Genomic DNA, 54394 nt, shown 5'->3' on the forward strand with positions numbered 1-54394 from the left:
ACCGCCAGACGGCGCCGGAGGCGATCCGGCGGACCCGCGAGTTCGCGGGGCTCTGCCCGGCGTCGGCGGCCTATCTGACCAAGGATCTCTGATGACCTTCGACCGCCTGCGAGCGCTACCCGATCCGGGTCATCTGCCGGCCCTGGACAAGGCCTATCTGTCGACCGATCCGGCTCGCGGTCTGGGGCCGCACGACCATCCGCCCCGGATCCTGCTCCTGTACGGATCGCTGCGCGAACGGTCCTATTCGCGCTTCTGCGTCGAAGAGGCGGCCCGCCTGCTGCAGTGGATGGGATGCGAAACCCGCATCTTCGATCCGTCGGACCTGCCCCTTCCGGGGTCGCCCGGCGACGATGACCACCCGGCGGTGCGCGAACTGCGCCAGCACGCCCTGTGGTCCGAGGGCATGGTCTGGTGCAGTCCGGAGCGGCACGGCCAGGTCTCGGGCCTGATGAAGCTGCAGATCGACCATCTGCCCCTGAGCATGGGCGGCGTGCGCCCGACCCAGGGCCGGACCCTGGCCGTCATGCAGGTCTCCGGCGGGTCGCAGAGCTTCAACGCCGTCAACACCCTGCGGCTGCTCGGTCGCTGGATGCGGATGATCACCATTCCCAACCAGTCGAGCGTGGCCAAGGCCTTCCAGGAATTCGACGACGCCGGGCGAATGAAGCCGTCCGCCTACTATGAGCGCATCGTCGATGTGATGGAGGAGCTGGTCCGTTTCACCATCCTGTCCCGGCCTCACGCCGCGCAGCTGGTCGATCGCTATTCCGAGCGCAAGGCGGTCGGAATTCCGATCGACGCAGCGACCGATCTCTCGTCGATAGCGGTTGCGCCCCAATCCCGACCAAACGCCTGAATGTCGGTCTGCTTAATGTCGGCAGTCTCGGTCCTGAAGGACTTCGATGACCTTGCAGGCTGAAACCCGGCCGCCGGCGCAGTCGGCCGTCATCCGTGAAAGTTCAGTCTGGAGCGCCTGTAACTGCCGAATCTTCTCCGTGACATCGGCCAGATGCCGTTCCGCGATGGCGTTCGCGTCACTGCAGGTGCGGTCGGGGTGATCGGCAAGGTCGAGGAGCGAGCGGATAGCGTCGAGGTCGAAGCCCAACTGGCGGGCGTGCCGGATAAAGCCGAGCCGGCGTAATGCGGGTTCGTCGTAGAGCCGACGGTCGCTGGCGGTGCGCGGCGGCTCGGGCAGGAGCCCGGCCTGCTCATAGAAGCGGATGGTCGGCACCTTCACGCCGGTCGCGGCGGAGAGCTTGCCGATGGTCAGATGCGGAGCGGGAGTGAGCGTCATCGGCTGAAAATAGGCGCTTGATCCTCTAGTGACTAGAGGATGTAGACCAGTCTTCATGGACACGAGCGAGACCGCCTGCCGCCCGGCCGCCGGCTGCTGCGGACACGATGTGAAGTTTGACGGCTCCACGCCGGCCTATCGCCGCGTGCTGGTGGCCGTGATCGTCATCAACCTCGTCGGCTTCGTCGCGGTCTTGGCCGGCAGTCTCGCGCAGGGGTCGGCCGCGCTCGCCGCCAACGCCCTCGACTTCCTCGCCGACAGCGTGACTTACGCCGTGAGCCTTTGGGTTATCGGCCGCTCGGTGCGCCTCCGCGCCGGCGCAGCCCTCGCCAAGAGCGCCAGCCTGGTCGTGCTGGGGCTGTCGGTCCTCGGCTTCGCGGTCTGGCGGGCCATGACCGGGGCCGCGCCGGAGGGCTTCGTGATCACGGGCCTGGGTCTGTTCGGCTTCGCCGCAAACCTGGTCGCCGCCACCCTGCTGCTGCGCTTCAGGGACGGAGACGCCAACGTTCGATCGGTCTGGCTCTGTACGCGCAACGACCTGGCCCACAGCCTCGGCGTCGCCGCGGCGGGCGGTCTGGTCTGGCTGACGGGATCGCGCTGGCCGGATCTCGCCGCCGGCGCCCTGCTGGCCTTCATCTTCCTTCAATCCGCATGGTCGATCACCCGTCAGGCGCTCGTCGAGACCCGCGTGAACGCTCGCTCGTCCGCCGCCCTGCCTGGAGCGGGCGCTTGATCCGCCGGGCCCGATCCGGCGTGACCGGTCGTCGCAGCAGGGCGGGCCGGAGCGCGTTCCCGTCGCGCAAGGCCGGGGCGGCCGGAGCAGCGTATTTTGTAACAGATTGCCGATACGGGCGAACGAAAGTATGCAGCCGCCGATGACCTGGTCGATGGTGACATGGGCGAAGTTGATTCTGGCGGTGACCTTCGTCGCCGCCGCCTTCTTCGTCGCGCCCATCGCTGACGCAGCGACCTGCCAGCCCGAACCGCCCGCCGCCCACGCCCTGGTCGATCACGATCCGGCCGAAGGCGACCACACCGGCGGCAAGGACCACGGCATCTGCTCGCACGGCCATTGCCATCACACCGCCGCCGCTCGCACGGCGGTCGGCGAAGACCTGCCTCTGCAGGCCTTCGACCGGCCGCTCCACGCCTTGCCCCTGAGCGATCTCTTCGGCTCCATCGCGCCAGACGGACTGAAACGCCCTCCCAGAGCCTGACACGACGACCGCGCTTCCGCGCGGGCTCTCTCGTGTCACTCCCTCTGGAAGATGAATCATGCCTGCCTCATATCGCCGGCCGCCGCGTTTCGCGGTGGGCTGCGCGCTCGCCGCTATCGCGGCTGTCCTGGCCAGCCCCGCGTGGGCTGACCCTGCGCCTTCGTTCGCCGAGCTCCTCGCCCGGCTAGACCAGACCCCGGCCACCCTGGAAGCCGGCGCGCTTCTGGACGCCGCTGAAGCCCGGGCGCGCCAGGCGCGTGTCCGCCCCAACCCGACCCTCGCCCTCGACGCCGAAAACGCGTTCGGGAGCGGGCCCTTCTCTGGCTACGACAATGCCGAGACCACGCTCTCGATCACTCAGGATCTTGAGCTCTGGGGTCGACGCACGGCTCGCATCAACGCGGCCCGCGCCGATGCCGGGACCGCCTCGCTCCGACGAGACCTGGCCGTGGTCGACGCCGCCGGACGGTTGGCGCTGGTCTACGCCGAGGCCGAGGCGGCCGAGCGGCGCGCGACCTTGGCCGAGGAGAACCTGAGCCTCACCCTCGCCGACGCCCGCGCGGCCCTGGTGCTGGTGGAGGAGGGGCGCGAGCCGCTTCTGCGCGGCATCCAGGGCGAGAGCGAAGCCGCCGCCGCGCGCGCCGGTCTCGACGAAGCCATCGCCGAACGGGACGCGGCCTTCGCCCGGCTCACGGCGGTGGCCATGCTCGCCGAGCCGGTGACGACCATCGACGTCAGCTTGCTGGACCTCGCGCCGGCGACCGCCCTTTCGCCGACGGACCAGACGCTGACCGTGCGCGTGGCTGAGGCTGAGCGCTCGGCCGCCGAAACCCGCATCGCGGTTGAACGCACCCGGTCGCGACCGGACGTCAGCGCCAGCATCGGTCTTCGCCGCTACGAGGCGGAAGACGCGACGGCGCTGACGTTCGGCCTCAGCCTGCCCCTGCCGCTGTTCGATCGGAACCGCGGCAACATCGAAGCCGCCCAGGCGGATTTCAGGGCGGCCGACGCCCGGCTGATGACCGCCCGCCAGGAAGCCCAGGCGGACCGGGCCGCAGCACAGGCGCGCCTCCGCGCCTCGGTGAGCCGCGTCAACGCCGCCGACGCCGGGGTGACCTCTGCCGAAGAAGCCTACCGCCTCTCGCGGATCGGCTTCGAGGCGGGCCGGATCTCGCAGCTCGAGCTTCGCGCGACCCGCACCGCCCTGGTCAACGCCAGAACCGCCGCCGTGGACGCCCGCCTCGCCCGGGTCCGCGCGGAAATCGATCTCGCGCGCCAGGACGGCCGCGCCCCCTTCCAAGGAGCCCAATGATGCGCAAGCGCACTTCCAACAAGACCTTGCTGATCGGCGGGGTCGCCGCCCTCGTCATCCTCGGGGCCGGGGGTCTTTACCTCACCCTGGGACGGTCGGATTCGCCCGCCGCCGAAGGCGCGGCGGCTGAAGGCGAAGCCGGCCACGCCGAAGAGGAGGGCGGTCACGCCGAAGGCGAGGCCGAAGCTCCCGAGGGCTTTGTCGCTCTCAGCGCCGCCCAGGCCCAGGCCGCCAATCTGGTCGTCGTCGGCGTCGGCCGGGGCGGGGGCGCCGAGACCCGGCTCTCCGGTCGCGTCGAACCTATGGTCGACGCCCGCGCCGCCGTCGCCGCGCCCGTCGGAGGACGGGTGGAACGGGTGCTGGTGGCACCCGGCCAGTCCGTTCGGATCGGCCAGCCCCTGGCCAGTCTCGTGAGCGGCGACGCGGCCACCTTCCGCGCCGACGCGGATGCGGCCGCGGCCCAGTCCGAAGTCGCGCGCCAGGCCTATCAGCGCAACAGCAACCTCGCCGACCAGGGCGTCGTCGCCCGGCAAGAGGTCGAGGCGTCCCGGGCGCAGCTGCTGAGCGCCGAGGCGGCGGCCCGTGCGGCCCGCGCGCGGTCGAGCGCGGCCGGATCGCCCAACGCCGCCGGACGGCTGAGCGTGAACAGCGCGATCGCCGGCGTGGTCACCAGCGTTCAGGTCGGCCCGGGCGGCTTCGTCCCGCAGGGCGGCGTGATCGCCGAGGTGACCAACCCCGCCCGCGTCGAACTCGTATTCAATGCGCCGCCGCACCTTGCGGCGCTTGTCCGCGCGGGATCGACCTTGCGGGTCTCCAGCCCCGCGGGCGATTTCGACGCCGTCGTCACCGGCGTCGCCGCCGGGGCGGGCGCGGAAAGCGGCGCCACCGTGATCCGGGCGCGCCCAACGGGAGCGACCCTGCCGCCGGCCGGCTCCGCCGTCACCGGCGCGATCGTGACGGGTGAAGCCGCCGGAGGCCTGACCGTGCCGACGGAAGCCATCCAGACCGTCGACGGCGCCAGCGTCGTCTTCATCCAGGTCCCGAACGGCTTCCAGCTGCGCCCCGTGCTCGTCGGCCGCCAGGCCGGGGGGCGCACGGAGATTCTGCGCGGCCTCGACGGGTCCGAGCGGGTCGCCGGAACCAACGCCTTCCTCCTCAAAGCCGAACTCGCCAAGGGCGAGGCCGAGCACGGCCACTAGGGGGGCGCGCGCATGTTCAAATTCATCATCGAGCTGTCGGTCAAATTCCGATGGTTCATCGTCCTGGCCACGGCGCTCGTCGCGGCCTACGGCCTCCTCGAACTGACACGGTTGCCGATCGACGCCGTGCCGGACATCACCAACCGTCAGGTGCAGGTGACCACCGTCGCCCCGGCCCTGGCCCCCGAACAGATCGAACGTCAGGTCACCTATCCGATCGAGACCGCGATGGCCGGCATCCCCGGCCTGACCTCGACCCGGTCGCTGAGCCGCAACGGCTTCAGCCAGGTGACCGTCATCTTCACCGACCAGACGGACATCTATTTCGCCCGTCAGCAGGTCGCCGAACGATTGGCGCAGGCGCGTGAGACGATGCCTGAAGGCGTCGAACCGGCGCTGGCCCCCATCACCACCGGCCTGGGCGAGGTGCTGATGTGGACGGTGGACTACAAGCCGTTCAACAGCGCCAACCTGGCCAAGCCGGGCCAGACCGGCTGGCAGGCCGGCGGCGCCTATCTGACGCCTGAAGGCGATCTCCTCACCACCCCGCAACAGCGCGCCACCTATCTGCGCACCGTGCAGGACTGGATCATCGCTCCGCAGATGCGGACGGCGCCCGGCCTGGCTGGCGTCGATACGGTCGGCGGTTATGTGAAGGAATACGCGGTTCGTCCGGATACGGCGCGTCTCTCGGCCTACGGGCTCGGCATGGGCGACCTCATCCAGGCGCTCGATCGGGCCAACACCCAGGCCGGGGCCGGCTATGTGCAGCGTGCGGGCGAGGCGCTGACCGTTCGCACGGACGCGCTGGCCTCGACCGTCGAGGACCTCGCCCAGGCGCCTGTCGTCAATCGAAGCGGCCTTGTGGTCCGCGTCGCCGACGTCGCCACCGTCGAGGTCGGCCAGGCCCCGCGTCTGGGCGGCGCCAGCCGCGACGGACACGAAGCGGTCCTCGGCACCGCCCTGATGATCGCGGGCGGCAACAGCCGCACCGTGGCCCAGGCCGCCGGCGACCGGCTCGAGGAGGTGCAGAAGACCCTGCCGCCCGGCATCGAGGCCGTGACGGTGCTGGACCGAAGCGCCCTGGTGAACTCGACCATCGCCACGGTGGCGCGCAATCTGACCGAAGGCGCGCTCCTGGTCATCGTCGTGCTCTTCCTGCTGCTCGGCAACATCCGGGCGGCGAGCATCACGGCGTTGATGATCCCGATCAGCTTCCTGTTCGCCGTCATCGGCATGAACCGGTTCGGCATCAGCGGCAATCTGATGAGCCTCGGCGCGCTGGACTTCGGCCTGCTTGTCGACGGCGCCGTGGTCGTTGTCGAGAACACCCTGCTGATGCTCAGTCAGAAGCGCGCGGAGGCCGGGCGCATGCTGACGCGGCGCGAGCGTCTCGGCGTCGCCGCCGCGGCGGCGCGCCAGATGGTCAAGCCGGCCGCCTTCGGTCAGCTGATCATCCTGCTGGTCTTCACCCCCCTGCTGATGCTGGAAGGGGTCGAAGGCAAGACCTTCATCCCGATGGGCGCGACGGTCATGCTGGCCTTGGTCGGCGCCTTCATCTTCTCCTTCACCTTCGTGCCGGCGATGACGGCGCTCCTGGTGCGGGATCCCAAGAAGGTGGAGGTCGACGAACACGGCCACGCCCACGAGCACGAGACCTTCCTGCTGCGCCACGCGCGCCGCTGGATCGCTCCGGCCATTCGCACGGCCGTCGATCGTCCGAAGATCGTCCTGCTCTCCGCGCTCGGCGCCCTGGTCATCGGCGGCGTCACCTTCACCACCCTCGGCCGGGAGTTCATCCCGACCCTGGACGAAGGCGACATCGCCATGCAGGCGCTGCGGGTTCCGTCGGCTTCGCTCGAGCAGTCGCTCGCCATGCAGATGGCGATCGAGCGGGCGATCAAGGCCCAGCCGGAAGTGGAGACCATGTTCTCGCGGACCGGCACCGCCGAAGCGGCGGTGGACCCCATGCCGCCCAACATCTCCGACAGCGTCATCGTTCTGAAGGACCGCAAGGACTGGCCCAACCCGGGTCTGGAGAAGGAAGAGCTGATCGCCCGCTTCGAGGAAGTCGCGTCGCGGCAGATCGGTAACAACTTCGAATTCAGCCAGCCGATCGAGCTCCGCTTCAACGAGCTGATCTCGGGGGTGCGCACCGATCTGGCGGTCATGGTCTATGGCGACGACTTCGCCACCATGCAGCGGGTCGCCGACCAGGTGGCCAACGCCCTGCGCCAGACGAACGGGGCGGCCGACGTGAGGGTGGAACAGGCGTCCGGCCTGCCGACCCTGACGATCAGCGTGGACCGTTTCGCCGCGGCCAACTACGGCCTGTCGGCGGCGGACGTCTCCGAAGCGGTTTCGGCCGCGATCGGCGGCGCCGAGGCCGGCCGCATCTTCGAGGGCGACCGGCGTTTCGACGTCGTGGTCCGTCTCCCCGACGCCGCGCGCAACGATCCGGCGGCGCTGGCGGCCTTGCCGATCGTGTCATCGACCGGCGTGACCGTGCCCCTGTCCTCGGTCGCGCGCATCCAGAGCGCCGAGGGACCGAACCAGATCAGCCGCAACGACGGCAGCCGCCGCATGGTCGTCCAGGCCAATGTGCGGGGTCGCGATCTGGGCGGTTTCGTCACCGACGCCCAGAGGTCGGTGGATCAGGTTCAGCTCCCCCCGGGCGTCCGCCTGGACTGGGGCGGTCAGTTCGAGAACCTCAAGCGCGCCGAACAGCGGCTGGGCCTGGTCATTCCGATCGTCTTCGTCCTGATCGGCGTATTGCTGTTCATGGCGCTGGGCTCCTTCGCCGAGGCGGGTCTGGTGTTCGCCTGCGTGCCGCTCGCCCTGGTGGGCGGGGCGCTGGCGCTGCTCCTGCGCGGCATGCCGTTCTCCGTCTCGGCGGCGGTCGGTTTCATCGCCGTCTCCGGCGTGGCGACGCTCAACGGCCTGGTGCTGATGCAGGCGATCCGCGAGCGGCTCCAGGCGGGATTGCCGCCCCGTGACGCGGCCATCGAGGGCGCGTCCAGCCGCCTGCGGGCGGTGCTCACCACCGCCATGGTGGCGATCGTCGGCTTCATTCCGATGGCCATCGCCCACGGCGCGGGGGCCGAGGTTCAGAAGCCGCTGGCGACCGTCGTCATCGGCGGCCTGATCACCGCCACCGCCCTGACCCTGCTGGTGCTCCCGACCTTCGCGGCCAAGGCGGTGCGTCACCGCAAGGACGAGGGGATCGAAGACTGATGGCCCGGCCCCAGGATGACCGTCGGCAGCGCCGAACGCTGCTGACGGTTCTCGGCCTCAACGCCGGCCTGGCGGCGGCGCTCGGAATCGGCGGCGTGTCCGCCGATTCCAGCGCCTTGCTGGCCAATGCGCTGGATAACGCCTCGGACGCGGCGGTCTATTTGATCAGCTTCCTGGCCATCGGTCGGGCAGGGACCTGGAAACGAGGCGCCGCGAGGGCGTCGGGGATCATGTTGCTGGTCTTCGCCGCCGGCGTCCTCGTCGACGCCGTGCGCCGGGTGATCACCGGAACCGAGCCGATCGGTCCGACCATGATGGCGCTCGCCCTGGTCGCCGCCGTGGTCAATCTGATCTGCCTGCAGCTCATCCGCCGCCAGCACAGCGGCGACGTCAACATGAAGGCGGCCGAGACCTTCAGCTTCAACGACTTCGCGTCCAACGGCGGCATCCTCGTCGCCGGCGGTCTGGTCCTCTGGCTCGACCAGGCCTGGCCCGACCTCGTCGTCGGCGTCCTCGTCGCGGCGATCGCCATCAAGGGCGGCGTCGAAATCCTCCGCGACGCCAACGCCGCCTCCGACCACCCACAGGAACGCGCTTCATGACCAACCACGACCACTCCAACGGGCACGCTCACGACCACACCGCCGGGGCCAACGCCCGGCAGCTCACCATCGCCCTGGCGCTGACCGGGACCTTCCTGATCGTTGAGGTCATCGGCGGCCTGGTGTTCAACAGCCTCGCCCTGCTGTCGGACGCCGCGCATATGTTCACCGACGCGGCGGCCCTCGCCATCGCGCTGTTGGCGATCAAGATCGGCCAGCGGCCGGCGGATGAGAAACGCACCTTCGGCTACAGGCGGTTCGAGATCCTGGCGGCGGCGTTCAACGCCGTCCTGCTTTTCGTGGTCGCCGGTTACGTCCTCTACGAGGGGATCAAGCGCATTCTGGATCCCGAGCCCGTCGGCTCGATCGGCATGCTGATCGTCGCCGCCGCCGGCCTGGTGATCAATCTGATCTCCATGCGCATCCTGTCGAGCGGCAAGGATCGCAGCCTCAACGTCAAGGGCGCCTATCTCGAGGTCTGGGCGGACATGCTCGGCTCGCTCGGCGTCCTCGTGGCCGCCGTCGTCATCACCGTGACGGACTGGCGCTGGGTCGATCCGATCGTCGCGATCGCCATCGGCCTGTGGGTCCTGCCCCGCACCTGGATCCTGCTGCGCGACACCACCCACATTCTGCTGGAGGGCGCCCCGCGCGGCGTGGCCCTGTCGGACGTGCGGGTCGCCATCCTCGCCACCCCCGGGGTCGCCAGCCTTCACGACCTCCACGTCTGGGTTTCGGGCGCGGATCAGGCGAGCTGCACGGTTCACGTCGTGCTGTCGGAGGGCGCCGACGCCGATGCTGTCCGACAGGCCGTCGGCGACATGCTCGAAGAGCGCTTCGACCTGCATCACACGACCGTCCAGACCGAGCTCGAGCCCTGCGGTGACGCCGGAGGTCTGCACGTATGACCCGAAGCGACGACCCAGCCCGGTCCGCCGCCATGAGGGGCGACGAGATCCAAACCCTTTTTCAAACTCAAAGGAAAACGCCATGAAGCGCACCGGTTGGATCTCGGTGATCGCGGTCTTCCTCGCCGTCGCCGCCTTCGCCTTCGGCATTCTGTCCCGTCGAGGCGCCCCCGACGCCTCCGCCCCGCCGCCGGTCGAGGCGCGAGCGATTGATGGGCACGCCGGCCACGAGGGCGCGCCCTCGGATACGCCGTCGACCCGCGCCTATCGGGAGGCCGCCGACCGCATGCACCAGGCAATGAACATCGACTACTCCGGCGACGCCGACATCGACTTCCTGCGCGGCATGATCGCCCACCACGAAGGCGCGATCGCCATGGCCAGGATCGCCGTGGAGGAGGGCGAGGCGGATGACGTGCGCGGCCTGGCGCAGGAGATCATCCGCGCCCAGGAAGCCGAAATTTTGCGGATGCGGATCATGCTGGCGCGGCACGAGGACGCGCCCGCCGATCCTGCACGGCCCTGACCTCATGGCCGGCAAGCGCTTCACGGTCCGCAGCCGTAGCATCCGCTGGCGCGAAGGGCGCTACAAGGGCCGCCGCGGCTCGAGCCCGCGCCCGCCGCCGAAACCCCGGCCGGTGCTCGATGTCGTGATCGCCGTCGGCGCCAGCCTGATCGCGGCCTTCGTCGTCCTGTGCATGGCCTTCTCCCTGCTCGGCGCCTACGGAACGCCGCTCTACATCGGCTATGGCGTGATGATGAGCCTGGTGACGGGCGGCTGTCTGGTGTTCGGTCCCCGCGACCGGGCCGGATTGATGATCGCCGGCGGGCTCGGCGTGCTTTGCGTCGCCGGAACCCTCATCCTGTACGGGGTGCGGGCGGACGTGCACTACCATCCTCACGCCAACGAACGCCCCGCCGCCACAGGGAAGCGCGAATGACGATCAGCTCCGGTGTGGAAGGTCAGGCCCGCCACCCCGCGCGCATCGCACGCGGCGGCTGGCTGGACGTGCTGCGGTTCGCCGCCGGATCGCTGATCATCCTCTACCACTTCCGGGAAGCGGCCCCGCTGCCGCTCGGACAGATCCATCCGGTGTTCGACCGGGGGTTCCTGCTCACCGACTTCTTCATCATCGACTCCGGCTATGTGCTAGCCCGGATCTACGGCGAGCGCCTGGCCTCGGGCGGGATGGACGTCAGGACCTACGCCCGGCAGCGGCTGCTGCGCGTGTTCCCGGCCCATCTGGCCGTGATCGCCGGTCTCGCGGCCCTCGTCGCGGCCGCCGCGTTGGCCGGAGTCCGACCGAGCAATCCCCAATGGTTCGACTGGAGCCAGTTGCCCGCCCAGGCCTTGCTCGTGCAGGCCTATGGCGTGCCGGGCGGTGTCGGCTGGAACGCGCCGACCTGGACGCTGTCGGCCCTGATCGGCTGCTATCTGCTCCTGCCATGGATCTGCCGGGCGCTCTGGCGCCGGCCCTGGGCCGTGGCCGCGGTCGCGGTCGCCCTGCTTTTCGCCGCCGACGTCGCCAGCCGCGTCTGGCTGGGTGACCCGGTCTATCGCCTTCCGCTGCGGTTCGGGTTCCTCCGCGCCTTTCCGCTCTTCCTGCTGGGCGTGGCCGCCGCCGTGGTCGGTGCGCGCGTCTACGTGCGCCCGGCGGTGGCGGGCGCCCTGGGATTGGGCGCCTTCGGCGCGCTGGCGCTCCTGCAGTCGGCGGGGCCCTTCGGTCTGGCCTGTCTTCTTCTGATGACCCTCATCATCTGGGCGGCCGGCGCCTTGCCCGTGGTGCGCCCGTCGCGCCTGATCGAACACCTCGGCCTGATGTCGTTCGCGATGTTCCTCACCAATGAGGTGACCCGCATCGTCTGGTTCGGTGCTTTCGACGCCGTCGGTCAGTCGGACTGGTCCGTCGGGATACGCTGGGGCGTCTGGGCCGCCGGTCTGGCGGCGGCGTTCATGGGGGCGGCGGCGTTCCGGTATGGGTTCGACCGGCCGGTTCAGGCCTGGTTGAACCCGCCGAGGCCTGCGACGCCTGCGCCGGGGGTCAGCGCGGATCGGCCGGTGGCCTAGGGTCAGGGTCCCGCGCTCGCCAAGGCGTCCAGATAGCCGTCGCAGCCGGTGAAATAGCCGTCTACGCCCTCGATGACATCGGCAAGGACGGAGAGGTCCATATAGCCGTGGGCCAGCTCGATCGGCCGCCCCTGGGTGTCGACCGGATATCGGAACGAGAAAGAGCCGGGATCGACGGTCGCGAACTCCGCGACGAGCCTGCCGACCGCAGCGGTCGCGCCGTCCTCGTCGTCGCTCCCGAACGCCTGGAGCACCGCCTCGAACTGCGTCCACAGTTTGGTGAGGTCGTGAGACTTCCAGATGGGATCAACTCCGACGGTCCGGCCGTAGGTCGAGATCAGATACTTCAGGGAGAGTTCGAGGAATTGGCGGTAGTTGAAGATGATCGGGAAGACGAGGGTGTCACGATCGGCCGTATCCTCGACGGCCTGCTTGACCAGACTGTCCGCCGCCCGCTTGTAGCCGGTCAGCATCAGCATCATTCGGCTATGCGGATGCTCAGCCAACACGGCGTTCCCGTCCCACCGGGCCGAGACCTGAAAAAGTCTGTCGTCCGCCTTCGGCCATCGGAAGGGGCGTTGCATCAGGTCATCAAAGCTCATGGGTTCGCTCTCCGGATCACCGCGTCCATATAGGGTCATGAAGTTGATCCCACAGACGATGTTCGACGTCTTCGCGCTCGCCCTGCCGCGGGGCCACGGTTTTGGCGACCGCCCGCCCATTGGCGCGTGGGGCGACGCAGCGGGGATGGTGTGCGGCATCGTCACCCAGAAGACGGAGGACGGTTCGCTCGGGATCATCGCCATGCGACGCCGCGTCGATCACGTCTGGACGGTGACCGGGGAGGAGATCGGCTTTGCAAGCCTTGAGGACGCCAAGGCCCGCCTCGAGCTCCTTTTGCGCATCGGCGCGCCCCCAGAGCCTCTCCCGCCCAACACCGCGCCACGGCCTCCGCTACACGATCTCAAGGGTCGGACGCCCGGCGATCAGTTCTCGGTTCTCCTGCGACCCACGCACCATCTCGCCGCATGGGTCCTGAACCAGCTCTATCTCGCCTTGCCCAATCCGGACCGGAACTGGGCGGGCGACTGCCAGACCCGGAACTTCCACACGCGGATGTGGGAGGCTCAGCTGCTCGCAGCCTTCCGCGAGCAGGGGCTTCTCGTCAGTCAGCCTGTGGACTCCCCGGACTTCCATATCCAGAACCCATTGGGCGGAGAGGCCTGGGTCGAAGCGGTGACCGCCAACCCCGAGGTGCCGTTCGAGCACGTCAACGCGCCGAGAAGCGCGCCGCCGACTGAGCGAGACGCGCTGTTCTTCGGACCGGCGGCTGTTCGGTTCGCCAAGACCCTCGGCAGCAAGCTGCAGCGCGGCTACGATCGGATGCCGCACGTCACCGGCAAGCCGTTCATGCTGGCGGTCGCGGACTTCCATGCGCCCGCGTCGATGCTCTGGAGCCGCGAAGGCCTGATCGGCTACCTCTACGGCGAAGGGGCGGAGGTTGCCGACGACGGCGGGCGCAAGGTGGCGCGGACCACCAGGGCGGCGCACCTGCAGGGGCCGTCGGCCTTTCCCGCCGGACTGTTCGCCAACGCCGACCACGCCGAGCTGTCCGCCGTCATCTTCTCCAACGCCTGCGCCATCTCGAAGCTCAACCGGGTGATGGTGTCCGCTGGAGCCGAGGCCAAGGGGCTGCGTTACAGCCGCATCGGGCGCTTCTTCGATCGGCGGCCGGGGGCTCTGGAGGGCGAGCCCTTCTGTCTTGACGTCGCGAGTCCGGAGTACCGCGGGCTCTGGCCCCAGGGCTATGAACCTTGGTCGGCGGAGATGGAGGTGTTCCACAATCCCTACGCCCGACACCCAGTCCCGCACGCCCTTCTGCCCGAAGCGACCCACTGGTTCGAACAGGACGGCGAGCGGGTGTGCACGTCCTTCTACGAGACCTCCATCCTCTGGTCGGAGACCCATATCACGGACCTGGACCAGCCTGCCCCGCGCCTTGAGGACTTCCTTCGCCCGGCCGCCCCGTAGCGCAAGAGCGCGGTTGGCGCCGCCGCGCGCGCCGGAACCGGTCGTCAGGCCGCCGAGCGCATGAGAATATCAGGGAACAGTGCGTGGACGATGCGGCCCTCCACGGAGCCTTGGGTGATCTGGGGAGAGGTGAGGGAGGCCCGGAGCTTGCGCGCGACGCTCGGCTTCTGCAGAGCCGCCAACTGATCGGTCGCTCCGGCCACACGCCGGATCAGCCCCGCGAACTTGTGGCGCTCCTCGCTGTTGCTGAAGAAGGTGTTGAGCATCTCGACCAGGTTGCTCTGCTTGGTCGCCACAGGCTGCCGCAGCTCCAGCGACAGGATCAGGCTGACGAGCACCGGGATCTGCAGGGTGTCGAGGTCGCGGGGCTCCACCCCCGTGAGGGCGACGCGTTCCACCAGCTCCTGCAGCAGGTCCTGCCGGGCCTGCCACGGAAGGTGCCCTTCCACGACGGCCTCTCGCCATCGACGCAGATAGTCGACGTTCCAGGGCGCGACGGCGTAGGGCAAGCCTGAGGCGGGCCATTGCAGATCAGACAGGGCGAAGATCGCGGACCGCCAGTCGCGCCCGTCCTCCCAATGGCAGCGCACGAGGAAGCGGCCTTCCTCGCGCGATTGGGCCAGGACCTGTTCATCGAGTGAGAACAGGTTCTTGTTGTGCGAATAGAAAATGTCGAGGAACGCCGTCAAAAGCAGCCGGCGAGGAACGGGCTGGAACTTCCACGTCAGCCAGACCAAGTGGTAACCCTCTCGCCCGTAGAAATGCTCTCGACTGTCGATGATCGGCAGTTGCGTGCTTGAGAGCTGGATCTCCAGCGCCAGGCTTCGGCCGTTGTTGATCGCCCGTACGTCGGGCCGTCGGTGGCCGGTCTCGCCTCTCAGATACTCGTCGATATGGATTGAGCCGGCCTCCGTCGCCGGATCGATGGCGAGAATCTCCCCGACCTGATGTTTGAGCCAGCTGTGGAGAGGGCTCTCCTGCGCGCCCTGAAACTGCGCGGCGCTGCGCTGATCGACCGTGGCGGGGTCCCCTGTCCACCAGGGGCAGGTCGTCGGCGCACCCTTGTGGTGACGCCAGTAGGGCAGGCGGGTGCGCGCTTCCTTTGGCGCATAGACGCCGTGGCCGCATTGCTCGCAGACATAGGCGGCCGCCCCTTCGCGGCGGGCGGCCGCAGCGTTGCGGCGGATCTTCTGGTAGCGGTCGGGATCAATGGCGAGAAGCTGGTCGCTGGTGATGGTCGCGCCGGTCGACAGGTCGGTGACCCGTTCCAACGTCCTTTGCGGCTTCCTGACCGTTGCGACCATGTCCTCTCCGTGTTCCCAGTATGTTCACTGCGTGATTCCGCGCAAGGGCGATCGGATCGTCATCGGTCGGAAGCGCTAGGGGCTCCGCCCCCGCGCGGGCCAGGGTGAAGCGGCTACGCCGCCGGACCGGCCGGTCTCCCCGACCTTCCGCGCCGGCGAAGGCGCGATCCTCGGAATAACGGGCAGGCTTGTGCAGGTCGGGCGATCCCCCTCCGGCCGGTCCGCCCTGGCCCTTGCTACCCCGGTCTCGCCGACGGGCAGGGTTTCAGGCGCGCAGTTCGCGTGCCTGCAACCCTTGCCCAAGGAGGCAGACATGACTGCTCAATCCATCGAAACCGCCGCGACCGAAGCGACCGCGCCGCAGCACGGCTCGGAGATCACCGTGCCGCTCAACCGGCTCAAGGCCTCGCCGAAGAATGCGAGGAAGACCCCGCACAGCCCGGCGACCATCGAGGCCTTCGCGGCCTCCATCAAGGCCAAGGGGGTGTTGCAGCCGCCCGTGGTCGAGATCGAGCGGGACGGGGAGGGCGCGCCCACCGGAAACTACCTCGTCACCATCGGCGAAGGGCGCCGTCAGGGGCTGCGGCTGCTGGCCAAGCGCAAGGCCATCAAGCGGACCCATCCGGTGCGGGTCATCGTGGACGCCGAGAACGACGCCCACGAGATCAGCCTCGACGAAAACATGACCCGTGAGGCCATGCACCCCGCCGACCAGTTCGAGGCCTTCCAGCGGCTCGCCGCCGAGAAGGGCTACGGACCCGAAGAGATCGGCGCCCGGTTCGGAGTGTCGGCCCATGTGGTGCGCCAGCGGCTGCGGCTCGGGTCGGCGGCGCCGGAGTTGATGACGGCCTATCGGGAGGGGACGCTGGCGCTCGACCAACTGACCGCCTTCTGCGTCAGCGAGGACCGCGAGCGGCAACGGCAGGTGCTGGAGCAGATCGGGCCGCACACCCCGGCCTACGCCATCCGCCGCGCCATGACCGAGGCCAAGGTCCGCGTCGATGACCGGCGCGTCCGCTTCGTCGGCGTGGAGGCCTACGAGGCCGAGGGGGGCGGGGTGCTGCGCGATCTTGAGAAGGCCTGCTCCAAACTCCGGGTCCGGACCCGGATCGAAGCGGTCGCCTCGGCGGTCCGGCAAGGTCTGATCGACCCGGGATGAGGGGAGGGGGCGGGCCAGGAACTTCTGTGATGAAGCCCGGCGTTTCGCCGCCGATCGCCGCCGACGCTCGCGCGTCCCCTGGCTCTCGATCGGCGCCTATCGTTCCCGGAACCCGCCGCCGGCGAGTCTAGATCGGCCAGCCCGAGCGCGCCAGCCGGGCTTGACCCCCAGCAGCGGTGGAGCAAGACACCCGGATGGCTAAATACGCACCGCTCGCAGCCTTTCTCCGACGTCAGAAGGGCGCCGAGGTGGACCTGTCCTTCCGGGACATCGAGCGGATCGTCGGCGGCATTTTGCCCAAGGCGGCGTCGCTGGAGGACTGGTGGCGCGTGGATGCGGCGAAAGCGCCCATGCCCCAGCATCTCGCCTTCGCCGACGCGGGCTTCGTCGCCGAACCGCGAACGCGGGCCGAGACCGTCCGTTTCGTCCGAGTTGCGGGAGGCGGAGTGACAGGGAGCGGGGCGCGGCTCAGCGCGGCGAAGACCGAGATTTGACGCCTGTCCGCTCCCGGCAGGCCTTCGATCAGTTGGAGCGCCTGCAGGAGCGGTTCAGATCGGCCGGTCAGTTATGGTCGGCGTGACCCTGGGGAGCCGGAGCATCCGAGGGCGCCGGCGCAGGCGGCGCCGGTTCGGCGGGGGGCGGAGTATCGGACTTCATCTTGTCGCAGCAGCTCATGGCGGCGTCAGCGGCCATGTCCTTGCAGCAGTCGCAGCCTTCGGCGGCCAAGGCTGCACCAGCGCTCAGGGTCAGGATCGCGCCGACGGCGGCCAGCAGGTTGGAAACTCGCATCGTCGTTCTCCTAGTGAACCATGAAGCTGACAGAGCCGGACATCCTGTGGCCGTCCGGCCCTTCAGCGGTCCAGGCGGCCGTGTAGGTGCCCGGCGCGAGACGCGGCAAGGCCACGCTGACGGTCGCGGCGGCGGGCGCGGCGGGCGCGCTTACGACGACAGGAGGCTGCCCCTCGGCAGTGAGGGTTACGGTCTTCAGGACCATCGCATGCGGAAACGAGACGCTGAAGCGTTCGGGCGAGCCGGAGATCATGGCGCCGTCCGCCGGCACAGTCGTGATGCCGGACTGGGAGGTCGCGGCCTGGGCCGGCATGGCGTGACCGGCGTGCGGGTCCTGGGCCGCGGCGGAGCCAGCGAACGCCAAGGCGGCGGAGAGCGTGAGGATGCGGATCATGGAAGGTCTCCTTTGAACTAGAACCAGGCCTTGAGGCCGACAACGAGGCGGGTGTCGTCAGCCTCGCCGCCGCGGGCCTTGATGTAGTCGGCAGTGTCGCCGAACGAACGGCTCCACTCGACGCCGACATAGGGGGCGAACTCCTTGCGGAACTCGTAGCGCAGACGCAGGCCCGCCTCGACCGAGGACAAGCCCGAGCCGATCTCCAGCTCCGGAACGTCGCCGGCGGAGGCGTCGATTTCGAGGCGCGGTTGAAGAATCCACCGCTGGGTGATGCGTTGGTCGTATTCGGCCTCGACGCGGGCCGTCAGATCGCCCTCGGTGGAGAGGAAGGCGGCCGCGTCGATCTCCCACCAATAGGGCGCGAGCCCCTGCAGGCCGAGGACCAGGTGCGTCGTATCCTCGCCGTCGGGCCGGTAATCCTGGCGCACGCCGGCCTGCAGATCCCAGAACGGCGCTATCGCGCGGCTGTAGAGCGCCTGGACCTCTGCTCCCTCCAGCTCGCCGCCAAATTCGCCTTCGCCTTCAGACTTCCACCAGAAGCGATTGATGTCTCCGCCGCTCCAGCCCTGGACGTCCCAGAGATACGACTCGCCGTCATCGCCGAAGCCGGCTTCGAGACGGTCGATGATGACGGCGGTGGTGCGGACGTCCCCGTTTTCGCGAACCAGGGTCTGACGGGCGGCGGCCATCGCCTCGGCGCCGAAGACCAGGTCGGCGGCGTGCGCGGGACCGCTAAGGGCGGCGGCTGAGAGCGGGTCCTCGGGAGGGCGGCCGGGAGTGTCGGCGCTGGTCGGCACGTCCGGCGGTCCCATGCTCATGGTCGACATATCATGCCCGGCATGAGGGTCGGCCTGGGCGGAGGGCATGGCGGACATATCGTGGCCCGCGTGCGGATCGGCCTGCGCCGTCGGCGCCATTCTCGACATATCGTGACCCGCATGCGGATCAACGACCGGGGGCTCAGCCGGCATCTGGTGGCTGGCGTGAGGGTCGGCCGCTGGCGGCGTTGGCGCGGGCGGCATGACATGACCGGCGTGCGGGTCTTGCGCCGGCGGCGGGGTGGACGTCTGAGGCCGGACGGCCGGAGCGGGCGTGGCTCGCGGCGGCGCGGTCGCCGGCGTGACATGGCCCGCGTGCGGATCCTGCGCCTGGGCGGTGACGGCGCTGGCGGCGAGGATCAGCGGCGCGAGGGCGACGGCGAGGCGGTTCATGACGCGACTCCGTCCATGGGCCGGACCGTGACGACGTTGAACATGCCGGCGTGCATGTGCATCAGCATGTGGCAGTGGAAGGCCCAGTCGCCGGGCGCGTCGGCGGTCAGGTCGAAGGTCACCTTGCCGCCGGGCGCGACGTTGACCGTGTGCTTCAGCGGCTGATGTCCCGGCGGACCGCCGGTCACCAATTCGAAGAAGTGCCCGTGCAGGTGGATGGGGTGGGCCATCATGGTGTCGTTGACCAGGGTCACGCGCACCCGCTCATTCCGCTCGAAGCGGATCGGCTCGACCAGTTCGCTGAACTTGCGGCCGTCGAAGCCCCACATGAACCGCTCCATGTTCCCGGTCAGGTGGATTTCCATGGTTCGGGACGGCGGGCGCTGGTCCTTGTTCGGCTGCAGCGACACCAGGTCGGTGTAGACAAGAACGCGGTGGTTGACGTTGGTCAGGCCGATCGGCCGCTCGCCGAGGCGGTTGGCGGGATCCATGGCGATCGCGTCGACGCCCACGCCGACCGCCATGTCCGGGGGCGCGTTCTCGGGATCTCGCATGTTCATTCCGGCCATGGACATTCCGCCCATCTCGCCCGCTGGCGCCGCGCCTTGGGCCGGGGCGCCGTGGTCCATGCCGGCCATCGCGCCATGGTCCATGCCGGCCATGCTTCCATGGTCCATGCCGCCCATGCCCATGTCTCGCATGGTCAGGTTCGGCACCTCTCGCAGGGGCGGGACTTCGGCCGTCATTCCGAGGCGGGGGGCCAAGGTCGCGCGGCCCATGCCGGACCGGTCGATCGCTTCGGACACGATGGTGTAGGCGCGATCTTCGGTCGGCCGGACGATAACGTCGTAGGTTTCGGCGACCGAGATCTGAAACTCGTCCGTCTCGACGGGGCGGACGTTCTCGCCGTCGGCCTGCACAACGGTCATCGGCAAGCCGGGGATGCGGACGTTGAAGATCGACATGGCCGAGGCGTTGATGATGCGCAGCCGCACCCGCTCGCCCGGCCGGAACAGGCCGGTCCAATTCTCCTGCGGGCCGTGGCCGTTGATCAGATAGGTATAGGTCGAGCCGTTGACGTCCAGGATGTCGCGCGGGTCCATCCGCATCTCGCCCCACATGCGCCGCTCCTCCAGGCTCATGCGGTCGCTGCCGTCCATGAGGCCGGCCAAGGTGGTGCGCTGCTGATTGAAATAGCCGGGGCTCTTTTTCAGCTTCTCCAGGATCTCGTGCGGGTGCATGAAGCTCCAGTCCGACAGGACCAGCACATGCTCGCGGTCGTAGCCGACGGGATCGGCGCCCGCCGGATCGATGACGATCGGGCCGTAGTGGCCCATCGCCTCCTGGAGGTTGGAATGGCTGTGGTACCAGAAGGTGCCTGACTGCTTGATCGGGAACTCATAGACGAAGGTTTCCCGCGGCTTGATGCCCGGAAAGCTGATGCCCGGGACGCCGTCCATCTGAAATGGCAGCAACAGGCCGTGCCAGTGGATCGAGGTGTCCTCATCCAGGCCGTTGGTCACGGACAGTCGCACGTTCTGTCCCTCGCGCAGGCGCAGCAAGGGCGCCGGAAGCACCCCGTTGATCGTCACGGCATGACCGGTCCGGCCTCCGACCGTGAAAGGCGAGTGACCGACCGTCAGGTCGATGTTGGGCCCGCTCAGCGCCGGCAAGTCCGCTCTTAGCCCCGCCGATCCGGTCTGCGCCCACGCCGGCAGAAGTCCCTGCAGGCCAAGCAGCCCGCCGCCAACGGCGGCGCTCCTGAGAAGCATTCGGCGATCGAGATTTGGCATGGGCATAGGCGCGGGTCTTCCTCGAACGCGTGGCGGCTTCTGGTTGACATACGCACGTCGGCGCCAACGCCCTTGCGGCAGGTCGCCACACCTCGGAAATAATGCCCTTCGCCATCGGTCGAGATTGTGAGGTCAAGCGCCGTCAGGAACGGCCATGTCCTCGGCAAGTCGCTTGCGGGCGCGGGCGATCCGCGTCTCCACGGCCTTGGTCGTGACGCCCAGGATCGTCGCGATTTCGCCGTGCGAGCGACCTTCGAGCGTGGCGAGCAGGAGAGGGGCCTTGAGGCCGTCAGGCAGGCGGGTCAGCGCGCTACGCAGCGCCTCGGCGCGACGGCGATCGTCCAGTCGGGTTTCGGGAGACGGCGCTTCTATCCGAACCGCTGACGCTTCGGGGGCGTCGAGGCCCATCACGCCGCGCACGACCCGACGCACCGCACGCCGACGGCTCCAGTCCCGGCATTTGTTGAGGGCGATCGACCGGAGCCACACGTCGAATGGGCGAGCCGGATCGTACCGCCGCAGGGCAAGCCAGGCGGCCGTGTACGTTTCCTGGAGCAGGTCATGCGCCTCCGCTTCGTCGCCGACATAGCGCCTAACGAACCTGTAGAGATCGCCCTTGGTCGCCGCCATCAAGGCGCTGAAGGCGCCCCTGTCCCCGCCCGCCGCGCGCGCTTCAATGCTGTCGCCCTCCACGCGCCGCGCCTAGCCGGCGTCGGCACGCAGGGCGTCCACCACCGCGGCGTCGAAGACCTCGGCCTGCGCCGGGGTGAGCACCGACCGCATCTCGAAGACGTGGGCGATGGTCGCCTTCTGCAGATCGCCCATGGCCACGTGGAAGTGATCCACCGCCGCCTGCACCTGGGGCGTGTTCCCGTCGCTTGCGGCGATGGCGGCGGCGAGCTCGCGGTTGGCGGCTCGCACCTCCGCTTCCAGCCCGGGGCGACGCGCGGCGAAGCGCGCTTCGATCGCGTCCAGACGACCATCCTGTTCGGCGCTCAGGTTCAACTGCTCATGGACGACGCTATGCAGGCTCGGCGGCTGACGCTCGCGCATGACCCAGGTTGCGCTCACCCAGGTCGCCGCGCCGCTGGCGAGCGCCGCCAGCACGGCTGTCAGGGCGATCGATTTCCAGCGCGCTCTCATCCCCGGGCATCCAGTGGACCAAGCGGCGACAGGCCCGCCGAGACGGTGAAGATGCGTAGCTCAGAGGGCTCAGGCCTGGGCGACGCCAGGAGGAGTAATCCACCGTTGGCCACGCCGAGCACGAGCGCCAGCCCCACGGCGGCGACCCGGACCTGTCCCATTGACGCCGATTCCCGGCGCATGGCGATCCGTGCCCAGACAACCTCTTCCAGGCCGTCCAGCCGCCCCGCGTCGTCAGGCCCCTCCGCCGCTATCAGTCGTTCGATCTCATCAGTCATTGCGTACCTGCGTCACGCCCCCTTTGCCATACGCGCCAAATCGTCCGGCCCCTTGCGAGGGGACGAGAGGTCCGCCGCGTAGATACCAGAGAACGTCCGGGAGGACCCGCTCGTGTCGGGGAGGCGCTGTGAGCGAAAGGACAGATCCGGCCGCGGGTCCGTTTCCGGATCGGCTCGATCCGCTGACGGGGGTGAGGTTCTTCCTCGCGCTCGGCGTGGTCCTGTTTCACTATCAGTTGCAATGGACGCTGCCGGAAGGCGCAGCCGGACTGTTGAATCGGGCCCGTCTCGGGGTCGATATCTTCTTCATCCTGTCGGGGTTCATCCTCACCCATGTCTACCTGCAGGGTGATCAGCCGGTGAACTTCAGGCGGTTCCTCGCAGCGCGGTTCGCGCGCATCTACCCGGCGCACCTGTTCATCCTGTTGGCGATGCTGTTGCTCGTGCTCGCCGCGCCGGTGTTGGGCATCGGCCTGGAGCCCGGGCGGTTCAATCCTGCGGATTTTCTGGCCACTCTCTTTTTGGTTCAGGCCTGGTTCCCGCGAGACGGGATGGTCCTATGGAACGGTCCCGCCTGGTCGCTGTCGGCCGAATGGTTCGTCTATCTCGCCTTTCCGGCCTACGCTGCGGTCGCCCTGCGATTTCGACACAGGCCATGGATGCTCGTGGCGGCGGCGACAGGCCTGTTCATCTTGCTGGATGCGATCTACCGGCAGTTGTTCGGCTCGGTTCTGCCCCGGGCGGAGGACAATATGGGCGTCTTGCGCATCATTCCGGAGTTCCTGCTCGGGATTGGCCTCTACTATCTCGGAGCGCGCTGGGCGCCGTCCCCGCGGACCGCGATCGCGGGCGCCGTCGCAGCCACCGTGGTGCTCTTGCTCGCCATGCAGGTCGGGGCCGACGATCGCCTTATCGTCGCCGCGGCGGGACCCTTTGTTCTCGCCTTGGCGCTGCTCGCCAAGGCGGGTGTCAGGACCTTCCTGTCGCACCCGATCACAATCTTCGCCGGTGAGGCCTCGTTCGCCCTCTACCTCGTGCATATTCCGATCCTGATGGTCTGGCGCAATACCGTCCAGACTCTCGGGGGCTGGCCGGGCGACTATCGGATGGGGCTTCCGGAACTGGCGGCCATGCTGGCGGTCACCCTCGCCGCGGCGGCCGCCATCTATGCCTTGGTCGAGCGACCGAGCCGCCAGTGGCTGAGACGGCGGACCTTCGGTCAGACGCCGGATGCCGAAGCCAGACGCACCGTTCACAGCGATCAAGGAGAGCCCTTTTGACCACCGCCCGCCTCCACCGAAGGCTTTTTCTGGGCGCCGCCGTCAGCGTCGCCCTGACCGGAACCGCCTGCGCCCAGAGCCGGTCGACGAGAAACCTCACGGTCTTCAAGACGCCGACCTGTGCGTGCTGCGACGCCTGGATCACGCACATGCGGCAGGCCGGCTTCACCACCAGCATCACCGTTCTGCCGAGCCTGCAGTCCGTCCGCAGCAGTCGGGGACTTCCGGACAACCTGGCCTCCTGCCACACCGGATTGATCGATGGCTATGTCGTAGAGGGCCATGTCCCGGCGGGGGACGTGATAAGGCTGCTTGCCGAGCGGCCGACGGCGCTCGGCCTCGCGGTGCCGGCCATGCCTCTCGGTTCGCCCGGCATGGAGACACCGCAGGGAGACAAGGATCCATACGACACGCTGCTGGTGCTTCGCTCCGGCGAGACCCGGGTGTTCGCTCGTCACAACCCGCCGACCTGACCTGACCCTGTCTCACCTGATTCATAAGCCGGAGCCCATCATGTCCCCCAAACCTCTCGTTCTCGCCCTCTCTCTCGCCGTCCTGTCGGTGACGCCCGCCGTCGCGCAGGACCATTCCCACGGCCATGCCCAGACCGCGGGGTCGATCAGCGCGGAAGCGACGGACGCGGCCACGACCGTCGATGCCTTCCATGCCGCGCTCAAGGCCGGCGACACCTCCGCCGCCCTGTCGCTTCTGGCCCCCGACGTCATGATCTTTGAAGAGGGCGGAGCGGAGCGCTCGCGCGAGGAATACGCCTCCCACCATCTTGCGTCGGACGCCGCCTTCGCGGCCGCGTCGGAGGCTACCGTAAGCCGCAGATCGGGCTGGGCAGACGGCGATGTGGCGTGGATCACCAGCGAAGGCCGCACCACCGGTCAGTTCAACGGACGAGCCGTGGACCGTCTGACAACGGAAACCATGGTGCTCAAGCGCCACGCCGATGGCTGGCGCATCCATCACATTCACTGGTCGTCGCGCGCTCCGCGGTAGTCGGCCTCTCCGGTCTGAACGCCTCAGTGCGAAAGCGCGTGGCGTTCAGACCGTATATGTTCGCTTAAGCCGGGATCCGGGACGCCCGAGGGTCGGACGTGACAAGCTCTCTCGGAGAAGGGCGCCGCGACCGCAGCGGCGCTCCGCTCCGCGGGTCCCTTGATCGTCAGATCACGTCGCGACCGGCGGAGGGAGGGTGCCCATAAGCGCGACGACGGCGAGGACGACGAGCCCGAGAGCCGTCTCCGTGACGATACTGCGCCGCAGCCGTCGAACCGCCGAGATCGATTGTCCCGTGTGCTCCAGCTCCAGACGCAGGGAGGGTGTCAGGCGGAAACGGTTGTCCGCCGCCAGGCCCAGCATCAGCATGAAGAGCGCCAGCTTGGCGATCAGAAGCTGTCCGTAAAGGCTTTCGCCAAGGTTCCAGATACGCTCCGGACCGATGAGGAACCAGCTGTTCGCGAGACCGGTGGCCACGAGCAGGGCTACGGCGAGCGTGCCGAGGCCCGAGAACCCATACAGGGCGCGGTGGAGGATTTCGTCGTCGACCCCCGGGCGGCGCCGCAACAGGATCGTCAGCGCCACCAGAGCGCCAAGCCAAAGGGCAGCACCGACGGAATGGACGATGTCAGAGGCGAGGTGGACCAGGCCCTCGGAGCCTTCTGTCGCCGCGCCGTGGCCTGTCCAAGCGAAGCTCGCGACCACGATGAGCCCGAGGCCTAGCGAGAGGCTCCAGGCCGTCTTGCCCGGTCTCAAGGCCAGGACCGCGACGACGGCCGCGAGGGCGAGGGCGGCTCGGGCGACCATGGCCTTCCCCAAGGCCGTGCCGGTGACCATGAAAGACAGCGACGCAGGCTTGGTGGCTTCCGCCAGCGAGCCCGCCATGACCGCTGTCTGTGCAAGTAGCGCCAGGAGCGCGCTCGCGACGACCACCAAACCTGACCCTATCAGGAGCCCTCGCGACCAAGTGAGATCAACGCCGTCGGCGGGCCTGAAGGTGTAGAGCAGGAACAACGGCGTCCCGAGAAGGACGACGGCCCCGGCGTACTGGAGCCACCGGAGCGCGACGACCGCGATCTCGAGCACGGCGTCAGCGCACCGTGAAGGTGTACGAGCCGGTCATGCGGTGACCGTCGCTCGAGGCGATGCGCCAGTCGATGCGATAGGCGCCGGCAGTCAGCGGTCGCGTCAGAGTCCCGGTCAGGGTCTTGCCGTCTTCAGCGACCGAAGTGCGGATCGCGAGCTTCTCGCCGGCCGAGTTGACCACGTCGAAACCGGAGAACGCAGGCACAGAGCGCTCGCTGAAGGTCAAGGTCAGCGTGCGGGTCGCACCGACTGTGGCGTTCGGCGCGGGCGTGGCGCTGACAAGACGAGCGTGAGCTGCTGCAGGTCCTGCGGCGAGGACGACCGCGGCCGCCAGGGCGACATAGGGAACGGGGTTAAACGCACGCATACTGGGTCTCCTGGCGATTGGCCGGTCCGGCTTTCGACTAGTCTACGCGGCGCGTCGACTTTCCCCTCGTCAACGGCGGCCGACGCTGGCCGACCTCACGCCTTGAAACCGACGACAACACTGGGGCGGCGTGGGAAGCCTCGTCGAACGGGAATGGCGAGTTGGCGGGGCCAGCGGACGCGTCCCGCCGGAAAGGCCGTCAAAGCCGATCCTGAATGGCCTGCATCTGTCGGATCTCGCGCTTCTGGGCCTCGACGATCTCTGCGCACAGCGCGACCAGTTCCGGGTCGCTCAGCTTGGCCTTGCCGCACATCAGGATCGCGCCGGAGTGGTGGGGGATCATTCCTCGAATGAGTTCCTTGTCGCCGATCGCCGCCTGGGTGCGCATGGCGTAGAAGCTGCCCGCGAAGATGACCACCGAGGCCAGCCCAATGGCGAGGTTGAGCCGATTGTTCGGGTACATCTCGCGCATCAGAACCAGCATGAGGACAGCCATCGGCGCGACCATCATCAGCGTCATGTAGAGATTGTTCAGATTGAAGTTGAAGTGATCAAGCGTCGCGATCATCGTGAACATCACCAAATACATGATGATGAAGTGGACGATGAGTTCAATCGCGAGGTTGCGATAGCTCTTGTCGTGCATGAGGGACTCCCGCCGGCGGACAGACGCCGACGATCGACGCCGTTCAAAAGCAGATACGCGCGGGCGGACCAGTCCCCGCGCGCAATCGTGCCGCATCAGGCTCCGGGCTGGACCGAACCCGAAGCGGGGGTTGCTGCGGCGGACCGATGTTGCGCGACCCACTGCTCCAGTGCCGTAATCTCCTGGCGCTGCATCGTAATCGTCTTTTCGGCCATCTCGCGGAGCGCAGCGTCCGGGTTTTCGCGCATCAGGACCTCCGACATGGCGATGGCGCCCCGGTGGTGCTCGATCATCTTCAGGGCATAGGTCTCCTGCGGGTCCGCGCCGTGCGCCTGCATCATGGCCTGATGCATCTGCTGTTCGGAGGCGGAATAGGGCGTCTCGGGCCCCGCCATCGGCTGGACCGCCGGAGCGCTGTGTTCGGCCGCCGACCCCGAGTCGGCCGTCGCGGTTTTATCGGCCTGTCCCGCAGGATTGCACGCGGTCAGGAGCACTGACAGGGCGGCGGTGGCCAGACCGGCGTTCAGCTTGATCGACATCTTCGTTCTCCGGAAGTGATGATCAACGAACAGTTCTGGAAACGGGACGTTCCGGTCCTCCCGCTTCGCGGCTACGCAGTCGGGTTGTTTTTCCCAGGCGGGACGGCTGCCAACCCTCTCACCCCGTTCGCCAAGACAGGGCAGGATTTCAAACCTCTTCACCCTGAAAGGCCGAAATGATCGGACACGGTCCGCTGTCGTTCGCCGCGCAAGCGCTCGCCAGTCGGCGCAACGCCGCTCTCGCCCCCTCAAGATCGGAGATGGTTCGATCCAGCGCCTCCAGCCTCTCCGCGGCCAACGCACGGGCGCGCGTGCGATCTTCGCCAGCGTCGAGCGATAACAACTCTTTGATCTGCTCGAGGGTGAAGCCCGCCGTCTGTGCGGAGCGAATGAACCTCAGCTGGCGCACGTCCTCCTCGCCATAGCGTCGAACGCCCGCGCCGGCGCCATCACGCGACCATTTGTCGGGCGTCGAAAGCAATCCGCGACGCTGATAAAAGCGGACAGTCTCCACCCCGACGCCGCCGTCTCGCGCCAACCCTGCGATCGTCCGAACGTTCATGCTTGACTCCGTATCTAGGTACGGAACTTAAGAGCTGCAGCTCGGATTTGAAGATCAAGGAGCCTGCAATGACCAAGACCGCTGTCATCTATCGGATGGTGATGCCTGACCACACCTGTCCGTGGGGGCTCAAGGCCCGGCATCTGCTCAAGAGCCGGGGCTACAAGGTCGAGGACCACTGGCTCACCACTCGCGAGCAGACCGACGCCTTCAAGGCCGAGCACGGCGTCAAGACCACGCCTCAGGTCTTCATCGACGGCCAGCGTGTCGGCGGCCACGACGACCTGCGCCGCTATCTCGGTCTCAAGGTCCGCGATCCCAAGGCGACCACCTACACGCCGGTCCTCGTCGTCTTCCTGACCACGGCCGTGATGGCGACGATGCTCAGCCTGACGATTTTTGGCACGCCGTTCACCGTGCGGGCAGGGGAGTGGTTTATCGCCCTCTCGATGATGGCCCTGGCCATGCTGAAGCTCCAGAACATCGAGAGCTTCTCATCCATGTTCCTGAACTACGACCTGCTGGCCAAGCGGTGGGTGCCGTACGGCAAGGTCTATCCGTTCGCCGAGTTCGGGGCAGGCGCGTTGATGGTCGCGGGCGTCCTGACCTGGTTATCGGTCCCGGTGGCCCTGTTCATCGGCGGCATTGGCGCGGCCTCGGTCTTCAAGGCCGTCTACATCGACAAGCGCGAACTGAAATGCGCCTGCGTCGGTGGAGACAGCAATGTGCCGCTTGGCTTCCTATCCCTGACCGAGAACCTGATGATGATCGCCATGGCGATCTGGATGCTGGTTATGGACTACGCTCTGCCGGCGTCAGCGATGGCGATGTAGGTTCTGCTCATGCTAGTCTAGCGGCGGCAAGTGAATGCGCAAGAATCGATCGTTAATTCGAATTTGAGATTGTCAATACGTCTCGAAAGATTGCGCGATCACGCGGTTTTTACATCGGTCTATTTATCCAATGTTTTCAAAACCAAACCGAACAGTCGGGCGGCGAGCCGGTGTTAAAGTAGACGAGCCGCGAAAAAACCAACTAATTCATAATTTTGTCCAGCTTAGAGCAATCGAGTGGGAGTAATCCCGACCGGGACGGCTGACGGGCGGCGCCGGGGCGTTTAAGAGGGGCTCTCCCCGAACGCCCTGTCCCGTAGTCTTCACCGTGTCCGTCGCCCTGATCGTTCTGCCGGTGTTCGCCCTGATCCTGGCGGGCTTCATCGCCCGTCGGTGCGGCGCGCTGGGACCCGCCGCGACGGGCGAGCTGAACCGGTTCGTGGTCAATCTGGCCCTGCCGGCCCTGCTGTTCGACATCGTCGCGGGGGCGCAGTGGAGCGATATCTGGCGGCCCGGCTTCATCGGCGCGTTCGGCCTGGGCGCGGCGGCGGTTTTCGCGGCGACGGTGATGGTGCGGATGGCCGGACGGAGGGGCATGGCCGACGCCTCGGTGGACGGCCTGAACGCGGCCTACGCCAACACCGGCTTCCTGGGCTTTCCGTTGGCGCTGGCGGCGCTGGGATCGGGCATGCTGGCGCCGACCCTGATCGCCACCCTGATCACCGTCTGCGTCCTGTTCGCCGTGGCCATCGTGCTGATCGAGATCAGCCTGCAGGCCGAGCGGAGTCCCGCGGCGGCGGCGCGCAAGGTCGCGCTGTCGCTGGCCCGCAATCCGCTGGTCGTCGCCCCGGCCCTCGGGGCGGTCTTCCTCGCGGCCGGATGGGCGGAGCCGACGCCCCTGCATGCCTTTCTCCAGCTGCTGGGCGGCGCCGCGGCGCCGTGCGCCCTGGTGACCCTTGGACTGTTCCTGGCGGAGAGGACGGACGGGCCGAAGCCGGCCGTTGGAGACATCGCCCTGCTGACCGGGCTGAAGCTGCTGGCCCAGCCGCTGCTGACCTGGGGGCTGGCGGTGTTCGTCTTCCGGCTGGCCCCGGCCGAGACGCACGGGGCGGTGCTGCTGGCCCTGCTGCCCACCGGCACCGGGGCTTTCATGCTGGCCCAGCGGTACGGCCGGGAGGCGGCGCTGACCTCGCGGGTGGTCCTGGTCTCGACAATCCTGTCGGTGCCGCTGATCATCGGCTGGTTGAGCTGGATCGGTTGAGCCGCGCGGTTTGATCCTGATCAAGGCGGAGCCGGCGCGGGTGGCGCACAGGACGGGCCACAGAGGAGCCCGTCATGCCCGAATCCGCCATCCCCGTCATCGCCGCCATCGTCGGCCTGTTCTCTCTCTTCATGATCGTCGTCGGCGGCGTCTCCGTCTGGAGCAACCTGCCCGGGAAGCGCTGATCCCGACACGCCTTTGTCGCTTCGGCGCGGTGGCGGGAAACAACCTGCGCTGTTAGGGGTTCTGGTCCGCGAACCCGGTCAGATCGGCCGGATGCGGCTGGAGAGGACCATGGCGCGACGGTCGGGACTTCAGGGGTGGCGGCGTCTCGGCGCGGTGCTGATGCTGGCGTCGGGCCTGTCGGCCTGCGGCACCCTTTCGCGGATCGATCCGCTGCCGGTGCGGGAGCTGGACGCCTCGGTCTCGCCGACGCGGGATCCGCGCATCCGTCCCGGCGACCAGGTCCGTTCGCACGAGGTCATCGCCCTGTTCACCCGCAGGCTGGCGCGTCACGAGGGGACGGGCGCGGTCCTGGCCCTGTCGGGCGGCGGGGCCAACGGGGCCTTCGGCGCCGGCGTCCTGGTCGGCTGGAGCGAGGCCGGCGACCGGCCGTCGTTCGACATCGTCACCGGCATCAGCACCGGCGCCCTGACCGCGCCGTTCGCCTTCCTGGGCCCGGAATGGGACGACGCCCTGCGCGCCGCCTACACCGGCGGCGAGGCCTCCAGCATCCTGAGCCCGCGGGCGCTCGCCGGACTGGTGCATCCGAGCCTGTACAGCGCCGGGCCGCTTCGCCGTCTGGTCGACCAGAACGTCACGCCGGAGTTGCTGCGCGCCATCGCCGCCGAACACGCGAAGGGACGGCGGCTGCTGGTGGTGACCACCAATCTCGACACCCAGGAATCGGTCGTCTGGGACATGGGGCAACTGGCCAGCCAAGGCGATGAGCAGGCGCTGCTGCTGTTCCGCGAGGTGCTGGTGGCCTCGGCCAGCATTCCCGGCGTCTTTCCGCCGGTAATGATCTCGGGCCTGCAGGGTGACCAGATCGTCGAGGAGATGCATGTCGACGGCGGCGTGAACATGCCCTTCCTCGGCGTTCCGGAAGACATCCTCGCCGCCGGGGAGCGCGTGCCGGGCGCGGATCGCGCCTCGCTCTACGTTCTGATCAACGGCCAGACGGGCCGCACGCCGGGCGTGGTGCGCGGCAGCCTGCCGGCCATCCTGACCCGGACCTACGAGAGCATGAGCAAGGCCTCGACCCGGACCCATCTGGCCGCCAACGCCGCCTTCGCGGCCCGCAACGGCGCGTCCCTCCATGTGGCCTCCATTCCGGCGGACGCGGACGCCTCGGCGCTGAATTTCGAGCACGACTCGATGGTGCGGGTGTTCGAGATGGGCCGGACCCGCGCGCTGGCGCAGGAGGCATGGGTGACCCCGGACGCCGAGCTGGCGGCGCAGCCTCCGGTCGTGGCGCTGGAGGGGCCGCAAACCCCTGACGGGAATTGAGATGCGGCTGTGTCGCTAACCAAACGTAAGCCTTGATCCCATAGGACTTTTCGGCAGTAGCCGGAGAGTTCTCATGGACGAAGCCCAACGTCTCGCCACCGTGCGCTCCCTGCGGGCGATCGGGGCGCCGCCTGGAGCGGCGATCGACGGCGCGGTGCGGCTCGCGGCCCATCTGTTCGACTGTCCGGTCGCCCTGGTCACCCTGATCGAGGACGACATCCAGTGGTTCAAGGCGAGCGTCGGCGTCGAGGGGTGTTCGAACGCCCGCGAGGCCTCGTTCTGCGCCCACGCCCTGGACCTGCCGGCCGACGCCGTGATGGTGGTCGAGGATGCGACCCGCGATCCCCGCTTCGTGGACAATCCGGAAGTGACCGGGGGGATGAAGGTCCGCTTCTACGCGGGCGCTTTGCTGACCGCCTCGGACGGGGCCGGTCTGGGCACGCTGTGCGTGATCGACACCAAGGCCCGCCCGGCGCCGGATGCGGCGCAGCTGGACCGGTTGCGCGATCTGGCCCGACTGGTGGTGGCCGATCTCGAACGGACCCGGGCCGAACGTCTGCAGCGCGAGAACGAGTACATGCTGGCCATGGTCGAAAGCCTGTCGGGCGTCGGCCACTGGCGGGCGGACATGCGCGATCAGAAGGTCGTGTGGTCGGACGAGGTCTACGCCATTCACGGGGTGACGCGCGACACCTTCAGCCCCGACTTCGAGAGTGCGGTGGCCTTCTACACCGAGGCGGATCGGGAGGCGCTGTCGGCGCATCTGGCGCGCACGATGGACGGCGAGGGGCCCTTCTCCTTCGAACTCAACATTGATCGCGCGGACGGGGTCCGGCGCCGGGTCGTGTCGAAGGGGGCCGCGGAGCGGACGGCGGACGGCGAGTCCATCGCCCTGTTCGGGGTGTTCCAGGACGTGACCGAGCAACGCGAGGCCCTTGCGGTGCTGGAGCGCAGCCGCGGGCGTTACAAGCTGCTGGCCGACCACGCCGCCGACGTCATCGCGCGCGTCCAGCTGGACGGCTCGTCCAACTATATTTCCCCGGCGGTCGAGCGGCTGCTGGGCTGGACGCCGGTCGAGATGTCGGGGCAGCGGGCCTGGTCCTTCGTCCATCCCGACGACCAGGGCCGCCTGAGGGACATCTTCGCGGAGATGGGGCAGGGGCGCGACGCGGCGACGCTGGAGCATCGCCTGCTGCATCGCGACGGCCGGGCGATCTGGGCCGAGACCCGGATGCGGCTGCTGCGCGACGAGCGGGGGCAGCCGGTCGAGACCGTCGTGGTCATCCGCGACATCACGCGTCGCAAGGCGCTGGAGAGCCAGCTGGAGACCGCGCGGGCCGAGGCCGAGGCGGCGGCGGCGGTGAAGTCGGACTTCCTGGCCAATATGAGCCACGAACTGCGCACCCCCCTGACCAGCATCATCGGCTTTACCGGCCTGGCCCTGGAGCAGGCGCTGCCGGAGACGGCGCGCGGCTATATCGGGCGCGTCGACAACGCCGGGCGGGCCCTGCTGTGCACGGTCAACGACATCCTCGACTTCTCCAAGCTGGAAGCCGGTCAGGTGGCGATCCGTCCGCAGCCCATGGACATGGCGGCGCTGGCGTCGGCGACGCTGGAGCTGTTCACGCCCCAGGCCGGCGCGCGGGATCTGACCCTGACGCTGGACATGGCGGAAACCCTGCCGGCCCTGATCGTCGCCGATCCGGACCGGCTGCGGAAGATCATGCTCAACCTGGTGAGCAACGCCGTGAAGTTCACCGCCCGGGGCGAGGTGCGGCTGTCGGTCGGGTGGGCGCCGGAGACCGGTCGCCTGCGCGTCGAAGTCCGGGACACCGGGGCCGGGATTCCGGCGGAGAAGCTGGGGCGGCTGTTCCGGCGGTTCTCGCAGGTGGACGGCGTCCAGAACCGCGCAGTCGGCGGCACCGGCCTAGGGCTGGCGATCTGCAAGGGCCTCGCCGAGGCCATGGACGGCGCCATCGGCGCGGACAGCGTCGAGGGGCGGGGCAGCGTCTTCTGGTTCGAGGTTCCCGCGCCGGAGGCCCAGCCGACGGAGGCCGGGGCGGCCGGGGCGATGGCGGTCTCGGGCCTGACCGGCGTGCGGGTTCTGGTCGCGGACGATCATCCGGCCAACCGGGAGCTGGCGCGCGCCTTCCTGGGCGGTCTGGGCGCGGTGATCGACGAGGCGGTGGACGGTCTCGCCGCGGTCGAGCAGGCCGGCCTCGCGGCCTATGACGTGATCCTGATGGACATGCGGATGCCCGGGCAGGACGGGCGGGAGGCGCTGCGGGCCATCCGGAGCGGCGACGGCCCGAACCGGGACACCCCGATCCTGGCCTATACCGCCGATGCGGGGGAGGGGCTGGAGGCGGACCTGCGCGCGCAGGGGTTCTGCGGCGCGGTGGCCAAGCCGGTCGCCGCCGAGGCGCTGATCCGGGCGGTGGCCGAGGCCCTGCACGCGGCCGACCTCGCCGCCTGACGGGCGGGGTGCGGAAAGACTGGCGTCCGCGGGAAACCGGCCCTATGTGCGGGACCCCGCCGGCGCGATGAAGGGTGTCCGGGGCGGATCGGAGCGTCAGCGTGACCCACACCATCTTCATCGACGGCGAAGCCGGAACCACGGGGCTGGAGATCCGCGAGCGTCTGGAGGCGCGCGCCGATCTGGACCTGCTGCTTCTGGGCGCCCGCCGGCGCGATGTCGAGGCGCGGCGCGAGGCGCTGAACAGCGCCGATGCGGTGATCCTGTGCCTGCCGGACGACGCGGCCCGGGAAGCCGTGAGCCTGATCGAGAACCCGAAGGTGCGGGTGATCGACGCCTCGACCGCCTATCGTGTCGATCCGGACTGGACCTACGGCTTCGCCGAGATGGCGCCGGACCAGCGGGAGAAGATCGCGAACGCCACCCGGGTGTCGAACCCCGGCTGCTATCCGACCGGCTTCATCGGCCTGGTGCGGCCGCTGGTGTCGGCCGGGATCATTCCGGCGGGCCTGCCGGTGACGGTCAATGCGGTCAGCGGCTACTCCGGCGGCGGCAAGGCCATGATCGCCGAGTTCGAAAGCGGCGAGGCCGAGGCCTATCGCGCCTACGGCCTGACGCTGAAGCACAAACATGTGCCGGAAATGACCCTGCACACCGGGCTGGAGCGCAAGGTGCTGTTCGCCCCGGCGGTGGGGTCGTACCGGCAGGGCATGCTGGTGGAGGTTCCGCTGCACCTTTCGGTGCTGCCGGGCTCGCCGTCCGTCGAGGTGGTGCACGGGGCCCTGGTCGAGGCCTATGCGGGCCAGCGGTTCGTCGAGGTGGCCTCGCTGGAGGAGACCGAAGCCATGACCGGGATCGATCCGGAAGGCCTGAACGGCACCAACCGGCTGCGCCTGCATGTGTTCGGGGACCGGGGCGGGGAACAGGTGCGTCTGGTGGCCCTGCTGGACAACCTCGGCAAGGGGGCGTCGGGCGCGGCGGTGCAGAACCTGAACCTGATGCTCGGCCTGGACGAGGGCGCGGGGCTGCGCTGAGCCCCGACGCCTGGGGCTGGATCACGGCCGGGCGCGGGCCTTGAGCGCGGATTCGACGGTCGCGCCGAACCAGATGGCGGCGACCAGCACCAGCAATCCATAATCCTGACCCGGCCAGAACAGCGGGATCGTCGCCGCCAGGATGATGGCGGCCGGGAAGAGGGCGGCCCAGAACAGGGTCGCCGGGCTGTCCGCGTGGATCAGCGGCGGGCGCGGCGTGATCTTCATCAGCCTGAGCAGGACCGGGTTGAGCAGGACGAAACCGCCGGTGCAGATCACCACCAGCAGGATGTTGCGCAGGTCCTGTCCCGGCGCGCCGAAGACGTGGATCGTCAGCAGGACCAGCACAAGGGCGCAGGCGGTGGAGACGGCCAGCAGCAGATTGGGTTCGAAACGCTTCAAGACTTTACTTTCACATAGCTGCCGGGGGCCGGTTCGACCGGCTTGAGTTTGCCGCCGGCGGGGTCGCGGGCCGGGACCTGCGGCCCCGATTTGTCATGCAGCCAGGCCGCCCAGTGGCTCCACCAGCTGCCGGGGTGCTCCTCGGCGCCCGCCTGCCATTCGGCGAGGGTGGCGGGCAGGGCGGGGTTGATCCAGTGCTGGTATTTGTTCGCCGAGGGCGGATTGACCACCCCGGCGATGTGGCCGGAACCGGCGAGGGTCAGGGTCACGTCGGCGTTGGAGAAGGCGCGGGCCGAGCGGTAGACCGAGTTCATCGGCGCGATGTGGTCCTCGCGGCTGGCCTGGAAATAGAGGGGAATGGTCACCTTCGACAGGTCGACGGTCAGGCCGCCGATCCGGAAATCCCCGCCGGTCAGGGCGTTGCGGCCGTACATGGAGCGCAGATAGTCCATGTGCAGGGCCTTGGGCATGCGGGTCTGGTCGGCGTTCCAGAACAGCAGGTCGAAGGCGGGCGGCGCCTTGCCCATCAGATAGTTGGACACGAAGAACGACCAGATCAGGTCGTTGGCGCGGAGCGCATTGAAGGTCTCGGCCATGGCGGCGCCGGGCAGGACGCCCCCGGCGGCGTCCATCTGCTGCTCGATCTCGGCCAGCCAGTGCTCGTCGGTGAACAGCAGCAGGTCGCCGGCTTCGGCGAAGTCATGCTGGGCGGCGAAGAAGGTGTTGGCCGAGACGCGGTCGTCGCCCTTTTCGGCCATATGGGCCAGGGCCGCGCCCATCAGGGTGCCGCCGATGCAGTAGCCGACCGTGTTGACGTGTTCGGCGCCGGTCTGCTCCAGCACCTTTTCGACGGCGCGATAGACGCCCTTTTCCAGATAGTCGTCGAAGCCCCAGGCGGCCTTGTCGACATCCGGATTGACCCAGGAGCAGACGAAGACGGTGAAGCCCTGGGCCGAGAGCCAGCGGATCATCGAGTTCTGCGGCTGCAGATCCAGGATGTAGAATTTGTTGATCCAGGGCGGGAAGATCAGCAGCGGGATCGCGTGCTGCGTCGGGGTGGCCGGGTCGTACTGGAGCAGCTCGAACAGCTCGTCGCGCCAGACCACCTGACCCGGGGCGGTGGCGACGTTCACCCCGACCTCGAAGCCGCCGTCGTCGGCCTGGCGGATCTTCAGCTTGCCGTGGCCGCGTTCCATGTCGGCGGCGAAATTTTGCATGCCGCGCACCAGCGACTCGCCGTTCGACTCGGCCAGGGCCTTCAGGGCGACCGGGTTGGAGGCGAGGAAGTTCGACGGCGAGAAGGCGTCGGTCAGCAGCCTGGTGAAGAACTCCGCCCGGCGCCGGGTGCGCGGATCGACGTCGTCGGCCGAGGCGACCAGCCCGTTCATCCAGTCGGCGGTGACCAGATAGGACTGGCGCATGATGTCGAACATCGGGTTCTCGGACCAGGCGGGGTCCTTGAAGCGCTTGTCCTTCACGGCGGCGGCCGGGACGTCCTCGCCGGCGGCGCGGCGTGCCGTGGTCGCCCACAGATCCATGTAGCGATTGAACAGATCGGCCTGGGCGCTGAACAGGCGGTCGGGGCGCGCGGCCAGGCTGGACATGACCGAGGTCATGGCCGGGCCGACGTTGAAGGGATCGGGCGACAGGGCGGCCGGACGGTCGGCCTGGCTGAGCGCGGCCTCGGCGATGGCCGTCTGGGCGGTCATGGCCGCCTTGGCCAGATTCAGGGACAGGGTCTCGAGCATCTCGCGCTGGTCGGCGCCGAAAGCGGAGGTTTCGGTCTCGGGGGCGCTCTCCGGTTGCGGGGCCGACTCAGGCGCGGCGTCCGGAGCGGGGGCGGCGGCTTTCGTCTTCGCCGCGCGGGGCCGAGGGGGCTTGGCGGAGGTGGGACGACCCGCACGGCGCGGGGGGCGGGCCGGCTCCGGGACGGGAGCCTCGGTCGGCGGGACGGTGGGGCGTCGGGCCATGCTGCGGGTCCTGCTGCGCGTCATTATTGGACGGAAGGACTCGCGCCGCCCTTCCGCCTGTCACGATCATGGCATATGACCGCCGGTGAAATGAACGCGCTGTTCCGGAAAAATGCTGCGTTGTGCGTCGTCCTGGCGGGCGCGGGCCTGTTGTCCGCCTGCGGGACCGCCTTTTCGCCGAAGGGCGATCTGAGTTCGCCGCTCGCGCCGCAGGTGCAGGCCCTGGTGGACGCCAACCGCGTCTATCCCCGCTGGGAGGACTTCCCCAAGGCGGAGCCCGTCCCCGAGCCGGTGCAGATCGCGGTCCAGGTGAATACGCTTCGGGTCTCCGGCGGGGCGCTGGCCGGCGAGGCCGCGCGAATCGACTGGCAGACGACCGGCGACCCGGCGAGCTTCGCCGCGGACGTGCAGGCGCGTGTGGCGGCCACCCCGGTGGCGCCGGAGAGCGCCGAAACCCTGGCCGAGATCGAGGCCCGGATGCAGGCCGCGCGTGAGCGGGGCCGGGCCCCGCCGCCGATCAACCGCCGCTAACCCATCCAGACTCGCCCGGGCGACAGAATCCGGGGACCACGCTCACGGAGACCGCCCATGGCCGACACGGCCCCCTACGCCTCGACCCTCGCTGCTGACGCCGCGCGCGTCACCGAACTGGCCGCCATCGCCAGCTACGCCCAGATCGGCCGCGGCGACGAGAAGAAGGCCGACCAGCTGGCCGTCGACGCCATGCGCACGGCGCTGAACGCCCTGGATATCGACGGCAAGATCGTCATCGGCGAGGGCGAGCGCGACGAGGCCCCGATGCTGTACATCGGCGAGAAGGTCGGCACCGGGAAGGGCCCGGCCATCGACATCGCCCTGGATCCGCTGGAAGGCACCACCCTGACGGCCAAGGCCATGGCCAACGCCCTGTGCGTGCTGTCGATGTCGCCGGGCGGCGGCATGCTGCACGCGCCCGACACCTATATGGACAAGATCGCGGTCGGCCCCGGCTATCCCGCCGGCACCGTCGATCTGGACTTCAGCCCCCAGGACAACGTCCGCAACCTGGCGAAGGCCAAGGGCGTCCCGGCGAGCGAGATCACCGTCTGCGTCATGGACCGTCCGCGCCATGCCGAGCTGATCGCGGCGCTGCGCGAGGTCGGCGCCAAGGTGGTGCTGATCACCGACGGCGACGTGGCGGGCGTGATCCACACCGCCGAGCCGGAGACCGGCATCGACCTGTATCTGGGTCAGGGCGGCGCGCCGGAAGGCGTGCTGGCGGCCTCGGCGCTGAAATGCGTCGGCGGCTTCTTCCAGGGCCGTCTGGTGTTCCGCAACGACGATGAGCGCGAGCGCGCCCGGCGCACCGGCGTGACCGATTTCGACCGCAAATACGACCTGCACGAGCTGGTCTCGAAGGACGCCATCTTCGCCGCCACCGGCGTGACCAAGGGCGCCATGCTGGACGGCGTCCAGTTCCGCGACGGCTTCGTCACCACCCATACGCTGGTGATGGATTCCTCCACCCGCACCGTGCAGCGCATCCGCACGACGCGCCCGGTCGCCTGATGGCGGACGGCGGGAGCCCGGAGACCGCCTTTCTGGGCGTCTCCCGCTCGCTGTCCGGCCGGGTCTGGCGGCAGAGGCCGGCGGACCCGGGCGTCACCCGCGCCCATATCCAGGCGCTGGGGCTGGACGAACCGCTGGCCCGCGCGCTTGCGGCGCGGGGCGTGCGCGCCGATCAGGGGCAGGACTTCCTGACCCCGACGCTGAAGGCCCTGTTCCCGGATCCGTCCAGCTTCACCGACATGGACGCGGCGGCGACCGCCATCCTCGACGCCCTGCAGGCCGGATCATCGATCCATGTCTTCGCCGACTACGACGTGGACGGCGCCTCGAGCGCGGCCCTGCTGGTGCGCTGGTTCCGCGCCATGGGCGCCGAGCTGCCCATCTATGTCCCCGACCGGATCACCGAGGGCTACGGCCCCAGCGCGAAGGCCTTCGACACCCTGAAGGCCTCGGGGGCCGATCTGGTGGTCACCGTGGACTGCGGCGCGGCGGCCAATGAGGCGGTGGCCCACGCCGCGGCCATCGGACTGAAGGTCGTGGTGATCGATCACCACATGATGCGCGAGCAGCCGCCGACCTGTCTGGCGGTCGTCAATCCGAACCGGCCGGGCTGCAACTCCGGCCAGGGCAATCTGGCCGCCGCCGGCGTGGTTTTCGTCCTGCTGGCGGCGCTGAACCGCGAGGCGCGGGGCAGGGGGCTGTTCGCGGACCGGCCGCAGCCCGACATTCGCCAGTGGCTGGATCTGGCGGCCATGGGGGCGATCTGCGACGTGACCGGCCTGACCGGCTTCAACCGGGCGCTGACCAGTCTGGGACTGGGGGTGATGTCCGGCTGGAGCAATCCGGGGCTGAAGGCCCTGCTGGCCGCCGCGGGCGCCGAGGAAGGCCCGGCCAAGGTCAATCACGCGGGCTTCATCCTGGGGCCGCGCATCAATGCGGGCGGGCGCATCGGCAAGTCCGACCTGGGTGCGCGCCTGCTGTCCACGGACGATCCGGCCGAGGCGGCGGCGCTGGCCCGCGAGCTGGACGCCCTGAACATCGCCCGCCGCGAGGTTGAGAAGGCGGTCACCGACCAGGCCATCCGCCGCGTCGAGGCCTCGGGCGCCCATGAGGACGGCTCGGCGGTGGTGGTGATCGAGGGCGACGACTGGCACCCGGGCGTGGTCGGCATCGTCGCCGGCCGTCTGCGCGAGCGCTGGCGCAAGCCGGTGATCGTGATCGGCGTCGATGCGGTGAACGGCATCGGCAAGGGCTCGGGCCGCTCCCAGCCCGGCATGAACCTGGGCAAGGCGGTGCAGGCGGCGTGGGAGCAGGGCGTGCTGATCGCCGGGGGCGGCCACGCCATGGCCGCGGGCCTGACGGTGAAGGCCGACCGCATCGGCGAACTTCGCGCCTTCCTGAACGACCGGCTGTCCGGCGAACAGGCGGCGGCCGAGGCGCTGGACGCGGTCGAGATCGACGCCCTGATCGAGCCCCGCGCGGCGACCCGGCCCCTGTTCGAACAGTTCGAGGCCCTGGCCCCCTTCGGTCCGGCCAATCCCGAGCCCCTGTTCGCCATGGAACATGTCCAGGTGCGCGAGCCGGTGGCCATGAACGGCGGCCATGTGCGCTGCCGCCTGACCGGCCCGGACGGCGCCTCGGTCAAGGCCATCGCCTGGCGCTGCGCCGACCTGCCGACCGGTCAGGCCCTGCTGTCGGGCAGCGGCGGATTGAGCGTGGCGGGCCGTCTGAAGGCGGACGACTGGAACGGCCGCCGGGGCGTGCAGTTCGAAATCGAGGACGTCGCCGACCCGCGCATGGCCTGATCCCGCGGCCGCCGTAACGGCGATCTCACTTTTCTCGAAAAAGGCGTTGCAGCCTTCGGAGGCGTTGGCTATATCGCCGCTTCCCCGCGCAGCGGTCCCTTCGTCTATCGGTTAGGACGTCAGGTTTTCAACCTGAAAAGAGGGGTTCGATTCCCCTAGGGACTGCCACGCGGGGTCAGTCTTTTCAAAGACATGGCGGCCCGAAGGTCGCGCTCTTCCCCGAAAATCCGGATCTGCATCGCGCCCTGCGGCATTCGTCCGTCCGGGTCATGACCCGTGCGCCCCCGGGACGGCTGCGCCGGGGTGCGGAGACAAAGATAGGGGATTGGCCAACGGCGCCGCCCCGGCTATATCGCCGCTTCGCCCGCGCCGCGGTCCCTTCGTCTATCGGTTAGGACGTCAGGTTTTCAACCTGAAAAGAGGGGTTCGATTCCCCTAGGGACTGCCACGCGGGCCTTTCCCCCCTCATCGGCATACGGATGACCCCCCGCGCGGGCGTGGGCGACACGCGCATGGCCGCCGTCGGGCGGTTTCGGGTCAGGATTGAACGATCCGGAGCGTGCAACTCGGAAAAATGGACATTTTTCGCTTTTCAGGGGTTCGCAGAACCGTGTTAAATAAGCCGTGCCCGTACTGATCCCGGGCAGGGGGAAAGTTGTGTCTGACTACGAGGTTGGGGAGATGGCGACCGCGGTGCGGATCGCCGGGCGGGTCAAATGGTTTGATCCCGGCAAGGGGTACGGCTTCATCGTGCCCGACGATCCGGGGCTGACCGACCTCAAGGACGTGCTGCTTCACATCTCCAGCCTGCGCGACAGCGGTCACGAGACGGCCGCGGAGGGCGCGCCCATTTCCTGCGATTGCGTGCGTCGGCCCAAGGGCTGGCAGGTGACGGGCGTCATCGACCTGGGCGAGGGCGATCCGGCCGCGACCCAGCCGCCCCGCCGGCCGGGCTATGACGGCCTGCGCCAGCAGTCGGCGATCCCGACCCCGTCAGGCGGTCCGCTGGAGCCGGCGGTGGTCAAATGGTTCAATCGGACCAAGGGCTACGGATTCGTGGTGCGCGACGGGCAGGCCGGCGATATCTTCGTCCATGTCGAGACGCTTCGTCGCTGCGGTCTGGATGACCTGCTGCCGGGCGAAACCGTCTCGGTGCGATTCGCCGACGGCCCCAAGGGGCTGGTGGTCGCCGAAATCAGAATGGGCGGATAGGCTCCGCCCTCGTGGAAGGGCGGATGCGTATGATCAATCGTCGTGGAATTCTGGGGCGGGGCGCCGTGGCGGCGCTGACCGGAGCCCTGCTGCTGGCCGGCTGCGCCCTGGGCACGCCCAAGGGCGCCAACGGCGAGCCGATGGAGGCGCTGACCATCACCACCGCGACCGGCGAGCACAAATTCATGGTCGAGATCGCCGACGACGACGCCGAGCGTCAGCGCGGCCTGATGGAGCGTCCGCCGCTGGCCGATGATCGCGGCATGCTGTTCCAGTTCCCCGACGTCGCCGAGCGCGGCTTCTGGATGCACAACACGCCCAGCGCCCTCGACATCATCTACATCGACCCCTACGGCCGCATCGTCTCGATCGTGAAGAACGCCGCGCCGAACAACGACACGGTCCTGCCGTCCAACGGCCCGGCCATGGGCGTGCTGGAGCTGCGCGGCGGTCGGTCGGACGAAATCGGCGCCCGGCCGGGCGACAAGGTCCATCACCCCTTCTTCGCCGAATAGGCGTCGATCACGGATTGCGGCGAGGGGCGGCGCGTGGCAAGACGCGCCGCTCTGGATCGGGGTGTGGCGCAGCCTGGTAGCGCATCTGTTTTGGGAGCAGAGGGTCGGAGGTTCGAATCCTCTCGCCCCGACCAGAGTTTACGGGGGTCAGAAGATCCCCACCGCCCCGTCGGCCCACACCAGCAGCACAGCGCCCGTCAGAACCGCCGCCAGCACCAGCCGGCCGGTCAGGTCGCGGACCTTCCAGGCGGCCAGTTCGAACAGGGCGCCCGCGCTGACCAGCAGGATGGCGGCGAAGGCGAAGTCTTCCGCTCCCCAGTCGACCGCGCGCGTGACCTGCATCGCGATCAGCGGCGCCACCAGCAGGGCCGCGATCCCGCCCCACAGCGCCACCCGCCACAGCGGCACGCTGGGGCCTTCTCCGGAGCCGTCATTGCGGGTGTTGCTCCTGTCCGTCATCCCGACCTCGTCCTGAAGATGGTGATGGCCTTTCATGCGCCAGACCGGGGCGGGAGGCGTGTGGAGATTCGAAGGATTTTCCGCGCAGGCGGCGTTGCGCAGACCGGGCCCGCCTGACGGGCCGCCTTGATCCCGGGGCCGAAGGCTTTTAGGACGCGGACACCGGTTTCGGCCGGACCAATGAGGATTCCGATGGCCATCGCCCGCATCTACCGCCCCGCCAAGACCGCCATGCAGTCCGGCAAGGCCAAGTCGAGAGACTGGCGGCTGGAGTTCGAGCCGGCCTCGGCGCGCACCATCGACCCGCTGATGGGCTGGACCTCGTCGTCGGACATGAACGGGCAGGTCCGCCTGACCTTCGATACGAAGGAAGAGGCCGTCGCCTACGCCGATCGCCACGGCATCGCCTTCCGCCTGCACGAGCCGCAGGAGCCGCCGGTGATCATCAAGGCCTACGCCGACAATTTCGCCACCAACCGCAAGCAGTCATGGACGCATTAGTCGCCGCAGGCGACTAATGCTTTTTAGTGGCCTACCGCCCTTCGGGGTACTTGAGGCCATGGATCGCGTCGCACCTGTCGCTTCCATCGCCGTCGTGCGATTTGGAGCGCGGTCTGCATTCGCCCTCGGGCGCCCTTAGCTCAGCTGGATAGAGCACCCGCCTTCTAAGCGGACGGTCGCAGGTTCGAATCCTGCAGGGCGCGCCAGGGGGACGGCGCTATCTCGCGATGCGCCGGCCGGGCTTCTCTTCCGTGACATCCCATTCGAACACCTCGCCGGTTCTTTTGTTGACGGCGAACCAGCCCATGCTTGTGCTGCCGCAGAGGTCTTGCCGGCAGAAAGCGTACAGGGCGAGGGGGTAGTCGCCGTTCTTTTCGTCCAGGTTTTCGCAGCGGGCGACATGGCTGGTCGGGAGGCCCCGGACCGCGGTGACCTTCTGTGTGGCGACGGCGCAGGCGGCTGCCTCACTGGTGACGGGTTGCGGCCTCGCGCATGCGGTCGAGGACAGGGCCAGAAGCGCCAGACAGATCCCGGACATCACGCGCATGGTCCCTCGCGGAATTGTCACCGCAGGAACGCATCGTCCGGCGTCGACCGGGAGAGATTGCCCGTCGCACACCTCGACCGCAACAGGTCTCCGGGCCCTTGAAATGTTAGCGGTATCTTCAGCTAACCGTGGTTTGAACTCCGCATGGGGCCTGAAAGATCATCCATCCTCACCCGGCGCGACAGAAGCCGGGGCGATGCTGCAGAAGGGGATGCTCGCGCCATTGTGGAAGGCCGCCTGCTGCAGTGGGGGGCGCGGTACAATCTCCGGAACTGCCTGGTCTTCCTGGCCGTCATCATCGTGATCCACCAGATCCAGGGCGGAGGGCTGACCTCCGGGGTCGGCTGGCTGGTGATGATCGGGTTGATCGCCAATCTGTGCCGCATGGTCTTCACCCCGGCGCTGGCGCGACGGGCGAAGGACGGCGGCGTCCGCGAGGCGCGGGACCTGAACCTTGCGCTGACCTTCGGCTCCCTGTTGAACGGCGTGGTGTTCGCGCTGATCGCGGCGATCATCCTGCCCGGGTCGGACGTGACCTCCCAGTTCGTCACCGTCGTGGTGGCGGCGGCGCTGGCGGGCGGGGCGGTCGGCGTGCTGTCGCCGTTGCGGTGGGTGGCGATCGTCTACGTGACCCTTATCCTGCTGCCGGCCGCCGCGCTGATCTGGCGGGAGGATATTCTGCCGCCGGTGATCTCGGGACTGGGCGTCGTCTTCTGGCTGGCCATGTGCGCCGGAATCTTCACCAACAGCCATCTCTACCGCGCCTATATCGAAGGCGAGGAAGAGGTCGCGCGGATGCTGGCGATGCAACGTGAGCAGACCGAGGCCATCGCCGCGCTGAACGCTTCGCTGGAGACGCGGGTGGCCGAGCGGACGGCCGAGTTGAGGCTGATGGTGCAGGAAGCGCAGTCCGCCAACCGCGCCAAGTCGCAGTTCCTGGCCTCGATGAGCCATGAGCTCCGCACCCCGCTGAACGGCGTGTTCGGCATGATGCAGATGATGGAGCGCGGTGACCTGGCCGCGGATCAGCGCGCCCGTCTGGCGCTGGCCAAGGATTCGGCCTCGACCCTTCTGGCGATCATCAACGATGTGCTGGACATCTCGAAGGTCGAGGCCGGCCGGCTGCATCTGGAGGTCGAGGCCTTTGACGCGGACGTTCTGTTTGATGTGCTGGCTCAGAACTATGAGCTGCAGGCCCGCTCGGCCGGCCTCGTCTTCCGCGCCGAGATCGGCGAGACCGTCGGCTACCGGTCCGGCGATCCGGTCCGGGTGAAGCAGGTGGTCGGCAATCTGCTGGCCAATGCGATCAAATTCACACCGGCGGGGTCCGTCAGCCTGACAGTTGAAGGCGATGACGAGGGTCTGACGGTGACGGTCCAGGATACGGGACGGGGCATTCCCGCCGCCGCCCTGGACACGGTGTTCGAGCGGTTCGAGCAGTGCGAGGGAACCGACGCCCGACGCGGCGGCACGGGGCTGGGCCTGTCGATCTGCCGCGAACTTGCGGAACTGATGGGGGGCGCGATCCGGGTCGAGTCCGAAGTCGGCAAGGGGGCCTGTTTCGAGGTGCGTCTTCCCCTGCCAAGGCTGGAGGGCGGGACGGCCGGGACCGGGGCGGGTGATGAGACGCTGTCCGCTGATCAGGCGCTGGTGGTCGATGACAATGCGGTCAACCGCACGGTGCTGGCGGGACTGCTTCAGTCCCTCGGCTTCGAGGTTCAGATCGCCTGTGACGGCGCCGAGGCGGTCCGGGCGGTCGAGGGCGGCGACTTTGGCGTCATCCTGATGGACATCAATATGCCGATCATGGACGGGCTGGAGGCCACGCGGATTATCCGGGCCCGGGAAAAGCGGAGAGGGTTGAGGCCGACGCCGATCCTGGCCGTGACCGCCAGCGTCCTGTCGCACGAGACGGAACAGTATTTCACCGCCGGTATGGACGGGGTGATCGCCAAACCGATTGAACTGACCCGGCTGGTGGCCAGCCTGCAGCAACTCGGTCAGGCGGAAGCGGCCTGACCGATCAGGCCCGACGCCACGCCGCCAGGCCCGCCTCCAGGTCCGCGATCAGATCCGCCGGATCTTCCAGCCCCACATGCAGGCGCAGCAGTTCGCCCGCCAGTTTCGGCGGCGATCCGCGCATCGCCAGTTGCGGCGTTTCGTGGGTGATCAGGCTTTCGAAGCCGCCCCAGGAGTAGCCGAGGCCGAACAGGGTCAGCGCCGACATCAGGGCGTGGGCGCTGGCGGTGTCGCCGGCTTTCATGACGACGCCGAACAGGGAGGCGGCGCCGGTGTAGTCGCGGCTCCACAGGGCGTGGGCGGGGGAGCCGGGCAGGGCGGGCCAGATCACGTCGGCGACCTCGGGGCGGGCCTTGAGCCAGTCGGCGACGACGCGGGCCGAACGGGCCTGTTCGGCATAGCGCAGGGGCAGGGTGCGCAGGCCGCGCAGGGCCAGCCAGGCGTCGTCGGAGGTGACGCGCCAGCCGTAGTCCTCGAGCGTCTCGAAGATCGGCTTGCCGACGGCGTCATCGGTGACGGCGATGGAGCCCATCAGCAGGTCCGAGTGGCCGCCCGCGTATTTGGTCAGGGCCTGGACGCTGACGTCGACGCCGTGGGCCAGGGGCTTGAAGGCCAGACCCGCGCCCCAGGTGTTGTCCATGATCGTCAGCACGCCGCGTTCACGACAGGCGGCGGCGAGGGCCGGGACGTCCTGCAGGTCGAAGGTCAGGGAGCCGGGCGACTCGATCAGCAGCACCTTCGTGCGGTCGGTGAGGGCGGACAGGATGGCGTCGGTCCCGGCCCCGGCGGGATGGAAGACGGTGTCGATCCCGCGCGGGCGCAGGTGGCGGTGCAGAAAGCGGCGGCTGGGGCCGTACAGGGCGTCGGTCGTCAGCACCTGGTCGCCGGGCTGGAGCAGGGCGGTCAGGGGCACGGTCACGGCGGCAAGGCCGGACGGGACCAACCAGACGTCGGACGCGCCCTCCAGCGCCGCCAGCGCCGTGCGGAGTTCGCGTCCCGCCGACAGGTCCTCGATGCCGTAGGTCGGGCCGAGGGCGCCGTCGCGCATGGCCCCCGGCGTGGCGTTGAGCAGGGTCGAGGCCCGCTCGACCGGCGGCGAGACCGGACGACGGCCGAGCCCGGGTCCCGCGTCGCGACGGGTGGCCCCGGCAATCAGGCGCGTGCGGTCGGATCGGTCGGTCATGGCGCCTCGCGGGGTTGCGGTTCAGGCCTCAAAGGCCTCTAAAAGGGCGGGGGCGCAAGTCTGGCGGATACACTGACGAGGCGCGGAATGCGGACAGGCGGGATGAAGGTTCGGACGGCGGCGCTGGCGCTGGTCCTGACGCTTGCGGTCGCCGCCTGCGGTCGGGGCGGCCGCGAGGACGACGCCGCGGACGACGTCGCCACCGCCCCGCCGACCGAGGCGCCCGCCTTCTCCAGCCCGACCCTGCAGGCGGTGAAGCGGCGCGGCCGGCTGAACTGCGGCGTGCATGAGGGGCTGGTCGGCTTCGCCTACACCGACAATCGCGGCCAGTGGCGGGGTTTCGACGCCGACTTCTGCCGGGCGCTGGCGGCCGCGGTTCTGGGCAATGCGGATGCGGTGCGGTTCGTACCCCTGACCACCAGCCAGAGGTTCAACGCCCTGCGCGCCGGGCGGGTGGACGTGCTGTGGCGCGAAACCTCCTGGACCCTTTCGCGCGAGGCGGAGGAGGGCATCCGCTTCGCCGGGATCAACTATTACGACGGTCAGGGCTTCCTGGTGCGGCGCTCGCTGAACCTGTCCAGCGCGGCCGAGCTGAACGGGGCGCGGATTTGCGTCCAGCGCGCCTCGACCACGGAGCTGAATGTGGCGGACTGGTTCCGCGCCCGCGGCATCGCCTACACCCCGGTCGTGACCGACAACCAGGAGGCGGCGCGGGAAGCCTACGGGCGCGAGGACTGCGACGCCTTCAGCGCCGACATTTCGGCCCTGGCCGCGGCCCGGACCCTGCTGCCGAACCCCGAGCAGCACGCCATCCTCCCGGATGTGATCTCCAAGGAGCCGCTGGGGCCGGCCGTCAAACGGGGGGACGAGGCCTGGACCTCCATCGTCCGCTGGACCCTGAACGGCCTCATCCTGGCCGAGGAACTGGGGGTCACGCGCCAGACCGTCGGGACCCTGGCCGGAGAAAGCCGCGACCCGTCGATCCGTCGCCTGCTGGGCGTCGAGGGCGACTTCGGCCCGATGCTCGGCCTGTCGAAGACCTGGCTGCGGGACGCCATCGAGGCCCAGGGCAATTACGGCGAGATCTTCGCGCGAAATCTCGGTCCGGACTCCTCGCTCGATCTGGAGCGCGGGCTCAATGCGCAATGGAACCAGAGACCTGCCGGCTTGATCTACGGCCTGCCGATCCGATAACCACACCGCTCAATCGCCGGGGGACCTCCGCATGCAAACGACGAAAAAGGGCGGAATCGCGCTCCACTGGCTGATGCTGATGGGCTTCGCCATCGGCCTCGGCGCCGGTCTGTGGGCCAATTTCGCGCTTCAGCCCGCAGCGGACTGGTGGCCGATCACGGTCGCCGGGACCATCGGCCAGATCTTCCTGAAGCTGCTGTTCATGATGGTCATCCCGCTGCTCTTCTCGGCCCTCGTGGTCGGGGTGGCGGAGATGGGCGACCTGAAATCCCTCGGGCGCGCGGGTCTGAAGACCCTGCTGCTGACCATCGTCGTGTCCGGCATCGCGGTCGTCATCGGCCTGGGCATGGTCAACTACTTCCGTCCCGGCGACGGCGTGCCGCCGGACGTGGCGCAGCAGCTGCTGGCCCAGGGCGCGCAAGGCACCAGCGAGATCGTCGAGAAGGCCCAGGGCGGAGTTCGCTTCGACCAGTTCTTCCTCGACCTGATTCCCTCGAACGTCGTGACCGCGGCGGCCGAGAACCAGATCCTGCCGGTGATGATCTTCGCCCTCTTCTTCGGCATCGGCCTGGTGATGGCGAAGTCGCCCCAGACCGACGGCCTGCAGCGCACCGTCGAGGGCCTGCTCGAGGTCACGATGAAGCTGATCAACCTGTTCATCAAACTGGCCCCGCTGGCCATCGCCTGCCTGATGTTCAAGCTGGCCGCCGTGTTCGGCTGGGACCTGCTGGTGCGTCTGGCCGCCTATGTCGGCGTCGCCGTCGGGGCCATGGCGGTGCACATGTTCGTGGTCTACCCGCTGGTCGTCTGGATCGGCGGCGGGATGAACCCGGTCAAATTCTTCCGCGGCGTGCGCGAGCCGATGGTGGTGGCCTTCTCGACCGCCTCGTCCAACGCCTCCCTGCCGGTGGCCCTGCGCGCCGCTGACGAGGAGCTGGGCCTGCCGCGCAAGATCGCCCGCTTCGTCCTGACTGTCGGCGCGACCGCCAACCAGAACGGCACCGCCCTGTTCGAGGGGGTCACCGTCCTGTTCCTGGCCCAGTTCTTCGGTGTCGAGCTGTCGTTGACCCAGCAGATCGTGGTCATGCTGGTCTGCATCCTGGGCGGGGTCGGCACCGCCGGCGTGCCCGCCGGCTCGCTGCCCGTGGTCGCCATGATCCTGGCCATGGTCAATGTGCCGGTCGAGGGCATCGGCCTGATCCTGGGCGTCGACCGCTTCCTCGACATGTGCCGCACCACCCTGAACGTCACCGGCGATCTGGTGCTGACCACGGTCGTCGCCCGCGGCGAGAGCGACGACATCGTCCCGGACGACGCGCGCGAGCCTTCGACGCTGGGGGCCTAGGCGCCGCTGACGACCGGGCCGCCTTCAGGCGAGCCCCATTCCGCCCAGCTGCCGTCGTAGAGGCGGGAGGGGCGGCCCAGCTCGTGCAGGCCGAGCGTCAGGATGGCCGCCGTCACGCCTGAACCACAGGTGGTGATCACCGGACGGTCGAGGTCGATCCCGGCCTCGGTGAAGGCGGCCTCCAGCGCGGCGTCGCGTTTCAGCCGGCCGTCCGGCTCGAGCAGCGCGGCATAGGGCAGATTCGTCGCTCCGGGCATATGACCCGGACGAACGCCCGGGCGCGGCTCGGCGGCCTCGCCCCGGAAGCGGGCGGCGCCGCGCGCGTCGATCACCTGCTGGCCGGCGTCCAGCGCTCCGCGCACCGCTTCCAGGCCGACCACGGCCTCGCTGTCAAAGCGGGGGCTGAAGAGGCCGAACGGCGGGCGGTCGGGCACGCCGGTCTCCAGCGGCAGGTCGAGCGCCGTCCAGGCGGGCAGGCCGCCGTCCAGCACCCGGACGTCGCGGGCTCCCATGATCTTCAGCATCCACCAGACCCGCGCCGCCGAGAACAGGCCGGCGGTGTCATAGACGACGATACAGTCTCGGTCCGACAGGCCCAGCACCCCGGCCGAGGCGGCGAAGGCGGCGGGTGTCGGCAGGGTGTGGGGCAGGGGGCTGTCGCCGTCGGACACGGCGTCGAGGTCCAGGAACATGGCTCCCGGAATGTGGCCCCCGGCGAAGTCGGCGCGGGCGTCGCGTCCGTCGAGATGCCAGCTGGCGTCGACAATCCGGAGGTCGCGCTGGCCGAGACGGTCAGCCAGGTCGGGGGCGGAGATCAGGGCGGAGGTCATGGGGCCGGTATGCGCCCCGTCTCAGCCCTTCGCCAGAGCCAGCTGGACCACGTCCGTCCGCCGCGACCGGAAGCCGGCCTCGCAATAGGCCAGATAGAACCGCCACAGGCGCCGGAAGCGCTCGTCAAATCCCGGCATCCGGCTGATCTCGGACCAGGCGGCCTGGAAACGCTCGTCCCAGAGCTTCAGCGTGTCGGCGTAGTCGAGGCCGAAACGCTCAATGGTCCGCCAGTCCAGACCCGCGCGTTCTATCACCGGCTTCAGCTTTTCCTCCGACGGCAGCATGCCGCCCGGGAAGACGTATTTCTGGATGAAGTCGGTGCGCCGGTTGTACTCGGCGAACAGGGCGTCCTGGATGGTGATGATTTGCAGGCCGGCGCGCCCGCCGGGAGCCAGGATGTCGTGGATCTTGCCGAAATAGGTCGGCCAGTATTCCTGCCCCACAGCCTCGAACATCTCGATCGAGGCGACGCGGTCGAACTGGCCGGTCACGTCGCGGTAGTCGATCAGCCGGACGTCCGCCCTGTCCGACAGGCCCGCGTTGAACAGGCGCTGCTTCGCGAAGTCGTACTGCTGCTGGGAGATGGTGATGCCGGTGACGTGCGCGCCGATCTCCCGGGCCGCGAACTCGGCGAAGCCGCCCCAGCCGCAACCGATCTCCAGCACGTTGTGGCCGGGCTTCAGGTCCATCAGGCGGGCGAGGGCGGCGTATTTTTCGCGCTGGGCCGCCTCAAGCGGCGTGTCGGGCGTGGCGAAACGCGCCGACGAATAGGTCATCGAAGGGTCCAGCCACCGGCTGTAGAAGGCGTTGCCCAGATCATAGTGGGCGTGGATGTTCTTGCGGGATCCGCTGCGGCTGTTGCGGTTCAGGCGGTGCGACACCCAGTTGATCGCCGTCATCAGCGGATTGCCGTCGAACAGGCGGCGGATGTGGTCGTAGTTCTGCGCCAGCACCTCCAGCAGGGGCGCCAGATGGGGCGTGTCCCATTCACCGGCCATATAGCCTTCCGCGAAGCCGATATCGCCATTGGCCAGGACGCGGCGGGCGAAGCGGTAGTTCCGCACCAGCAGGGTCGCGGACGGCCCCGGTTCGGCGCCCTCAAGCTGATGGACATCGCCCCCCGGGAGCTGGACGGTCAGGCGTCCAAAGGTCCAGTTGGACCTGAGCAGCCGCAGCAGGAGCGCCGCCCCGCGGGGCGCGCCGGCCGTCGTCGCGTGGGCGTTGGTGGGCACGGACGTCATGCCGAAAAGTTGGGCAGCGGGGTCGCGGGCGTCAATGGGGCGACGATTCGTCGGGGTGTTGGTTTCAGACATACGATCCTCGGGCTGCGAACCTGATACGTCGGCATTGCCTCGCCGGATCAAGGTCTTGCGCCTGTGGTCACGCAGGCGGGCGGCGTGGTAGGTTGCGCGCCACCACATCCGACGCCACCTGATCGCCTCATAGGTGCGGCAAGGGCCGCGCGTCGCCCAACGCAGTTTCAGGAAGCCGCCGTGTCCCAGCCCAACGCCGTCATCGACATCAAGGGCGTCGCCCGTCCCGTCAGCATCGGCGGCGGCCAGAAGATCGCCTTCATCGCAGGGCCCTGCCAGCTGGAAAGCCGCCAGCACGCGCTGGAGATGGCCAACGCGTTGAAGGAGATCGGCGAGCGTCTGAACGTCGGCATCATCTACAAGACCAGCTTCGACAAGGCGAACCGCACCAGCGCCAACGCCGCGCGCGGTTTCGGCCTTGAGGGCTCGCTGCCGATCTTCGCCGAAATCCGGGAAAGCGTCGGCCTGCCGGTGCTGACCGACGTGCACACCGAGGAGCACTGCCGCATCGCCGGCGAGGTGGTCGACGTGCTGCAGATCCCGGCCTTCCTGAGCCGCCAGACCGACCTGCTGCTGGCCGCCGCCGCCACCGGCAAGGCGATCAACATCAAGAAGGGCCAGTTCCTGGCTCCGTGGGACATGAAGAACGTCATCGCCAAGGTCACCGGCGCGGGCAATCCGAACGTCATGGCCTGCGAGCGCGGCGCCAGCTTCGGCTACAACACCCTGGTCAGCGACATGCGCGCCCTGCCGATCCTGCGCGAGATCGGTTGCCCGGTCGTCTTCGACGCCACCCACTCGGTGCAGCAGCCGGGCGGGCAGGGCACGTCGTCGGGCGGCCAGCGCGAGTTCGTGCCGGTGCTGGCCCGCGCCGCCGTGGCCGTGGGCGTGGACGCCGTCTTCATGGAAACCCACCAGGATCCGGATCACGCCCCGTCGGACGGCCCGAACATGGTGCCTCTGAGCCAGTTCGAGGCCCTGGCCGCGGACCTGCTGGCCTATGACGCCCTGTCGAAGGCGCGGATGGCGAACGCGGCCTGAATCCGGTAGTCCGACCGGATGGCTGAACGCACGCTCGATCTGGGACAACTGCAGGCGCTTCTGGAGCGCGTGCGCGGGCTGAAGGTCGCCTGTGTCGGCGACCTGATGCTGGATCGCTACGTCTATGGCGAGGTCAGCCGGATCTCGCCCGAGGCGCCGATCCCCGTCCTGCGCGCGCGCCGTACGGTCGCCATGGCCGGCGCCGTCGGCAATGTGGCGCGGAATGTCGGTTCTCTGGGCGGCGCGGCGCGCCTCGGCGCCGCCGTCGGCGATGACCCGGCGGGCGCCGAGCTGCGCGCCCTGATCGCGGCGGACGAGGGGGTCGAGAGCTTTGTGGCCGCCGGCCCGGCCCCGACCATCGTCAAGACCCGCTATGTCTCCGCCGGCCAGCAGTTGTTGCGGCTGGACGATGAGGTCGCCGGCGACCGGTCCCTGTCATCGGCCGCTGTGTTCGACGGCGCGGCCTCGATCCTGATTTCCGACTACGCCAAGGGCGGCGTCACCGCGACCGTGCTGGAGGACGCCCTGACGGCGGCCCGGGCCACGGGCGCGCCGGTGATCGTCGATCCCAAGGGCAACGACTTCGCCCGCTACGGCGCGGTCGATGTGATCAAGCCGAACGCCAGCGAACTGGCGGGCGCCACCGGCCTGCCGGTCGAGACGGACGCGGACGTCGAGGCGGCTCTCAAGGCCCTGCTGGCGGCCACGACGGCGAAGGCGATCATCGTCACCCGCGCCGGCAAGGGCATGAGCCTGATGCGCCGCGGGGGCGCGGTGAAGCATTTCCCGGGGCGGGCGCGCGAGGTGTTCGACGTCTCCGGCGCCGGCGACACCGGTCTGGCGGCGCTGGGCCTGGCGCTGGGGGCGGGCGCCGCCCTGGAGGCGGCGGTGGAGTTCGCCATCCTCGCCTCGGGCGTGGTGGTCGGAAAGGCGGGCACCGCCGTGGTCACCCCGGCCGAGCTGATCGACGCCGAGATGAGCCAGCACGCCTCGGGCGCCCACGCCAAGGTCATGCCGCTGGAGGAACTGGCGCATGTGATCGAGGGCTGGCGTCGTCAGGGACTGAAGGTCGGCTTCACCAACGGCTGTTTCGACATCCTGCACCGCGGCCATGTCGCCTATCTGGCCCAGGCGCGCAGCTGGTGCGACCGGCTGGTGGTGGCGCTGAACACCGACGCCTCGGTGCGCCGCCTGAAGGGGGAGGGCCGTCCGATCAACGATCTGGACAGCCGCGCCGTGGTCATCGGCGGCCTGCAGTCGGTGGATCGGGTGACCAGCTTCGACGACCCGACGCCGATCGCCCTGATCGAGCGGCTGCGGCCCGATGTGTTGATCAAGGGCGCGGACTACACTCGTGAGGGGGTGGTCGGCGGCGACCTGGTCGAGAGCTGGGGCGGCGAGGTGAAGCTGGCGACCTTCGAGGACGGCTACTCCACCACCCGGACGATTGAGAAGATGAAGGCGGACTGAGATGGCGCGTCGGATGATCGTGGTGACCGGCGGCGCGGGCTTCATCGGCTCGAACATCGTCGCGCGCCTGTGCGCCGAGGACCGCCATGACGTGGTGGTCTGCGACCGCATGGAAGAGGCGGCGCTGGGCAAGTGGAAGAACCTGGCCAAGCACGGCATCGCCGACTTCTGGCAACCGGAGGAGCTGTTCGAAAGGCTGGAGCAGCACGCCGACCGGGTCGGGTCCATCGTGCACATGGGCGCCATCTCCTCGACGACCGAGGCGGACGCCGACCTGATCATGCGCACCAATTTCAGCCTGTCGCGCGACCTGTGGGACTGGTGCGCGCGGCGCGACGCCCGGCTGATCTACGCCTCTTCGGCGGCCACCTACGGTGACGGGGATCAGGGGTTCGAGGACGACAACAGCCTTGAAGGCCTGTCCGCGCTCCGCCCGCTGAACGCCTACGGCTATTCGAAATTCCTGTTCGACCAGTATGCGGTGAAGCAGGCCGGACGC

At 68.8% G+C, this 54394-nt stretch carries 57 protein-coding genes and 4 tRNA genes (2 of these 61 cut by a window edge); 39 read left to right on the forward strand and 22 right to left on the reverse strand.

What is annotated here, in order from left to right:
- On the forward strand, positions 1–92 hold the 3' end of the coding sequence (locus ACLQ7T_RS00300) for a GNAT family N-acetyltransferase (RefSeq protein ID WP_333590332.1). 325 nt of this gene lie to the left of the window's left edge; the window shows 92 of its 417 coding nt (coding positions 326–417); its start codon lies beyond the left edge, outside the window; its stop codon occupies positions 90–92.
- Positions 92–859, forward strand: coding sequence for an arsenical resistance protein ArsH (arsH, locus tag ACLQ7T_RS00305; RefSeq protein WP_420477606.1), 768 nt, complete (start codon positions 92–94; stop codon positions 857–859). Before ACLQ7T_RS00300 ends, arsH begins: the two co-directional genes overlap by 1 nt.
- Positions 860–871: 12 nt before the next feature.
- On the opposite strand, the gene ACLQ7T_RS00310 is transcribed toward arsH, so the two are convergent.
- On the reverse strand, positions 872–1297 hold the full coding sequence (locus ACLQ7T_RS00310; protein ID WP_017505586.1) for a MerR family transcriptional regulator: 426 nt from the start codon (positions 1295–1297) through the stop codon (positions 872–874).
- Between the two features lie 55 nt (positions 1298–1352).
- On the opposite strand from ACLQ7T_RS00310, the gene ACLQ7T_RS00315 reads away from it, so the two are divergent.
- The 10 genes from ACLQ7T_RS00315 (at position 1353) to ACLQ7T_RS00360 (ending at position 11837) form a co-directional block, all read left to right on the forward strand.
- Positions 1353–2030, forward strand: coding sequence for a cation efflux transmembrane domain-containing protein (locus ACLQ7T_RS00315; protein ID WP_017505585.1), 678 nt, complete (start codon positions 1353–1355; stop codon positions 2028–2030).
- A 130-nt stretch (positions 2031–2160) separates the two neighbouring features.
- Complete coding sequence (locus tag ACLQ7T_RS00320; RefSeq protein WP_017505584.1) at positions 2161–2514, forward strand: hypothetical protein; 354 nt, start codon at positions 2161–2163, stop codon at positions 2512–2514.
- A gap of 58 nt (positions 2515–2572) precedes the next feature.
- Entirely contained in the window at positions 2573–3826 is a 1254-nt protein-coding gene (locus ACLQ7T_RS00325; RefSeq protein WP_420477607.1) for a TolC family protein, read from the forward strand.
- Positions 3826–5025, forward strand: coding sequence for an efflux RND transporter periplasmic adaptor subunit (locus ACLQ7T_RS00330; RefSeq protein WP_420477608.1), 1200 nt, complete (start codon positions 3826–3828; stop codon positions 5023–5025). Before ACLQ7T_RS00325 ends, ACLQ7T_RS00330 begins: the two co-directional genes overlap by 1 nt.
- A gap of 12 nt (positions 5026–5037) precedes the next feature.
- On the forward strand, positions 5038–8259 hold the full coding sequence (locus tag ACLQ7T_RS00335; protein ID WP_420477609.1) for an efflux RND transporter permease subunit: 3222 nt from the start codon (positions 5038–5040) through the stop codon (positions 8257–8259).
- Positions 8259–8861 carry a cation efflux transmembrane domain-containing protein gene (locus ACLQ7T_RS00340; RefSeq protein WP_420477610.1) on the forward strand — a complete coding sequence of 201 codons (603 nt, stop codon included), beginning with the start codon at positions 8259–8261 and terminating at the stop codon, positions 8859–8861. The genes ACLQ7T_RS00335 and ACLQ7T_RS00340 overlap by 1 nt, the downstream gene beginning before the upstream one ends.
- Positions 8858–9769, forward strand: coding sequence for a cation diffusion facilitator family transporter (locus ACLQ7T_RS00345; protein ID WP_055808174.1), 912 nt, complete (start codon positions 8858–8860; stop codon positions 9767–9769). The genes ACLQ7T_RS00340 and ACLQ7T_RS00345 overlap by 4 nt, the downstream gene beginning before the upstream one ends.
- 82 nt (positions 9770–9851) lie before the next feature.
- Positions 9852–10295 carry a CopM family metallochaperone gene (gene copM / locus ACLQ7T_RS00350; RefSeq protein WP_055808176.1) on the forward strand — a complete coding sequence of 148 codons (444 nt, stop codon included), beginning with the start codon at positions 9852–9854 and terminating at the stop codon, positions 10293–10295.
- A 4-nt stretch (positions 10296–10299) separates the two neighbouring features.
- Positions 10300–10710 carry a hypothetical protein gene (locus tag ACLQ7T_RS00355; protein WP_055808177.1) on the forward strand — a complete coding sequence of 137 codons (411 nt, stop codon included), beginning with the start codon at positions 10300–10302 and terminating at the stop codon, positions 10708–10710.
- On the forward strand, positions 10707–11837 hold the full coding sequence (locus ACLQ7T_RS00360; protein WP_420477611.1) for an acyltransferase family protein: 1131 nt from the start codon (positions 10707–10709) through the stop codon (positions 11835–11837). Before ACLQ7T_RS00355 ends, ACLQ7T_RS00360 begins: the two co-directional genes overlap by 4 nt.
- A gap of 2 nt (positions 11838–11839) precedes the next feature.
- On the opposite strand, the gene ACLQ7T_RS00365 is transcribed toward ACLQ7T_RS00360, so the two are convergent.
- Complete coding sequence (locus ACLQ7T_RS00365) at positions 11840–12319, reverse strand: hypothetical protein (protein ID WP_420477612.1); 480 nt, start codon at positions 12317–12319, stop codon at positions 11840–11842.
- Positions 12320–12476: 157 nt separating this feature from the next.
- Between ACLQ7T_RS00365 and ACLQ7T_RS00370 the strand changes: the two genes are divergently transcribed.
- The gene (locus ACLQ7T_RS00370) at positions 12477–13868 is read left to right on the forward strand and encodes a hypothetical protein (RefSeq protein WP_255567832.1); all 1392 of its coding nucleotides are present in this window, start codon (positions 12477–12479) and stop codon (positions 13866–13868) included.
- 44 nt (positions 13869–13912) lie between these two features.
- Here ACLQ7T_RS00370 and ACLQ7T_RS00375 read toward each other — a convergent pair whose 3' ends face one another.
- Positions 13913–15172 (reverse strand): DUF6035 family protein, encoded by a 1260-nt coding sequence (locus ACLQ7T_RS00375; protein ID WP_219895941.1) that lies wholly within the window; start codon positions 15170–15172, stop codon positions 13913–13915.
- Positions 15173–15485: 313 nt separating this feature from the next.
- Between ACLQ7T_RS00375 and ACLQ7T_RS00380 the strand changes: the two genes are divergently transcribed.
- Entirely contained in the window at positions 15486–16331 is an 846-nt protein-coding gene (locus tag ACLQ7T_RS00380; RefSeq protein ID WP_420477613.1) for a ParB/RepB/Spo0J family partition protein, read from the forward strand.
- 194 nt (positions 16332–16525) lie between these two features.
- Positions 16526–16825, forward strand: a complete 300-nt coding sequence (locus tag ACLQ7T_RS00385; RefSeq protein ID WP_420477614.1) for a DUF7662 domain-containing protein — start codon at positions 16526–16528, stop codon at positions 16823–16825.
- A gap of 67 nt (positions 16826–16892) precedes the next feature.
- Here the strand turns inward: ACLQ7T_RS00385 and ACLQ7T_RS00390 are convergent, their stop codons facing one another.
- The 7 genes from ACLQ7T_RS00390 to ACLQ7T_RS00420 all read right to left on the reverse strand — a co-directional run bounded on the left by ACLQ7T_RS00390 (position 16893) and on the right by ACLQ7T_RS00420 (position 21942).
- Complete coding sequence (locus ACLQ7T_RS00390; protein WP_420477615.1) at positions 16893–17120, reverse strand: ammonium transporter family protein; 228 nt, start codon at positions 17118–17120, stop codon at positions 16893–16895.
- A gap of 10 nt (positions 17121–17130) precedes the next feature.
- Positions 17131–17514: a copper resistance CopC family protein gene (locus tag ACLQ7T_RS00395; RefSeq protein ID WP_420477616.1), complete on the reverse strand. Its 384-nt coding sequence runs from the start codon at positions 17512–17514 to the stop codon at positions 17131–17133.
- Between the two features lie 17 nt (positions 17515–17531).
- A complete protein-coding gene (locus tag ACLQ7T_RS00400; protein WP_420477617.1) occupies positions 17532–18728 on the reverse strand; it encodes a copper resistance protein B in 1197 nt (398 codons plus the stop codon).
- Positions 18725–20527: a copper resistance system multicopper oxidase gene (locus ACLQ7T_RS00405; RefSeq protein ID WP_420477618.1), complete on the reverse strand. Its 1803-nt coding sequence runs from the start codon at positions 20525–20527 to the stop codon at positions 18725–18727. Before ACLQ7T_RS00405 ends, ACLQ7T_RS00400 begins: the two co-directional genes overlap by 4 nt.
- Before the next feature lie 126 nt (positions 20528–20653).
- Positions 20654–21214 (reverse strand): RNA polymerase sigma factor, encoded by a 561-nt coding sequence (locus tag ACLQ7T_RS00410; RefSeq protein ID WP_137721953.1) that lies wholly within the window; start codon positions 21212–21214, stop codon positions 20654–20656.
- Between the two features lie 9 nt (positions 21215–21223).
- The gene (locus ACLQ7T_RS00415) at positions 21224–21664 is read right to left on the reverse strand and encodes a Spy/CpxP family protein refolding chaperone (RefSeq protein ID WP_137721952.1); all 441 of its coding nucleotides are present in this window, start codon (positions 21662–21664) and stop codon (positions 21224–21226) included.
- Positions 21661–21942 (reverse strand): hypothetical protein, encoded by a 282-nt coding sequence (locus tag ACLQ7T_RS00420; protein WP_137721951.1) that lies wholly within the window; start codon positions 21940–21942, stop codon positions 21661–21663. Before ACLQ7T_RS00420 ends, ACLQ7T_RS00415 begins: the two co-directional genes overlap by 4 nt.
- Before the next feature lie 128 nt (positions 21943–22070).
- Here ACLQ7T_RS00420 and ACLQ7T_RS00425 point away from each other — a divergent pair, with 128 nt between their 5' ends.
- From ACLQ7T_RS00425 to ACLQ7T_RS00435, 3 genes are read left to right on the forward strand one after another with little or no spacing between them, the layout of a single operon-like run.
- The gene (locus ACLQ7T_RS00425; RefSeq protein WP_420477619.1) at positions 22071–23222 is read left to right on the forward strand and encodes an acyltransferase family protein; all 1152 of its coding nucleotides are present in this window, start codon (positions 22071–22073) and stop codon (positions 23220–23222) included.
- Positions 23219–23695, forward strand: a complete 477-nt coding sequence (locus ACLQ7T_RS00430; protein ID WP_420477620.1) for a DUF411 domain-containing protein — start codon at positions 23219–23221, stop codon at positions 23693–23695. The genes ACLQ7T_RS00425 and ACLQ7T_RS00430 overlap by 4 nt, the downstream gene beginning before the upstream one ends.
- Positions 23696–23735: 40 nt before the next feature.
- Positions 23736–24227, forward strand: coding sequence for a YybH family protein (locus ACLQ7T_RS00435; protein WP_420477621.1), 492 nt, complete (start codon positions 23736–23738; stop codon positions 24225–24227).
- A gap of 171 nt (positions 24228–24398) precedes the next feature.
- Here the strand turns inward: ACLQ7T_RS00435 and copD are convergent, their stop codons facing one another.
- The 5 genes from copD to ACLQ7T_RS00460 form a co-directional block, all read right to left on the reverse strand.
- A complete protein-coding gene (gene copD / locus ACLQ7T_RS00440; RefSeq protein ID WP_420477622.1) occupies positions 24399–25313 on the reverse strand; it encodes a copper homeostasis membrane protein CopD in 915 nt (304 codons plus the stop codon).
- A 4-nt stretch (positions 25314–25317) separates the two neighbouring features.
- On the reverse strand, positions 25318–25680 hold the full coding sequence (gene copC, locus ACLQ7T_RS00445) for a copper homeostasis periplasmic binding protein CopC (protein WP_137721947.1): 363 nt from the start codon (positions 25678–25680) through the stop codon (positions 25318–25320).
- A gap of 199 nt (positions 25681–25879) precedes the next feature.
- Positions 25880–26326, reverse strand: coding sequence for a DUF305 domain-containing protein (locus tag ACLQ7T_RS00450; protein WP_137721946.1), 447 nt, complete (start codon positions 26324–26326; stop codon positions 25880–25882).
- A 95-nt stretch (positions 26327–26421) separates the two neighbouring features.
- Complete coding sequence (locus ACLQ7T_RS00455) at positions 26422–26865, reverse strand: DUF305 domain-containing protein (protein ID WP_137721945.1); 444 nt, start codon at positions 26863–26865, stop codon at positions 26422–26424.
- A 148-nt stretch (positions 26866–27013) separates the two neighbouring features.
- Entirely contained in the window at positions 27014–27427 is a 414-nt protein-coding gene (locus tag ACLQ7T_RS00460; RefSeq protein ID WP_420477623.1) for a MerR family transcriptional regulator, read from the reverse strand.
- Between the two features lie 68 nt (positions 27428–27495).
- Here ACLQ7T_RS00460 and ACLQ7T_RS00465 point away from each other — a divergent pair, with 68 nt between their 5' ends.
- From ACLQ7T_RS00465 to argC, 5 genes are all read left to right on the forward strand, one after another.
- Entirely contained in the window at positions 27496–28260 is a 765-nt protein-coding gene (locus ACLQ7T_RS00465) for a glutaredoxin family protein (RefSeq protein WP_137721943.1), read from the forward strand.
- Between the two features lie 328 nt (positions 28261–28588).
- Positions 28589–29521 (forward strand): AEC family transporter, encoded by a 933-nt coding sequence (locus tag ACLQ7T_RS00470; RefSeq protein WP_420477624.1) that lies wholly within the window; start codon positions 28589–28591, stop codon positions 29519–29521.
- A gap of 294 nt (positions 29522–29815) precedes the next feature.
- Entirely contained in the window at positions 29816–31030 is a 1215-nt protein-coding gene (locus ACLQ7T_RS00475) for a patatin-like phospholipase family protein (protein WP_420477625.1), read from the forward strand.
- Positions 31031–31103: 73 nt separating this feature from the next.
- Entirely contained in the window at positions 31104–33506 is a 2403-nt protein-coding gene (locus ACLQ7T_RS00480) for an ATP-binding protein (protein WP_420477626.1), read from the forward strand.
- 101 nt (positions 33507–33607) lie between these two features.
- Complete coding sequence (gene argC, locus ACLQ7T_RS00485) at positions 33608–34540, forward strand: N-acetyl-gamma-glutamyl-phosphate reductase (protein ID WP_420477627.1); 933 nt, start codon at positions 33608–33610, stop codon at positions 34538–34540.
- A gap of 21 nt (positions 34541–34561) precedes the next feature.
- On the opposite strand, the gene ACLQ7T_RS00490 is transcribed toward argC, so the two are convergent.
- Both ACLQ7T_RS00490 and phaC read right to left on the reverse strand, forming a co-directional pair.
- Positions 34562–34942, reverse strand: a complete 381-nt coding sequence (locus tag ACLQ7T_RS00490; RefSeq protein ID WP_420477628.1) for a hypothetical protein — start codon at positions 34940–34942, stop codon at positions 34562–34564.
- Positions 34939–36912 carry a class I poly(R)-hydroxyalkanoic acid synthase gene (gene phaC, locus ACLQ7T_RS00495; protein ID WP_420477629.1) on the reverse strand — a complete coding sequence of 658 codons (1974 nt, stop codon included), beginning with the start codon at positions 36910–36912 and terminating at the stop codon, positions 34939–34941. Before phaC ends, ACLQ7T_RS00490 begins: the two co-directional genes overlap by 4 nt.
- A gap of 75 nt (positions 36913–36987) precedes the next feature.
- Between phaC and ACLQ7T_RS00500 the strand changes: the two genes are divergently transcribed.
- The 8 genes from ACLQ7T_RS00500 to ACLQ7T_RS00535 all read left to right on the forward strand — a co-directional run bounded on the left by ACLQ7T_RS00500 (position 36988) and on the right by ACLQ7T_RS00535 (position 42126).
- Complete coding sequence (locus ACLQ7T_RS00500; protein WP_420477630.1) at positions 36988–37443, forward strand: hypothetical protein; 456 nt, start codon at positions 36988–36990, stop codon at positions 37441–37443.
- Positions 37444–37500: 57 nt separating this feature from the next.
- Entirely contained in the window at positions 37501–38460 is a 960-nt protein-coding gene (gene glpX, locus ACLQ7T_RS00505) for a class II fructose-bisphosphatase (protein ID WP_420477631.1), read from the forward strand.
- On the forward strand, positions 38460–40265 hold the full coding sequence (gene recJ / locus ACLQ7T_RS00510; protein WP_420477632.1) for a single-stranded-DNA-specific exonuclease RecJ: 1806 nt from the start codon (positions 38460–38462) through the stop codon (positions 40263–40265). The genes glpX and recJ overlap by 1 nt, the downstream gene beginning before the upstream one ends.
- A gap of 93 nt (positions 40266–40358) precedes the next feature.
- Positions 40359–40433, forward strand: a tRNA-Glu gene (locus tag ACLQ7T_RS00515).
- A 205-nt stretch (positions 40434–40638) separates the two neighbouring features.
- Positions 40639–40713: transfer RNA gene (locus ACLQ7T_RS00520), tRNA-Glu, on the forward strand.
- A gap of 233 nt (positions 40714–40946) precedes the next feature.
- On the forward strand, positions 40947–41477 hold the full coding sequence (locus ACLQ7T_RS00525; protein WP_420477633.1) for a cold-shock protein: 531 nt from the start codon (positions 40947–40949) through the stop codon (positions 41475–41477).
- Between the two features lie 23 nt (positions 41478–41500).
- Complete coding sequence (locus ACLQ7T_RS00530; protein WP_420477634.1) at positions 41501–41992, forward strand: DUF192 domain-containing protein; 492 nt, start codon at positions 41501–41503, stop codon at positions 41990–41992.
- Positions 41993–42049: 57 nt separating this feature from the next.
- Positions 42050–42126: transfer RNA gene (locus ACLQ7T_RS00535), tRNA-Pro, on the forward strand.
- A 13-nt stretch (positions 42127–42139) separates the two neighbouring features.
- On the opposite strand, the gene ACLQ7T_RS00540 is transcribed toward ACLQ7T_RS00535, so the two are convergent.
- The gene (locus ACLQ7T_RS00540) at positions 42140–42451 is read right to left on the reverse strand and encodes a hypothetical protein (RefSeq protein WP_420469893.1); all 312 of its coding nucleotides are present in this window, start codon (positions 42449–42451) and stop codon (positions 42140–42142) included.
- A gap of 192 nt (positions 42452–42643) precedes the next feature.
- On the opposite strand from ACLQ7T_RS00540, the gene ACLQ7T_RS00545 reads away from it, so the two are divergent.
- Positions 42644–42952 carry an ETC complex I subunit gene (locus ACLQ7T_RS00545; protein WP_420469892.1) on the forward strand — a complete coding sequence of 103 codons (309 nt, stop codon included), beginning with the start codon at positions 42644–42646 and terminating at the stop codon, positions 42950–42952.
- A gap of 129 nt (positions 42953–43081) precedes the next feature.
- A tRNA-Arg gene (locus tag ACLQ7T_RS00550) sits at positions 43082–43158 on the forward strand.
- Positions 43159–43169: 11 nt separating this feature from the next.
- On the opposite strand, the gene ACLQ7T_RS00555 is transcribed toward ACLQ7T_RS00550, so the two are convergent.
- Positions 43170–43499, reverse strand: a complete 330-nt coding sequence (locus ACLQ7T_RS00555) for a hypothetical protein (protein ID WP_420477635.1) — start codon at positions 43497–43499, stop codon at positions 43170–43172.
- Positions 43500–43724: 225 nt separating this feature from the next.
- Here ACLQ7T_RS00555 and ACLQ7T_RS00560 point away from each other — a divergent pair, with 225 nt between their 5' ends.
- Positions 43725–45518: an ATP-binding protein gene (locus ACLQ7T_RS00560; RefSeq protein WP_420477636.1), complete on the forward strand. Its 1794-nt coding sequence runs from the start codon at positions 43725–43727 to the stop codon at positions 45516–45518.
- A 4-nt stretch (positions 45519–45522) separates the two neighbouring features.
- On the opposite strand, the gene metC is transcribed toward ACLQ7T_RS00560, so the two are convergent.
- Complete coding sequence (metC, locus tag ACLQ7T_RS00565) at positions 45523–46701, reverse strand: cystathionine beta-lyase (RefSeq protein ID WP_420477637.1); 1179 nt, start codon at positions 46699–46701, stop codon at positions 45523–45525.
- 102 nt (positions 46702–46803) lie between these two features.
- Here metC and ACLQ7T_RS00570 point away from each other — a divergent pair, with 102 nt between their 5' ends.
- Together ACLQ7T_RS00570 and ACLQ7T_RS00575 are read left to right on the forward strand one after the other, a co-directional pair.
- Positions 46804–47895 (forward strand): amino acid ABC transporter substrate-binding protein, encoded by a 1092-nt coding sequence (locus ACLQ7T_RS00570; protein WP_420477638.1) that lies wholly within the window; start codon positions 46804–46806, stop codon positions 47893–47895.
- Positions 47896–47926: 31 nt separating this feature from the next.
- Entirely contained in the window at positions 47927–49240 is a 1314-nt protein-coding gene (locus ACLQ7T_RS00575; RefSeq protein WP_420477639.1) for a dicarboxylate/amino acid:cation symporter, read from the forward strand.
- Here ACLQ7T_RS00575 and sseA read toward each other — a convergent pair.
- Entirely contained in the window at positions 49237–50070 is an 834-nt protein-coding gene (sseA, locus tag ACLQ7T_RS00580; protein WP_420477640.1) for a 3-mercaptopyruvate sulfurtransferase, read from the reverse strand. The two genes, ACLQ7T_RS00575 and sseA, sit on opposite strands and share 4 nt — an antisense overlap.
- Positions 50071–50091: 21 nt before the next feature.
- Positions 50092–51312: a class I SAM-dependent methyltransferase gene (locus ACLQ7T_RS00585; protein ID WP_420477641.1), complete on the reverse strand. Its 1221-nt coding sequence runs from the start codon at positions 51310–51312 to the stop codon at positions 50092–50094.
- Positions 51313–51564: 252 nt separating this feature from the next.
- On the opposite strand from ACLQ7T_RS00585, the gene kdsA reads away from it, so the two are divergent.
- The 3 genes in view from kdsA to rfaD are tightly spaced (at most 18 nt apart) and all read left to right on the forward strand, a layout consistent with a single transcriptional unit that may run on beyond the window.
- Positions 51565–52425: a 3-deoxy-8-phosphooctulonate synthase gene (gene kdsA / locus ACLQ7T_RS00590; RefSeq protein WP_420477642.1), complete on the forward strand. Its 861-nt coding sequence runs from the start codon at positions 51565–51567 to the stop codon at positions 52423–52425.
- A gap of 18 nt (positions 52426–52443) precedes the next feature.
- Positions 52444–53895 (forward strand): D-glycero-beta-D-manno-heptose 1-phosphate adenylyltransferase, encoded by a 1452-nt coding sequence (gene rfaE2, locus ACLQ7T_RS00595; protein ID WP_420477643.1) that lies wholly within the window; start codon positions 52444–52446, stop codon positions 53893–53895.
- A 1-nt stretch (position 53896) separates the two neighbouring features.
- Positions 53897–54394, forward strand: the 5' end (the start) of a protein-coding gene (gene rfaD, locus ACLQ7T_RS00600) for an ADP-glyceromanno-heptose 6-epimerase (protein ID WP_420477644.1). 504 nt of this gene lie beyond the right edge of the window; only the first 498 of its 1002 coding nucleotides appear in the window; the start codon lies at positions 53897–53899; the stop codon falls past the right edge of the window.

The sequence above is a fragment of the Brevundimonas sediminis genome (assembly GCF_048799765.1).
In the GTDB taxonomy this organism is placed as follows: Bacteria; Pseudomonadota; Alphaproteobacteria; order Caulobacterales; family Caulobacteraceae; genus Brevundimonas.

What these genes read in the sequence shown, in the direction of transcription:
- arsH (WP_420477606.1), top strand. Translation starts at nt 92, where the DNA reads ATGACCTTCGACCGCCTGCGAGCGCTACCCGATCCGGGTCATCTGCCG.
- ACLQ7T_RS00435 (WP_420477621.1), top strand. Translation starts at nt 23,736, where the DNA reads ATGTCCCCCAAACCTCTCGTTCTCGCCCTCTCTCTCGCCGTCCTGTCG.
- ACLQ7T_RS00330 (WP_420477608.1), top strand. Translation starts at nt 3,826, where the DNA reads ATGCGCAAGCGCACTTCCAACAAGACCTTGCTGATCGGCGGGGTCGCC.
- ACLQ7T_RS00340 (WP_420477610.1), top strand. Translation starts at nt 8,259, where the DNA reads ATGGCCCGGCCCCAGGATGACCGTCGGCAGCGCCGAACGCTGCTGACG.
- ACLQ7T_RS00325 (WP_420477607.1), top strand. Translation starts at nt 2,573, where the DNA reads ATGCCTGCCTCATATCGCCGGCCGCCGCGTTTCGCGGTGGGCTGCGCG.
- copC (WP_137721947.1), bottom strand. Translation starts at nt 25,680, where the DNA reads ATGCGTGCGTTTAACCCCGTTCCCTATGTCGCCCTGGCGGCCGCGGTC.
- ACLQ7T_RS00575 (WP_420477639.1), top strand. Translation starts at nt 47,927, where the DNA reads ATGCAAACGACGAAAAAGGGCGGAATCGCGCTCCACTGGCTGATGCTG.
- ACLQ7T_RS00475 (WP_420477625.1), top strand. Translation starts at nt 29,816, where the DNA reads ATGGCGCGACGGTCGGGACTTCAGGGGTGGCGGCGTCTCGGCGCGGTG.
- ACLQ7T_RS00345 (WP_055808174.1), top strand. Translation starts at nt 8,858, where the DNA reads ATGACCAACCACGACCACTCCAACGGGCACGCTCACGACCACACCGCC.
- ACLQ7T_RS00530 (WP_420477634.1), top strand. Translation starts at nt 41,501, where the DNA reads ATGCGTATGATCAATCGTCGTGGAATTCTGGGGCGGGGCGCCGTGGCG.
- phaC (WP_420477629.1), bottom strand. Translation starts at nt 36,912, where the DNA reads ATGGCCCGACGCCCCACCGTCCCGCCGACCGAGGCTCCCGTCCCGGAG.
- ACLQ7T_RS00450 (WP_137721946.1), bottom strand. Translation starts at nt 26,326, where the DNA reads ATGCACGACAAGAGCTATCGCAACCTCGCGATTGAACTCATCGTCCAC.
- ACLQ7T_RS00540 (WP_420469893.1), bottom strand. Translation starts at nt 42,451, where the DNA reads ATGACGGACAGGAGCAACACCCGCAATGACGGCTCCGGAGAAGGCCCC.
- recJ (WP_420477632.1), top strand. Translation starts at nt 38,460, where the DNA reads ATGGCGGACGGCGGGAGCCCGGAGACCGCCTTTCTGGGCGTCTCCCGC.
- ACLQ7T_RS00385 (WP_420477614.1), top strand. Translation starts at nt 16,526, where the DNA reads ATGGCTAAATACGCACCGCTCGCAGCCTTTCTCCGACGTCAGAAGGGC.
- ACLQ7T_RS00405 (WP_420477618.1), bottom strand. Translation starts at nt 20,527, where the DNA reads ATGCCCATGCCAAATCTCGATCGCCGAATGCTTCTCAGGAGCGCCGCC.
- ACLQ7T_RS00480 (WP_420477626.1), top strand. Translation starts at nt 31,104, where the DNA reads ATGGACGAAGCCCAACGTCTCGCCACCGTGCGCTCCCTGCGGGCGATC.
- copM (WP_055808176.1), top strand. Translation starts at nt 9,852, where the DNA reads ATGAAGCGCACCGGTTGGATCTCGGTGATCGCGGTCTTCCTCGCCGTC.
- ACLQ7T_RS00375 (WP_219895941.1), bottom strand. Translation starts at nt 15,172, where the DNA reads ATGGTCGCAACGGTCAGGAAGCCGCAAAGGACGTTGGAACGGGTCACC.
- ACLQ7T_RS00465 (WP_137721943.1), top strand. Translation starts at nt 27,496, where the DNA reads ATGACCAAGACCGCTGTCATCTATCGGATGGTGATGCCTGACCACACC.
- ACLQ7T_RS00310 (WP_017505586.1), bottom strand. Translation starts at nt 1,297, where the DNA reads ATGACGCTCACTCCCGCTCCGCATCTGACCATCGGCAAGCTCTCCGCC.
- ACLQ7T_RS00365 (WP_420477612.1), bottom strand. Translation starts at nt 12,319, where the DNA reads ATGATGCTGATGCTGACCGGCTACAAGCGGGCGGCGGACAGTCTGGTC.
- metC (WP_420477637.1), bottom strand. Translation starts at nt 46,701, where the DNA reads ATGACCGACCGATCCGACCGCACGCGCCTGATTGCCGGGGCCACCCGT.
- ACLQ7T_RS00400 (WP_420477617.1), bottom strand. Translation starts at nt 18,728, where the DNA reads ATGAACCGCCTCGCCGTCGCCCTCGCGCCGCTGATCCTCGCCGCCAGC.
- ACLQ7T_RS00555 (WP_420477635.1), bottom strand. Translation starts at nt 43,499, where the DNA reads ATGCGCGTGATGTCCGGGATCTGTCTGGCGCTTCTGGCCCTGTCCTCG.
- sseA (WP_420477640.1), bottom strand. Translation starts at nt 50,070, where the DNA reads ATGACCTCCGCCCTGATCTCCGCCCCCGACCTGGCTGACCGTCTCGGC.
- ACLQ7T_RS00545 (WP_420469892.1), top strand. Translation starts at nt 42,644, where the DNA reads ATGGCCATCGCCCGCATCTACCGCCCCGCCAAGACCGCCATGCAGTCC.
- ACLQ7T_RS00390 (WP_420477615.1), bottom strand. Translation starts at nt 17,120, where the DNA reads ATGCGAGTTTCCAACCTGCTGGCCGCCGTCGGCGCGATCCTGACCCTG.
- ACLQ7T_RS00320 (WP_017505584.1), top strand. Translation starts at nt 2,161, where the DNA reads ATGCAGCCGCCGATGACCTGGTCGATGGTGACATGGGCGAAGTTGATT.
- ACLQ7T_RS00420 (WP_137721951.1), bottom strand. Translation starts at nt 21,942, where the DNA reads ATGACTGATGAGATCGAACGACTGATAGCGGCGGAGGGGCCTGACGAC.
- ACLQ7T_RS00525 (WP_420477633.1), top strand. Translation starts at nt 40,947, where the DNA reads ATGGCGACCGCGGTGCGGATCGCCGGGCGGGTCAAATGGTTTGATCCC.
- ACLQ7T_RS00370 (WP_255567832.1), top strand. Translation starts at nt 12,477, where the DNA reads ATGAAGTTGATCCCACAGACGATGTTCGACGTCTTCGCGCTCGCCCTG.
- ACLQ7T_RS00500 (WP_420477630.1), top strand. Translation starts at nt 36,988, where the DNA reads ATGACCGCCGGTGAAATGAACGCGCTGTTCCGGAAAAATGCTGCGTTG.
- ACLQ7T_RS00455 (WP_137721945.1), bottom strand. Translation starts at nt 26,865, where the DNA reads ATGTCGATCAAGCTGAACGCCGGTCTGGCCACCGCCGCCCTGTCAGTG.
- ACLQ7T_RS00360 (WP_420477611.1), top strand. Translation starts at nt 10,707, where the DNA reads ATGACGATCAGCTCCGGTGTGGAAGGTCAGGCCCGCCACCCCGCGCGC.
- glpX (WP_420477631.1), top strand. Translation starts at nt 37,501, where the DNA reads ATGGCCGACACGGCCCCCTACGCCTCGACCCTCGCTGCTGACGCCGCG.
- ACLQ7T_RS00585 (WP_420477641.1), bottom strand. Translation starts at nt 51,312, where the DNA reads ATGACGTCCGTGCCCACCAACGCCCACGCGACGACGGCCGGCGCGCCC.
- ACLQ7T_RS00355 (WP_055808177.1), top strand. Translation starts at nt 10,300, where the DNA reads ATGGCCGGCAAGCGCTTCACGGTCCGCAGCCGTAGCATCCGCTGGCGC.
- ACLQ7T_RS00395 (WP_420477616.1), bottom strand. Translation starts at nt 17,514, where the DNA reads ATGATCCGCATCCTCACGCTCTCCGCCGCCTTGGCGTTCGCTGGCTCC.
- ACLQ7T_RS00570 (WP_420477638.1), top strand. Translation starts at nt 46,804, where the DNA reads ATGAAGGTTCGGACGGCGGCGCTGGCGCTGGTCCTGACGCTTGCGGTC.
- ACLQ7T_RS00315 (WP_017505585.1), top strand. Translation starts at nt 1,353, where the DNA reads ATGGACACGAGCGAGACCGCCTGCCGCCCGGCCGCCGGCTGCTGCGGA.
- ACLQ7T_RS00335 (WP_420477609.1), top strand. Translation starts at nt 5,038, where the DNA reads ATGTTCAAATTCATCATCGAGCTGTCGGTCAAATTCCGATGGTTCATC.
- ACLQ7T_RS00380 (WP_420477613.1), top strand. Translation starts at nt 15,486, where the DNA reads ATGACTGCTCAATCCATCGAAACCGCCGCGACCGAAGCGACCGCGCCG.
- ACLQ7T_RS00460 (WP_420477623.1), bottom strand. Translation starts at nt 27,427, where the DNA reads ATGAACGTTCGGACGATCGCAGGGTTGGCGCGAGACGGCGGCGTCGGG.
- ACLQ7T_RS00415 (WP_137721952.1), bottom strand. Translation starts at nt 21,664, where the DNA reads ATGAGAGCGCGCTGGAAATCGATCGCCCTGACAGCCGTGCTGGCGGCG.
- rfaE2 (WP_420477643.1), top strand. Translation starts at nt 52,444, where the DNA reads ATGGCTGAACGCACGCTCGATCTGGGACAACTGCAGGCGCTTCTGGAG.